Raw genomic sequence first — 54262 nt, forward strand, 5'->3', positions numbered from 1 at the left:
AATTATTTGTCCAACTTTTGGGGGTCAGTACATCTCGTCCTCTCTTTTTGCTAGCAGAATCACCCCCACTACAATGACATTGAACCACTTTTGTTCAATCGCAGCTTTTCGCTATCAAAACCACATTGACGCAATGATTGATTGCTAGTTAGGTGGAAAATAAACTCTTGTGCAATTTACAAGTTCTTCTCATTCCCACTTTCTTCTAACTATTTTCCAGCTAAGCGATAAATCGTTTCAGCATAGATATCCATTGCTTTATACAAATCCTCAATCACAGTTCGTTCATTCGCTTGATGTTCTGTTTGCAAAGCATCAGGGAAAAGTGCGCCAAAGGCCACGCAATTTGGCATGGTGCGAGCAAATGTAGCACCGCCAGAAGACACAGCAGGGCTATCATCATTGGTTTTTTCTTTATAGACAGCCATTAAGGTACTGACCAATTCACTATCAAGTGGCACATATAACGGTGCAAGATAATCAAATTCTTCATAACGTAATTGATATTTTTCAGCAATTTGACTTAGTTCTCGTACTAATTTATCTTTGTCAGCAAGAACTGGAATCCGCAAATCAATCCGAATCTCGGACTCGTCTTGATTTATAGTTAGCCCAGAAACATTGAACGACAAGGTTCCTGAAGGCTCATCTGAAATTTCACCAAACAAGCTGCTGCCTGTAGCATCTTCACCAACTGCTTTTGCCATAAATTGAATAGTAGAGTGTTGAACAAGTGGATTTAGCCCCATTGCCAAACGTACAATAGCATTCACTCCCTCAGCTGCATCTTTTGAATGCTTAGGAACACCAATGACAGTGACTGTATCGCCTACCCGTTCATATCCAAATGCAGCTTTTTTTAACTCTGCTTCTAATGAATCCGCCAAATTTCCCGTATAACCTGCTTTTGCAGGTACAACATTAAAGGCTTCTCCCGCCTCGATAGCAAGCGCTTGTGAACCAGGACCATGCAATTTAATTTGCAACAATCCTTTTTCGGCATAGGTTAATGGAAAAGATGAATCAGGTGCAAAACCAAGTGTTGCTGTTTCTTCTAGCTCATTGTAACGAGCCATACAGCGCCACAGCGTTTCTTCGTCTGTACCATAGATAAAACGAATTCGTTTGTTAAATGTGACACCCGCATCCATCAGTGCTTTAACAGCATAAAGTGCAGCTAGGGACGGACCTTTATCATCTTGCACCCCACGTCCATGTATCCAACCATCTTTTATAGTTGCTTCAAATGGAGGAGTTTCCCAATCGGACAAATCTCCAGCTGGAACAACGTCTAAATGGCAGAGAACGGCCAGGAGTTCTTCTCCCTGACCGATTTCTGCATATCCATAATAGCCTTTAGGATCAATGTAAGTTTTAAAACCTAAACTCCTAGTGATCTCTAGCATTTTTTCTAAGACGTTTTGAATAGATTGTCCGAAAGGTGTTCCATTTTCCCCTTCATTAAGAACTGACGGGTAGGAAACGATCGTTTTCAGCGATTCTAAATAATCAGACTTAATTTTTTCGGTTAAAAATTGTTTCATAGAGAACACCTCATTAATTTCTTATTATAAGAAAGTTCCTAAAATAAGAAGTAGAATACTTACTACAAAGATTCCTGCAACCAATTTTGCAACGAATTTCCACCAAGTACCCAAATCAATACGTCCAAGAGCAAGTGCCCCCATAACGATACCAGATGTTGGAGTAACAAGGTTCAAAAGACCAGAAGCAGATTGGTAAGCAGTGATAATCAAGCTTGCTGGAACGTTGACGAATTTTCCAAGAGGTGCCATGATACCCATTGTTGCACTGGCAAGACCAGAGGTTGATGGGATAAGGAATGACATTGGCAGATAGAAAATGTAAGTCAATACGATAAATACTTGAGATGATAGACCTTTCAGTCCTACTTCACCCCAGTGAAGGATTGTAGCTGTAATCATACCATCGTTCATGATAACTTGAATACCACGCGCAACAGCTACGATAAGCGCAACACTTAGAAGATCAGCCGCACCATTGATAAAGACAGTGATAAAGCGGCTTTCTTTCATGCGGTAAACAAAACCAATGATGATACCCATTACCATAAAGAGCATTGCCCCTTCTGGGAAGTACCAGGTACCCAAAGCAGATGTTGAACTACCAACAATCTTACCAATGAACGGAAGTCCAACCAACCATTTATTGAAACTTTCAAAAATAGTTACCTTCAAGTCTGTCCATGGAATGAAACTCATAATCATGAGAACAAAGGTCAAGACAAAGAGTACCAACACTTGTTTTTGTTTCTTGCTAAGAGTGGATTCTACATTAGCAACTGCATCTACATTAAAGTGCTTCAAATCTTCTTCACGATGACTGTAAACCAAAGATTTTGTAGGATCTTTTTGAATCTTATCTGCATAACGATATACGAAATAAGTACCCAAAGCTGTCATCACAACAAAGAAGATTAACCGAAGAACGATACCGTCACCAGTACCTACACCTGCTGTCGCAGAAGCTATACCTGTAGCAAATGGGTTTAGAGTAGAAGCCAAACATCCAATTTGAGAACCAAGAAGGATAATAGCTACCGCGGTCAAACTATCAAATCCTACTGCCATCATAACTGGCACAAGAAGTGGATAGAAAGCCATCGTTTCTTCACCCATACCATAAGTTGATCCACCAAGGGCAAACAAAGGCATCAAGACTAAAATCAACATCTTTTCACGACCCTTGTACTTCTTGACGATAGAAGCAATCCCTACATCAAGGGCACCTGTTTCATTCACTACTCCAAGGAAACCACCAACCATCAAGATAAAGAAGGCGACATCAATCGCTGCTGAAGTTGGTTCTTTCCCAAGCATAGCACGAATCGGAGCCATTAAGACATCCCAAATCCCTTGCGGATTTTGAGCAACAGTCTTATAGGTTCCTGTAATTAGATTACCAGACTTATCAGCATCATATTGACCAGCTGGAATAATCCAGGTCAATACTGCCATAATGGCAATGATAATCATCAAAACGGTATAAGATGACGGCATCTTAAACCCTTTTTTTGCTTTTTCACTCATTTGTTTTCCTCCTAAATGTAACAAATTGTAAAAATTTAACCGAATCCCATTTTCAGAAAGCGCTTCCTTTTACTATATTTTAACATATTCAAATGAAAAATACTAGTCATTTTCAAAAAAATTATCATTTTACAACAGTAAAATAGACCTAAAGAAAGCAAATCTAAAAATAGGAAACACCGACATTGTTTTAAAAAGTTTTATTACAGTCTTAAACTTATAAATGATAACACTCTGTTATCCTTTTTCAATAATCGTTCCGCTTTCAGACTCAATTAAAGCACCTAAGTTTTCAAGAGAAGTAATGACAGCTTCGCCTTCTGGTCGATCATTTACAAAGGCAATAGCTGCTTGCACTTTAGGTAACATACTTCCTGGTGCAAACTGTTCTTGCTTGATGTATTCTTCAAGCTGAGCTACATTAACACGCTCTAACTTAGCTTGATCTGGTTTATTGTAGTTCACATAAACATAGTCAACACCTGTCAAGACAATGAAAAGATCTGCTTCGACCAATTCAGCCAGACATTGTGAAGCAAAGTCTTTGTCAATTACTGCTTCTACGCCGGCAAGATGACCATTGTCTTCCTTGATAACAGGAATGCCGCCACCACCAGCAGCCACAACGACATGTCCTGCATTGATGAGTGTACGAATAGTTTCAATTTCTTTGATTCCAACTGGTTTTGGTGAAGCAACTACTTTTCTCCAGCCACGTCCAGCATCTTCTTTGAAAGTAGCTCCACTCTTTTCAGCTTCTGCTTTTGCTTCTTCCTCTGTGTAGAATGGTCCGATTGGTTTGCTCAAATTTGTGAAAGCTGGGTCGTTTTTGTCAACCACGACTTGTGTCACAACAGAAGCAACTTCTTTTTCAATCCCTTCTTCACGTAAAGCATTTTGAAGAGCATTTTGCAACCAGTAGCCGATACTTCCTTCTGTCATCGCAACGAGCGAATCAAGCGGGAATGCTGGATTTTTTTCAGAATCTGCTGCTAAATGTTGCAATAAAAGATTTCCAACTTGCGGTCCATTTCCATGAGTGATAATCAAGTCATCACCATTTTTAATCAATTTTACAAGATGACTTGCTGTTTCTGCTAATGCTTCTTGTTGTGCTTTAGCTGATGGATCAGATGAAAGGATGGCATTTCCTCCCAAAGCCACAACGATTTTCCGATTTGCCATAAATAATTAGCCTCCTTAGAGTTTTCTCATTATAGTGTTTCAATTTCATTTTAGTAGTCCAAGATAGAATCCAGCTGCAACAAACGTAGGAATGAGGTTAGAATAGCATTGTCTCAGACTACATTTCTCTGAGAGTGACTGCATCAGTAATTATGGTTGTTTGTTCTATCGCCTTTTTCCTCTATTAACATCATACTAAAATGAACACGAGCACTATCAAAAATGAGGACTGGACTAAAGCTATTAGTCGCAGCCCTCATAGCTGTTGGTAAACGGTTTTGGTTTTAAATTATACTTTTGGAATATAAAGGTTACCAAGAGTTGCTGCCATAACTGCTTTAATAGTATGCATACGGTTTTCAGCTTGGTCAAATTGGCGAGCGTATTTGCTGCGGAATACTTCGTCAGTTACTTCCATTTCTTCAACGCCGAATTTTTCAGCAACGTCTTTACCATAGACAGTATTTGTATCATGGAAAGCTGGTAAGCAGTGTAAGAAAATCAAATCTTCATTGTCAGCTTTCTTAACCAAGTCCATATTTACTTGGTAAGGTTTCAAAAGGGCTACACGTTCTGCAAATTTGTCTTCTTCACCCATAGATACCCAAACGTCTGTGTAAAGGACATCTGCACCTTTAACAGCTTCATCTGCATTGTCAGTGATTAAGACATGTGCGCCACTTTCTTTTGCATATCCTTCTGCCAATTTCACAATCTCTTCAGCAGGGAAGAGTTCTTTTGGAGAGAAGATGTGCACATTCACACCGAGGATAGCACCTGTTACAAGAAGGCTGTTTGCAACGTTGTTACGTCCATCACCACAATAGACAAGAGTCAAGCCTTCCAAACGACCAAAGTTTTCTTGAACTGTCAAATAGTCAGCTAACATTTGAGTTGGATGCCATTCGTCTGTCAAACCATTCCATACAGGAACACCTGAGAATTCTGCTAATTCTTCTACCATGCGTTGGCTGAATCCGCGGAATTCAATCCCGTCAAACATACGTCCCAATACTTTAGCTGTATCTTCAGTAGATTCTTTCTTGCCAAGCTGAATGTCGTTAGCTCCTAGGTATTCTGGATGAGCGCCAAGATCAATCGCTGCTGTTGTGAAAGCTGCACGAGTACGAGTTGAAGTTTTTTCAAACAAGAGAGCAATATTTTTACCTGCTAAGTAGTGATGTTCAATATTGCGTTTCTTCAAATCTTTCAAGTGAGCTGCTAAACCAATAAGGTATTCTAATTCTGCACGTGTAAAATCTTTTTCTGCCAAGAAGCTGCGTCCTTGGAACACTGAGTTTGTCATTCTATTATTTCCTCTTTCTAATCTTAAAGTTCTTCACGTTCAAACGGCATTGACATACAACGAGGTCCACCACGACCGCGAACCAATTCACTTCCGCGAATCTTAATCAAACGAAGTCCATATTCTTCAAGAATCTTATTTGTAACAACGTTACGGTCATATACCACTACCACGCCTGGTGCAATTGTAAGGGTGTTTGAACCGTCGTTCCATTGTTCACGAGCAGCTGCAACAGCATTTCCGCCACCGCAACGAATCAAATGAACTTTGTCAATACCAAGATTCTTAGCTAACAATTCAGCCAAATCGCCTTTTTCTTCTGCAATATGAAGTTTTTCATTTTCATAAGTAACAGAGTAAACGCGAAGGTCGCCTTCAATTTCTGGGTGAATCGTGAATTTGTCATAGTCAACCATTGTGAAGACTGTATCTAAGTGCATGAATTTACGATTATTAGCAAATTCAAATGCAATCACTTTCTTAAAGCCAACATTCTTCTTGAAGATATTAACCAAAAGTTTTTCAATAGATGCTGCGTCTGTACGTTGTGAAATACCTACTGCAAGGACATCTTTAGAAAGAACGAGTTCATCTCCACCTTCAATACGAGTTGTTTCTTCACGGTTATAAACCAAGTCAACATTGCCACCATATACTGGGTGGTATTTGAAAATGTATTTACCATAAAGTGTTTCACGATTACGTGTATCTGAGTACATGTGGTTCAATGACACCGCATTACCAATTGTAGCAAATGGGTCACGTGTGAAATAAAGGTTTGGCATTGGGTCAATGGCAAATGGATAGTCTGATTCTACCAAGTCAGTCAGTCCTTTAGCTTCTTCAGGAATTTCTGGCAATTCTGCTTTTTGGAAGCCTGCCATTGTCTTTTCAACCAACTCAAGGTTGTCTTCTATACCATGAAGAATGTCGCGAATAGCAACTTTTGTTTGTGCTCCGCGGATATTTGCTTCGTCAAGATATTCTTCAATAAATTCGTTACGAATTTCTGGAGAAATCAATGATTCAGCAGTCAATTTTTCGAGGTAAAGAACTTCAATACCTTCTTTACGTAGAGCGTCTGCGAATGCATCGTGTTCTTTTTGAGCATCTTCCAAGAATGGAATATCGTCAAAAAGTAGACGTTCCAAATGGTCTGGCATCAAGTTTTCCAACTCTTTACCAGGACGATGTAGCATAACTTTTTTCAGTTTTCCTATTTCTGAGAAAACATGAATAGGATGTGTAGACATCTTATGTCCTCCTCTTTTTTCTTTGTGACTTAAGTTTCCTTAAGTTCTATTTACATGTTATATTGTAATATCTTTTGTTTGCGCTTTCACAATCAATTATACATTTAAAATGCCAAATCCTTTGCTTTTTTTAAAATAAATTCTAATATTATTTCAAAATAAAACGCTTTCTATAAATATTTTATGCATTTTATTGGTTTTATGAATAATTATTTTTTAGAAACAAATGAAGTTTTTGAGGATATTTTTAAATGTTTAGGTTTCTAAATTAAAAAAGGACCAAAAATTGCTTTTTGGACTGCAATTCTGTCCTTCTTTTCTACATATCTTCAAAATACTTTAAAAAGTATTCTTTATTCAAAAAGACGAGTTTCTTTCGATTATATTGAATAATGTTTTCTTCTGTTAATTTTTTCAACACTTGATTAACTGTTTCACGAGTGGTCGCCCCCAACTTGGCTAACTCTTTCATACTAAGGGCAAAAGGAATATCATCTCTATCTTGACAAAAATCAATACATAAAATTGAAATCGCTTGGATAACTCGCTCTGTCGCACTCGCTAAAACGGAATTTCGCAAGCGTAATTCATGGAAACGCAAAATATTTGATAACTTATGCGTAATGAATAACATTTGCTCTATAATTTGTTTGGAATAGTATTCATACAAGTCAACAGGAATCGAAAAGTATTCTAAATCCGTCACAGAAATCCCAGAATAATGATAATCTTTATCTTCAAACATGCCACCATAAGGAAACATGGTATTTTCTTTCACATAATCAATGTAATTAAACGAATCTGTCTGATCATACTGCTCAATCCGAACATAGCCCTTATAAATCAAAAAAAGTCGCTCTCGCTTATCTCCAGAAAAGAAAATAATTTGCCCTTTTGGCACTTTGCGAAATTGAATCTCAACAGCTATTTTATCAAAATATTCAACTGGCAAATTTTTAAAAGCAGGATGTTCTCTAATGTAACGATAATGCTCTTTGTTAATCATGATATCCTTGTGGTCCTTTTTTTACATTCTGCTCTTATTATAACACAAAAGGGCTTCAATCTTAAAGAGAGCCCTTACATTTTTCTGAAATTTGTTCTTTTTACAACGTGTCCTTCGCCCTATAAATATACGTATCTTAATTCATATTCACTCGATGCCATTCATTGATGACATAGGCCAATTGTCCAACTTGCGTAATACCAACACCACTGATTTCATCACTCTCTGAAGTCGTTCCTCCCAGTCCTGCTGTATAAAGGGCAATCAAATAAGGCTTTTCCTCACACACAACTGCATCTACATTTAATGCCTCTGCAACATAACCTGGCTTTTGGTAGATTGGAATGTCTCTTACATATCGTTTATAGTATTCGTTTGGAAAAGATTCACCGATATAATACAAAAGATCTTTATACTTTTCCTGATGTTTCCAAAGGTAATCCAAAACCTGAATATAATAGTCAGTCGTGGTTTGATTTTGTTGGTTGATCGTCTCAACTTCCCCCTTGCCTTTTCCATAGCGCTGATACATTGTATAGGCTTTATCCAAGCCACCTAAGCGCTCAGCTAAGGCATAAGCTGGCGTATTTTCAGAATAAAGAAGGGAATACTCCTGCATTTCAGGGATGCTCATGGTCCCATTAAATGCTGCTACATAGTTATTATGTTCACCGATATACTCATAGCGAGTATGGGTAATATCAAACCGCTCGGTCATTGATAAATTTCCTTTTTCTACCTCATCAACGACCAACATATTTAATGGCAATTTGTAAGTCGAGCCCGCTGTCATCGGTTGCGTTTCATTCATAGCGTAGATTTGTCCACTCGTTAAGTCCTTATAAGAAAATGCAACCTGCGAATGCTCTATTCCCATCTCATCTAGATAAGCCTTTACAACTTGAACCAAATTTAGATTAGCATAATCATAATACAAACCATAGGCTTCCATTACAGGCAAATCAGATTCCATGACTTTCTGCTTTTCTTCTATACTCTTTGACGAAACACGAGTGACTAATTTAGACTCTTTTGACGAATTTTTTGGCTTTTCTTGACTGGTAGGATAATTTGCAGCTACTTTCGTAGGATGTGCCTTTCTAGCTTGGCCAAAGTATACAGCACTTGATACTAATACACCACACATTATAAAGCAACCAATCAAACAAAGAATCATTGTCTTTCTACTCACGCACTCCTCCTAACTTATATACCTCATTATATAGGAAGAATGAACATTTGACAAGATGGAGTGCACAGAATCATCATCCGTTTTTAATTCTTACTAATGATGATTCAATAGCATTTTCTATCATTCAATCCTTTTCTCATCCCTAGATAAAATGATAATGTAAGAAGAGCCATTGCCAACCCAAATCGGAATAATCCTTTACTCTTTTTGATGCCAGTTTTGGGTAATTGCATGTTATTTTGAGTATATTTAATTTGCCTATTTGTTAATGGCGTTAAATTTTGATTCCTAGCATCTTCTTTATTTGACTCTGAACTGACACTAACGTCTTTTGGTAAGGATTCCTCATTGTTTTTTAAGTCAATAGAAGCTGGTGCTTGGCTTTGTTTAACTTGTTTATCATTTTTATTCTCTTGATGTTGAGGGTTATCTTCTTGCTTTTTGCCTGCCGGTGCTTTATGAAAATACAGATAATCATAGAGTTCTTGAGCAGTGATACCTCCACCGACCCAACCGGAAGTTAATGTACCATTTTTAAGATAGAGTATCGTTGGGGTACCAGGAATACCAACTGTATTAAATAAAAATTCTTTTGCATGTTCATCAAAATCTTCACCATCTGTATTATAGTATTCTAATTTTCCACCTGTTAATTGATTAAACTTTTTTAGTTCAGGAGAAAATTGTCGACAAAAATAACAAGTTTCCCGTCCTACATAAATCGTATGTTCTTTATTATCCGAAGTAAAAGCTGAATAAACATCTTTTATCGTAGCCTTGGGAAGTTCAGCTATATTCTCACGATAAGTAGCAACATCAACCTCTTTTGAGTCTTGAGAATTTGGAATGCCATTTGCTGCAGAAGTTTTGTTTGAAGTAGAAGCAGATTTATTCTTTGTCAAGTTTTTCTTTTCTACAGCTGTATCTTCCTTTGACGCTGGCATCCTTACAGGTTTCGTATCTGTCGCAATTGAGTCTTGATTTGTGTCATTTTTAACAACAGCTCCTGTCGAACCTTCAGACACTATTTCAGTTATAGCTGTGCGTTGATGTTCCTCTTTATGAACCCCATCAGCAAAAACTATGTTATTTCCAAAAGCAAGCAATAACACCGAACTAAATAAAAGTGATTTTAATAATTGTTTTTTCATCATTTTAAACTCCTTTATGTTCTATTTACAGTATAAGGTAACTATTTCAGTTTCATCTTCGAAAATCCTAAAAGGTAGCTCTGATAGCCTGAATGGTAAAAAGTAAGAAACAGGAAATCAAACGAGCTGTCTTCCTGTCGATAATTTTCAATATCAAATGATAAATTTTCTTAAATATTTAAAATATGAACGAAAATATACCACAAATAGGATACTGATAGAAATGAAAGAATGATAATAAATTTCTTATGTGAAGGTACAAAATATATTATCAAGAGAACCAGTAAATATAATAAACTAATTAGTAAAAATTTTATCATCATCTTATTTTTTTGAGATTTTCTTACATTTATCCAGAAAGTAAATAATTGGTTTATCTAACCAAGTTAATATCATCATAGTGATAAAACCTAGTGCGAAACTTTTTATATCAAACATTTATTCCCCCATTTCACTTACCACCAACAAGTAGCTCCATAACCAACTTTACCAATAATAGCTCCCCCAACAGCTCCTGCAACTACTCCTTGCCATGTTATGGTCTTGATTCCTAATCTCAATCCATTACCCGCACCACCAGCAATACCCGATTTTGCAAAATCACCCCAATTACAACCTCCCCCTTCAACACGTGCCAGCATTTCAGAGTTCAGTACTTCAAATTTTTCCAATGTTTTTGTTTTCATGATGAATACCTGTTTTTTATTTTAATAATTTCAACCTGTTGCAACTTAATAAACTTAGTATAGCACACGACATATTTTATAAATCTGCAAATCCTGAATGGTACTTCTGACGTCTTGAATAGTGATTGTTCCAAATTGGTCTGCTAAAAATCAAAGACTCTAAGTGAATTATAACTTAGAGCCTTTTTAGAAATGCTATAAAAGTGGTCAGAAAAATCAATTTATTTATCTACAAACTCTCTAGAATACGGTATTCTTTTTCAAATGTTTTTTGAGAAACTACCCGATGATTGCTTATATCCAAATAATCACCAATATAGCCCAACACATACATACCATAACCTGCAAATCCACCGCCTATTGTTCCAACTGTACCAATTTTTAAATTCTCCACAGTAGAAGGATTCAGACCAGCCATTAAAATCCGAAGATGATCATCCAACCAATACAAGTAATTTTTAGCAAACGCTTCTTTCACCCAATCAGGTTGTTCAGCTTCTCTGCTAATTTTCCAAACATCAGCTATTTTATTTTTATAAATCGCTTTCATTTACACCCTCCCAGATGTTATCGAAAATCTTTCTTGATATGCTACTATCCTATTTTCCACACAATTTTGTGTCCACTTTTATTATACCATGTCCAGTACCAATCTTTTCAGTGGTCTTATATAGAAGCTAATTATCAATCCACACAAATACCTAGATTATTCTAATATGAGACAAAGCCCTCAGCTCCTTTAACTGACTTGATTCAGTACTTGACAGTCGTATATTATTGTTTAAAAGTACTTTAGAAATATCAATATTCATACGAGTCAATATATAAGGTGTAGATGTTCCATCAAACTTCAATTCTGTTCGATAAGAATCCAGCACTTGATATAGTGGATTCGCGTTTTTACTATCAAATTCAGAAAACATTTGGTTGATAAGAAAAATTGCTCGTTCTCTTCTTTCCTGCCCACCAGCAAACCATCTTAAAGTTCCCATAATATTACTCCTAAAACAATCTAATTTTTATATTCGCTTTTAAAAGACTTGTTAATGTCTTGGAATCCACGGACCATATTCTGCCCAGCCTTTAACAATAACATCTGTAGTTGCTTGAAATATTCCTTTAGTAACTTTATAATCCCATCGGCCATTACTATAGCGACATGCATAACCGTTTGCTCCTACCATAACAGGCTTACAATATCCTGAACCTCCACCACTAATTTCAGAAAGCTGAACATCTGATAGCTCATTTACAACTTCACCTTTTAAATTTAACATAAAATTCTCACTCTCTTTCATTTTTTAATATATTATTATTTAAACACAAAATATAACCAACGGTATAAAATACAACAATAATATGACAATAGAAAAAGGACAAAATATTAGGAATATCTGAGAAGAAAATTTTATAACCAACAAATGTAATTATAACAATAGACATCGGTAATGTTTTTTTAACAAACTTTTTGTATAAATCAAAAGTTTTTGATAAAGTAATTTGAGGTCTATTCTGTTTGTATGCAAAATAATGAATTAATATTTCTAATACCAAACTAGAAAGACTAAGCTTTAGTATGTTAATCGCTCTAATCTTAAAATACATTCCTACTATAGTAATTAATATAATAGATATCAGCATTGTTATTATTACTCTCTGTGTATTCTTCATATTTGTTCCTTTTTAACCTCCTTAATGAGCTCGAATAATTGCCCAAGCTCCTGTACAATACTGTGCCCCTAAAATAGCACCTACAGCAGTTCCAACTCCAGGAAAAACACTACCTATCGTTCCACCTGCTACTGTGCAAACAGCCAATGCCTGTGCTGCTTCCCCAGCTCCTATTTTCCCCCCTTCAACACTTGCCAGCATTTCAGAGTTCAGTACTTCAAATTTTTCGAGTGATTTTGTATTCATGATGAATACCTCCTTTTTATTTTCATATTTTTGTCCTGTTGCAACCTGACAAATTTAGTATAGCATATAATATATTTTATAAATTTATAAATCCTGAATGGTACTTCTGACATCCTGAATCGTATTTTTAACCATTTAGGACACCAACGCTATCATTTGGGATTTCAATGAAATCTTTTATAAAAATTTTGTAGAATAAGAATATAAGGTTACTTCAAAATAGGAGATACGATGAAGAAATTAGCATTTTCACTCATTTTTATAATACTTTTTACTATTTTACTGGCAGGTCTTCCAGAAACTTTAGCCCTTCATATTGCTATTTTGTTTCAGTGGAATTTGACAGCAGTTGGTGTTATGATATTAATTCAAGAGATATTGATGCTGTTCTTCATCCTTTATCTCTTGAAACGAGCAGATTTATCCTCTATTTTTAAAAGGAAGAAAATCCATAAACGTGATATCGCAGCTTTTCTTGCTTTACTGTTCATCTTTTTCTTATTGGCAGACATAAGGAAAGACTTGGTGCAATATATGGCGCGAACGACTATGAATACCAAACTTTACAGTAAGGTTGGTATCTGGAGTGGAGGAAAAATTTTTGATATTTGTAGTATTCTCATAACGGTATTGATGAGTCCAATTATAGAAGAACTTTTTTATCAAGGATATGTCATGTCTCGGTTCTTTACCAATTCAAACTATTATTTAGACGTCTTGCTTTCTGCTAGTCTATTTACGTTAGGACACATGATCTTACTTCAGAGAGACTGGGTCAATCTCAGTTTTTACTTTTTAAGTGGATTGGCATTATCTCTATTTTACCGTTATAGTCAAAACATCCGACTTCAGATGCTCTTTCATGTATTGTGGAATTTATATACTTTCATAGCCTCTATCTGGTATATCATTTATAATTGGTTTTATTTTCATTTCTTTTTTTAGTAAGCAAAAACAAGCTGATAGCTATAAAGTGTTATCAGTTTGTTTATTTTTTGAATCTATTGAATATTTTTATATTTTGTTCTTGTGAACTTCCAATCCTTTTTATATAATGAATACTAGAATTACACATAATTCTTACATATTTTATCAATCGGGAACATTATGAAAATGAATATTTTTATTTTAGAAGATGATCTTACTCAACAATATTATATGGAGACTATTGTTGAAAAAATTATCGAAAAACATCGTCTTCAATATCACCATTTTGAAGTTTTTGGAAAACCTAAACAATTACTAGAAGCCATATCTGAGAAAGGAAGCCATCAGGTTTTCTTTTTGGATATTGAAATCAAAACTGAAGAAAAAAAGGGCTTAGACGTCGCCAAAAAGATACGCGAGATAGATCCTTATGCCATTATTGTCTTTGTAACCAGTCACTCTGAATTGATGCCGGCAGCGTTTAAACTGCAAGTCGGCGCCCTTGACTATCTTGACAAATCGTTATCAAAAGAAACTTTTAAAAAACGGATCGAAACTGCGCTGCTACATACTGAAAACCTAACAGGCAAAGGCCTGGCAGACGATTCTCTTCTCTTTGAAACACCTCATACACAAATACAAGTGCCGTTTAAAGATATTCTTTACATCGAAACTTCCTCTCGCCCTCACCGTTTAGTACTTTACACACATAGAGGGCGTACGGAATTTACTGCCAATCTTTCAGATATGTTAAAAAAAGAAAAACGGTTCTACCAATGTCATCGTTCCTTTGTTGTTAACCCAGCTAATGTCCATCAAGTGGATAAAGTAAATCATATCCTTCACTTCCAGAATGGTGCTACTTGTCTTGTTTCTAGATCAAAAATAAAAGGGCTAACAGAAGCTATTGCAGCCCTGCACCGGAGGGAATGATATTATGGTGCAATTATCATTGATTATCGTAGACATGTTTTTATTGTTGTTTCTTTTTTCCTACATTAGTGGACAAAAATTAATAACTAGAACATATCTAATAGCAATTCTAGCTAACTTATTTTATAGTATAATTTTTTCTTTTATTCCAAATAATTTATTTTCTTATCTGATAGGTCCAACTTATTTTTTAATTTTTTCTTGGATTGTTGGAAAATCTTACAACAAAACGTTAAAAATTTTTTACGGACTTTTTCCAATCACACTATGGAATTTAATTCAACGCTTGATTATTTTTTTCATATCTCCTTTATTTAGTTTTAGTGTAGAAAGACTCAATAAAAGTTTTTTTGGTCCGATTGTCACCTCAATTATGGCGACGCTGATAGTATTACTTTTTTTGCGTTTAATTCAATATAATTTTAAGACATTAAAATCTCAAAAAATTAATCACAACGATAAGAAAATTATCATCTTTGTAAATATCAGCATGATTATTTATCATCTTATTGTTCAAGTTCTATCTTATTTAGAAAATGAGAATAACTTACAGACACTAAATTTTAGAGAAAGTTTAGTAGTTCTTTATCTTATCCTTTTTGTGAGTGTTGCCAATTATTTAGACCGTCATTTACGAGAGAGAATCCAAAGTGATTTAATGCTTCAAAAAGATTTACAGTTAAAAAACTTGGAAAACTACAGTCATCACATTGAGGAATTGTACACAGAAGTTCGGAGCTTTCGGCATGATTACGCTAATATTTTAACAACCTTGAAATTAGGAATTGAGCAAAATGATATAGGCATTGTAAAGAATGTCTATCATTCTGTTTTGAAAGATTCCAATAAGCGTTTTCGCAATCCCAAGTATGATATTGGACGGTTAGTCCATATCAAAAACGATGCCTTAAAAAGCCTGCTAGCTGCTAAATTTGCACAAGCTCAAGAGCATAATGTATCCGTTTCATTGGAGGTTCCAGAAGATATTTGTCCACAAGGAATGGAATTAGTTGACTTTATCACCATTGTCTCCATTTTGTGTGATAATGCGATTGAAGCTGCCACTCCAACTATGACGATTGCTTATGTTTTGTCAGAAAACAAGCAGGTATTCTCCATTGAAAATGCTATAAAAGAAGAGCATATAGACATGTCTTATATTTTTGATGCGGGAGTTAGTTCTAAAGGATCTGGGCGAGGAATTGGATTATCAAATGTCTTAGCAATTCTGGATCGATATCCAAATGTTTCTCTTACTAGCGCTAGTCAAAATTATCGTTTCCAGCATGTCCTTGAGATTCATCTGAATTAAAGAAAACCATTGCTGTAATATCAAGTACAGTAATGGTTTTTATGTTATCCTAAATCAGGTTGTCCAAGTTTGCCTAATTTATACTTTTTTAAATAAGGACTAAATAAGTCTTCCAACCAGCCGCCACCGACAACTTGTTCGAGTTCTTGACTTGTAAGTGTATGAAAATGATCCAATGTTTGTTTTTTATCCATAATAGAACCTCCTTTTTGATATATTTATTATAACCCAACTGTTGAATAATGAATCGTTAAATCTTAAACGGTAGTGATTTCGTCCTAAACGGTCATTCGACATTGTTCAACAGTTTGTCTTTGTAGTAATCAAAGAATGATTTTTTCGCAATGACAATAGTTACTCTTCCTTGTAGACCATACTTGATCACTTGTCCATTGGACTTAGAAATTTTAGCCTTGGCAGTTACTTTAAAAAGGTTTCCTTGTTTTGTTTCAGTAGCGGAAGTATCAATTTTATTGATATTTCCGATAATGGTGATGGACTGCTTTCCAATTTTTTCTAAAGTTAGACGAGTGGTTTGTCCTTTTTTTAAATTGGTCATATAGGTCGAAGGCACATAATAAGCGATAAGGACTTCGTTTGTTTTGGTGATATCTGGATAGATTTGGGCAATTTCAGTTCCTTTAGGTAATAAGTTGTTCCCTTTTAACTTTTCACTAATATGCAGAACACCTGTTTCGGGAGCGACTAATCTATTGTTTTGAAGCTGGACATTTGCTTGATTCAATTGATTCTGTAAATCAGTGATTTGGGTCATAAGGGTTGCTAACTGTTGGTCAGCCGTTTGGATAAATTGTGTGCGGAGTACTTCGATTTTCGTAGAAAGACTATTGTCATAAGTCGCCGCAGTTCCAGTACCAGCTTTTTGAATCTTTAGATTCGCAATGGAAGAGTTTAAATTGGATATATTGGTATCAATTTGAGACAAATACTGATTTGTGAGGGAAGTATCTGGATTAGCTTGATACTGTTTCTTATACATGTTGAATGTTGTCTGATGTGGATTACTCTTTGGTAAATGTGAAGCATTCTCCGAGATGACCTGATGCAGTTCACGATAATCATTTATCTGTTTTGTTAAATCATTGATTTGCTGATCAATCGCAGCAATTGTGTTATGAGCCAAAGAAGCTTGTTTACTGACTTCGATATTGCTTTTTGAAATTCCTAATGATAGATCCTGCGATTGCTTGATAAAATTGTTAAAAGTATTAGCATAGCCAAATTCATCTTCACCCGAAAAAAGATTTATCCCTTGATGCAAACTCGATTTGAGTGTTTCTATGCCAACTTTTTGTCGTTGATAAGTTGCAAGTTGAGTTTTAATAGCTGTTTGTTGAGAGACTTCCATATTTTTTGCATATTGAATCAACAACTCTCCTTTTACGACTGCCTTATTTTCGGCTAAATGGTTAATCAAAATCGTATTATTGCTGCTTGATTGGATCATAGCAATGACTTTCGTTGGTGTAATTTCACCGATAGATTTGATAGTCACTTCCTTTTGACCGATAAAAGAAAAAAGAACCAGAAATAGAACGAACAATACCAAAGGAAGAATAAGAACGGTCGCAAAGTTATGGTATCTTCGATGATAAAATTCTGCACTTTTAAACAGATTGGGATTCATAATTCACTCCTTATTTGCTAAATAAATGATGATAAAAACCTTTTCTTTCCATCAATTTAGTGTGGGAACCAGTTTCAATAATCTGTCCTTTATCAAGAACAATCACTTGATTTGTCCGCTTTGAAATGCTGAGACGATGAGCAACAAAAATAATCGTTTTGTCTTTTAAGCCCATCAGATTGTCAATGACCTTTTTCTCAGTTAAAACATCCAATCCGCTCGTTGCCTCATCAAGAATAAGAATTGGTGACTTTGTTAAGAGGGCGCGTGCTAGAGCAATTCTTTGCTTTTGTCCACCTGATAGACCAGCTCCATCGGACAATTCTGTTTGATATCCCATAGGCATTTGTTCAATATCCGAACGAATTTCTGCAATTTCACAAGCGCGAATAATCTCTTCTTGAGAAAATATTTGATTCGTCCCTAATGTAAGATTTGCTAAGATGGAACCACTAAAAATATAGGCTTGTTGTGGTAAATAATTGATATATTGACGAAGCGTCTTCTTATCAATCATTTTAAGATCATTTCCATTAAGACGGATTTGCCCTTTATAAGGCTCATAAAAATGAACCATCATTTTGGCAAGTGTTGTCTTTCCCGAACCACTGATGCCGACTAAGCTCACCTTATCTCCTGTTTTTATTGTTAAGTTAATATCCGATAACGTATCTCGTCCGAAGCCATATTTATAAGAAACATCATGAAAAGTAATGTCACCAGCCAAGAAATTTTTCTCTGTAATGACTTGTTTGGTTTTGAATTCGGATTCTACCAGATAAACTTCATTCAACCGCTTGTTAGCAACCTTAGCCGACTGCAGCTTAGTTTGCAGATTGATGATACTTTCAAGTGGACTTGTAAAATACGAAAGGAGTGCATTAAAAGTAATCAGCTGTCCAATCGAAATTTTTTGAGACATAGCCAGAGATGCTCCAACCCATAGAATAACAACATTCAAAATAAATTGTGCTCCTTGTTTGAGAGATGTCTGCATAATGGAATATTTACTAAGCGTAAAAGATTTATCTAAATAATTTACAAATTCGCTGTCTATCTTTTGGTAACGAGTTTCTTCGCTGGTTAAAGATTTAATCGTTTCAATGCCATTAATATCTTCGATAATAGCAGAATTTACCATGGAATTACTTTGCATAACGTCATGATTCATTTTTTCAAAAGGCTTTATAAAAGCAAAAATAATCACTGTATAGATAGGAATAGCAAGCAGAGTGAGGAAGAAAAGGTTGGTATTCTGTAATAATAGTACCCCTCCTACCATTATCAAAATAAAAAGGTCAAGAAAGAGTGAAAGTATTGTAGAAGCGAGAGCATCAATAATGGAATTAGCATCTGTAAAACGAGAAATAATTTCTCCAGTGCGTCTCGTAGCAAAAAAAGACATCGGTAATTCAAAAATGTGTCGAATATATGATAAAATTACATCGATGGTTAATCGCTGACTAAGTATAATCAATAAGTAATCTCTGGAAAAACTCATCATTTGCTGCAAGATGTAAGTAATGATAAGCCCAATTGAAACGATTCCAAGAGTTGATTTCATCTGATTTGGAATGTATTCATCCAAAATCCCTTGCAGATAATAAGAACTAACAATGTTAATGAGGGTCACAAGCAAACTAGCTAAGACAATATAAAAAATCAAAGAACGCTGTTTAAAGATGAGTGGTAAAAAGCTAGTAAGCCCATTCTTCTTATCCTTATGTGGTTTATAGCTAGGTTCTGGTGCTAAAAAAATAGCAACACCAGTCCATTCTGTTGCAAATGTCTCTTTTGATATCTTAGTTATTTTTACACTTGGGTCAGGATCTCCAACTAGCAGACCTTTTTTCGTATTTTTATAGATAACATAATAATGTGGGAGTTTAGCTTTTTTCTGAACATGAACGATAAAAGGATAGGGAATAGCTTCCATATCAAACAAAGACATATCCCCTTGAATCGGTCGTGTCTCAAAACCTATTTCTTGCGCTGCTTGAACAATTCCAAGAGCCGTTGTCCCTTCTTTACTTGTCTTAGCAAGTTCTCTCAGATGTGCAAGAGAGTAGTCTGAACCATAGTATTTTGCAATGGAAGCAAGCGCAGCGACACCGCAATCTCTTGCATCTATTTGAGGAACAAATGTTTTCTTAACATTCACAACAATGATTTCCTTTCTAAAATAAACTCGGATTATTTGTTACGTAGGTAATAGTAGACACGTAATTTGAGATAAACATCTATTAAAACATAACTTATCATCATACTAAAAGCAAAGCCGGTTAGTAGAATACTTAATATGGGAATAGAATGGATAAATAAATAGCTGAGTGATAAAAAAAGAATAAACAGTGCTGTGGCATTGCTATCTCCCCAATTTTGAATTTTTTCTAGTCTTAATAGCACTGTGGCTGATGGACTGAAAAATTTATCTAAAATAATCATCTGATAGAATAAGCCCTTTCATCGTTATAATATGATTATCCCAAAATATTTTTAAATAAATTACAAAAATCTTAAACGGTATGTATAATGGCCTGAATGGTTCAAAAATGCTGTTCAGGACATTATACATACCGTTCAGGATTTGCTCAGTTATCTTTCATTTGATATGGTAGGATATAAGCTAGGAGGAAACATAATGATTCAAATTCAACCTTATTCTTTTATTAGCTCTATTTCTCTCTATTTTACGGCTCTCTATCTTCGAACAATCCATCAATTCTTTAAAATAAAGCTGCGATTGACGCATCCTGCGCAGCGAACTTTTCGCCCGACTACTTATTTTGTGGTACAATCCAAATTTTTCTCATTTAAAGATGCCACCAAAAGAATTGAAACAATCCGAAAATATGATAAAAGAGGGAAAATTGTCCTTATTGGAGAACATATTGATTATGAACTGCTGTTTAGAAATCACTATCTTGTTTTCGGTGTCATTGATCGAACCAATGATCATTCTCTGAAATTCCTCAAACAACAAATCTGGTTTTATTTGGAAGGAATTTATAGGTAATTTTACTATAACAGAAAAAAACGAACCTAATCAGATTCGTTTTTTCTATCTCATTGCACACCTTATTTTGCTGCTGCGTACAATTCATTAACCTTATTCCAGTTGATGACTGAGAAGAATGCTTTGATGTAATCTGGACGAACATTGCGGTACTTCACATAATAAGCATGTTCCCAAACATCAATTCCTAAAATTGGTGTTTTCCCTTCAGAGATTGGTGTGTCTTGATTAGCAGTTGAAGTCACTTCTAATTTACCATCATTATTGACCACCAGCCAAGCCCAACCTGAACCGAAGCGACTTGTCGCAGCTGTTGTAAATGCTGCTTTGAAATCCTCAAATGAACCAAATATTGCTTCAAGGTCTGCTGCTAATGCTGCTGACGGCTCTGTCTTTTCTGGCGTCATCAATTCCCAGAAAAGCGCGTGGTTGAGATGACCACCACCGTTATTGATAACAGCTTGACGAATATCCGCTGGAATGGTTTCTACATCTGACAAAAGTTGCTCCAAATCCTCACCGATTTCAGGGTGTTTTGCCAGAGCCGCATTTACATTATTGACATAAGTATTGTGGTGTTTGTCATGATGCAAGTGCATCGTTTCTTCATCAATATACGGTTCCAAAGCATCGTAAGAATAAGGTAAATCAGGTAAAATAATTGCCATTGGTTTGTTCCCCTTTTTCATTTTATATGAAAATGATAACGTAGACCTACAAAATTTTCAACTTATTTGCTTATAAGTTGTGGGTAGCAATCTTTAACAAAGCCAAGTCAAATAAATAACTTTTCTCATAAACTCCAGACTTGATTTGGTAATCTGTTTCAATCAAGCAAGCAAGTACTTTTTTTAGAAAATCAAGCTGTAAAGATCGCACATCACGCAAAGCATATTTGATTTGAAAAGGATTCACCTTTCGTCCTAAATAACTGGACAAGTCTGCTACAATCTGACTTTCATTACGTCCATTTTCAAAGAGGATTTTCACTTGTGCAAATATACGAAACTGGCCCAACATAATCGCAATCAGCTTGATTTCATCTTCACCTTGCAATGTCAAGTCTCGCACCAGGCTTCTTGCCGCATCTACCTTTTGATGCAAAATCATCTGGGTAAGATCAAAAATATTATCCTGTAAAGTTTTTGGAATTGCTTCAGCAATGTCATCGCTTGTAATGATGCCATCTTTTTTATAATCCTTTAAAAAAGCTAAGTTTTTACTAATTTCACTAAAATCAAAGCCGGATTTGACAAACAATTCCTCGAAAACTGGTGAACTAAATTCTAATCCTTGTTCCTGAGCCAACTTACTAAAGTATGCCCGCAGCTCCTGCTCTTTTGGCTCACTTGCTTCAAAAATTTTACCATCTCGCTTGAGCAATTTTACAATTCGCCGTTTACTGTCTAACTTCCCTTCTGCAAAAATGACTAATTTTGTCGTATCTGCAGGATTTTCCAAATATTGCTCAAAAGATTTTAGCTCATCATCCGTCAAATAGCATTTTTTAGCTGTTGTCACATCCAAAAAATGATCCAAAATGACGATCTTCTCTTCAGAAAAGAAGGGCAAACTCACTAGATCAATCTCCACATCTGGATAAACGGCTTCTTTCATATCAAAGTAAGTCATATTTAAATCTGCAGCATCGTATTGAATTTGACGTAAAAATTGTGATTTCATCAATTCAAATTGCCCTGTATCATCACCAGTCAAAATTGTCAGATTAGGTAAATTTGTCAGATTTACTGTTTTAATCTCTTCAATTGCTAACACAACGGCCTCCTTTTATGAGGTTTATTTGATTCATATTTTTTATTTTACCAAAAATCTCGAAAGCAAAGCAAATTGGTATCTCAAATCAACTCCGTCCCAGTCGCGTTCTGTTTAATCTTACCAGCTTTCATGAGGCCACCCAGGGCTTTTTTAAACTGTCCCTTGGAAATGCCGAAAGTCGCCTTAATATCCTCTGGAGCTGACTTATCATTCAAGGTCATGAAGCCACCGTTAGTCTCCAGATAAGTCAGGATCATCTGAGCATCATTTTCCAGCATTTCAAAAGAGCGTGGTTTGAGCGAAAGGTTCAAAGTCCTATCCACCTCACGAAAACCAATGACACGCACATCCAATACCTGGCCCAGACGCGGCTCAGCATAGCGCTCGCTGGGATGGATAAAGCCCAGCATGTTATTTTCAGGCAGATAGACAAAGGTTCCAGATAACTTCAAACGATAAACAATAGCCGGCCAATTTTGATTTTGCATGTTATTATAGGCTGGACGAGCTAATTCCTGGAAATCTTCTTGGTAGGCCAAAAGCCCCCAAATGCGGTCTTTTTTGTCTACATCCAAACGAATATAGAGGCGGTCGCCTTTTTTAGGCCAAAGTTCTTTTATTTCTGGCAAAATGTCGAGAGACACTACAATTTGCTTATCTGGAAGTCCTGTATCAACAAAAACACCTAAGTCCTTACGAACATCCGTCACTGCTCCCCAGCCAAAAGTCGTCTGAGTTGCTGTGACTTCGAGAGTCGTCAGGCGAAGTCTCTGTTTCATATCACTATAAGCAAAACCTTTGACCGTTTCTCCTAGCTGATACTTACCTTCTTCTTTAGCTAAAGCATAAGTCTGACCATCCTTTTGAACAAAGTAAAAGCGATCGTTTTCATCGGTTACAAGACCTGTTATAAATGTTGCAAGATTTGTATTCATTTTTTATCTTTCTATCGTTCGAAGCGGATATGAAACTTTCTTCCTACTTCAAAAGAAGAAGCTGGAACAAAAGTGTTCAGCTTCCTTTGTTTATATAGTTATCATTCTAAGACGCAGTGATTTGGAGAAACTATGTTGACTTTAGTCAATTAGAGTTTCCCATGCACAATTATTTGGCACTTTAGTGCCTAATCAATCACTGCTGAGTGGGCTCTAACTCGTTAATCAATCAACTTTTACAGCCCTACTCAACTTTGCGGAAGTGGGACGAAATCAAGTTTCTAGGAAACGACTGATTTCGTCCCCCCTCCTTGCTTTCTATTTTTTACTACATACAGAGAAAAGCTTACACTTCAATCAATTCTTTTTCCTTGCTGGCAGTCATATCATCAATATGCTTAACAGCCTCATCTGTAACTTTTTGAATATCTTTTTCAAGTGTTTTCAATTCATCTTCAGTAATTTCTTTTGCTTTTTCTTGCTTTTTAGCTTCATCCATAGCGTCACGGCGGATATTACGAATAGCAATTTTAGCATTTTCGCCGACCTTCTTCACTTCCTTAGCAAGGTCACGGCGAGTTTCTTCTGTCAAAGCAGGAATGACCAAACGAATAACCGTACCATCGCTTGCAGGGGTGATGCCAAGATCAGAAGCGTTGAGTGCGCGCTCAATATCTTTGATAGAAGATTTGTCAAATGGCGTCACCAAAAGAACACGCGCTTCAGGAATCGTGATAGACGCGATTTGATTGAGCGGAGTTTCCACTCCGTAGTACTCAACTGAAATCCTATCCAAAAGGCTGGCGTTCGCACGACCAGCACGAATGCTGCCAAATTCACGCGCCAAACTTTGGTGTGACTGTGTCATTCTTTCTTTCGCTTTTTCTACAATTGCATTTGCCATAAATCATTCCTCTTCTTTTTCTACATTATTTGAAACGGTTGTTCCGATTTGCTCACCAAAGACAACGCGTTTGATATTACCAGGTTCGTTCATATTAAAGACAACAAGGTCAATGTCATTATCCATTGAAAGAGTTGAAGCCGTTGAATCCATGATACGAAGACCTTTGTTAATCACGTCACGGTGGGTTAATTCATCAAATTTCACCGCAGTCTTATCTTTCTTCGGATCAGCGTTATAAACGCCGTCTACACCATTTTTTGCCATCAGAATCGCATCAGCTTCAATCTCAGCCGCACGAAGAGCAGCTGTTGTATCTGTTGAGAAGTAGGGAGAACCAACTCCAGCACCGAAAATAACGATACGTCCTTTTTCCAAGTGTCGCAGAGCGCGTCCGCGAATATAAGGTTCTGCTACTTGCTGCATCGCAATCGCTGTTTGTACTCGCGTATCCACACCCACTTGTTGAAGTGAATCCGCCATGACCAAGGCATTCATGACTGTTCCTAACATTCCTGTGTAATCAGCCTGCACACGATCCATTCCTGCTTCTGCCGCAGGCTCTCCACGCCAGAGATTCCCACCGCCGATAACAAGGGCAATTTCAATACCCAAATCATGTACTTCCTTGATTTCCTCTGCCATTTTTTGAACGGTTGAAATGTTAATTCCAATCCCTTTCTCACCAGCAAGAGCTTCACCTGATAATTTGATTAAAATACGTTTATATTTCGGGGCTACCATTTTTATTCTCCTTATTTTATCTGTACTATTTTACCATATTTTGAGATTTTTATATAGTCAAATTCTTTAAAAAATAAAAATTTCGATAAAAGGGAGAAGATAGTTTGCTATGCTATTTGAGCAACCAGCTATGGTGTCGTTCATTCATTATGCAACGAATATTGAAATCAGAAACTTTTGTCTCAGCTTCTTTGCCGTTTGTTTCATGTGTGAAAATCAGAACCTAAGCTAAAAAATCTAATAAAACCTGAGTGAAATCACTCGTTGAAAGCGCAGGAACACCTTCTATCTGACTAGCAAAATCATCTGTCATCTTTTGAAGTGCTAACGCTTTTTCAATCGCTTTTATAATAACTTGCGCAGCTTCGGACCATCCAATGTAATCAAACATCATGCAGGCAGACAATAAAAGTGAACAAGGATTTGCTTTATTTTGATCTGCGATATCAGGAGCCGTTCCATGCGTTGCTTCAAAAATAGCATGACCTGTTTCATAATTGATATTAGCTCCAGGAGCAATACCAATGCCGCCGACTTGAGCAGCCAGCGCATCACTAACATAATCTCCATTCAAATTTGTCAAAGCTACTACTTGAAATTTTTCAGGATTTAACAGAATTTGTTGTAAAAAATTATCTGCAATCACATCTGTCACAATCAATTGCCCAGCTGCTAATTCCTTTGCAAACTCCTTCTCGGTAAGCTCATAGCCCCATTTTCTGAAACCACCTTCTGTAAATTTTTGGATATTCCCTTTATGAACCAGAGTTACGTTTTTTACATTGGCAGATAGAGCATAATGAATCGCTGCACGAATCAACCGTTCACTTCCTTGGCGTGAAATTGGTTTAATGCCAATAGCACTCGTCTTCGGAAAACGAATTTTATCAATTCCCATTTCCTTTTGTAAAAATTGTATCACTTTTTGAGCCTCATCAGACTCACCTTCCCATTCAATTCCTGCATAAATATCTTCGGTATTTTCACGGAAAATGGTCATATCCGTCTTTTCAGGATGTCGTAGTGGGCTAGGAACGCCCGCAAAATACCGTACGGGACGTACACAAGCGTAGAGATCTAGTTCTTGACGCAAGGCAACATTTAAAGAACGAATGCCACCACCAACAGGAGTTGTAAGAGGACCTTTAATCGCAACTAAATGATGCTGAATTGTCGTTAAAGTCTCTTCTGGAAACCATTCTCCTGTCAAACGAAAGGCTTTTTCTCCCGCCAATATCTCTTTCCAAAAAATCTTTCTACTGCTTCCATAAGCTATCTCCACCGCTTTATCCAAGACAAGCTGTGCATTTTTCCAAATGTCATGCCCAATTCCATCACCTTCGATATAAGGGATAATGGGATTATTAGGAACGAGCAACTTTTTATTCACAAGACGGATTCTTTCTGCCATTTCATCTCCTCCCAATAGGAATATAATGTAAATTTTGAGCGCCAACATAATGAGAGCGAGGTCTAATCAACTTATTATTTTTGCGTTGCTCTTGAATGTGAGCAATCCAGCCAGACACCCGACTCATTGCAAAAATCAATGTATAGATACTACTGTCAATACCTAAAACATGGTAAACCGTTGCTGAGTAAAAATCTACATTCGGTATCAAATGCTTGGTGTGCTTCATATAACGTTCGATGTCTTCTGAAATCTGGTACCAAATTTCTTTTTCTGTTCCTTTTGTCAATTCCTCTGCCATTTCTCGCAAATATTTTTCACGAGGATCCTGTGTTTTATAAACACGATGACCAAAGCCCATGATTTTTTCATGTGAAGCTAATTTTCGATCCAAATATGCATTCGTATCACCCTCTGCTTTAATTTCCTTTAACATGTCAAAGACGCATTCATTGGCTCCTCCATGAAGTGACCCTTTTAAAGCGCCGATTGCCGCCGTCACACAAGAATAAATATCGGTTAAAGTGGAAGCACAGACCCGCGCTGCAAAAGTGGAAGCATTTAGCTCGTGATCTGCATGAAGAACCAAAGCACGATTGAAAGCTCGAATTTCTAATTCTGATGGTTCCTGCCCATTTAACATATATAAAAAGTTCGCTGCAAATCCTAAATCTTTTCTCGGTTCAATCGGAGTTTGCCCCGATCTCAACCTTGTAAATGTTGCAATAATCGTTGGAATCTTAGCCATCAATTGAATACTTTGTTCATAAGTTGCTTCTAGAGACGTCTCTTCAGCATGGATATTATAGACTCCTAAAAGACTAACTGTAGAACGTAATACACTCATTGGATGCAGATGCTTGCGCGACTGGATGAGAATACATTGTTCCACCGCATCACTAATGACATAGTTGGCACGCAAATCGTTCACAAAATGTTTCAATTCAATCTGAGTTGGCAAATGCAAATTCCAAAGTAGGTAAATAACTTCTTCAAAACTTGCATTATTCTCCATCAATTCGGAAATATTATAGCCTGCATAAGAAAGAGTATCATCTATAATCTGACTGATACGAGTCTCACAGGCAATCGTATCTTTTAAACCATTGCTTTGTGTCATTGTTTTACCTCTTGCAATTTCTTTCTAACCACCATTGGTAAAATTCCCCCATTTTCATAATAACGAATATCCGCGTCTGCATCAAAACGAAGACGTGCTTTAAATCGTGCAATTCGATCGCCTTCTTTTGCAATAACCGTTATGACTTGTCCTACCTGTGGCTCTTTCGGCAATTGAATATCAAACGTTTCTTTTCCAGTTAATCCAAGATTTTGAGCATTTTCGCCGTCCAAATATTGAAGAGGCAGAATGCCCATCATGACTAAATTGGAGCGGTGAATTCTTTCAAAACTTTCAGCTAAAACCACTTTAACACCCAAAAGATTTGCTCCTTTAGCTGCCCAATCACGACTAGAACCCATACCATAATCTCGACCTGCCAAAATAATCGTATCCACTTTTTCTTTCTTATAACACATAGCAGCTTCATAAATCGGCATCAGTTCACCCTTATACTTTGTATAACCACCAAGTTTTCCAGCTGCTAGTTCATTTTTTATCCGAATATTGGCAAAGGTGCCTCTCATCATCACTTCATGATTCCCGCGACGACTACCATAAGAATTAAAGTCTTGATAGCTTACACCATGTTCCTCTAGATATGATGCTGCTGGACTATTTCTAGCAATATTTCCTGCTGGAGAAATATGGTCTGTCGTAATTGTATCTCCAAACTTTGCTAAAACAGCTAGATTTTTCAATGGTTGAATGCTTGTATCATCTTCCAAGCCATCAAAGTAAGGAGGATTTTGTATATAAGTAGAGGCTTGATTCCAGTGATAGATTTTCGACTTTGTTGTTGAAATTTGATTCCATTTTTCACTATCAGTAAAAACATGCTCATACTCTTTTTTAAACAAACTACTGGTAACGTATTTTTGTACATAGTCTGCTACCAAATCATGATTTGGCATAAGATCCATGAAGTAAACAGGTAGCCCATTCCTATCATATCCAAGCGGTTCACTTGTTAAATCAATATTTGTATTCCCAGCTAAAGCATAAGCGACCACCAGTGGCGGACTAGCTAAAAAATTTGCTTTAACCAAAGGATTGATTCGTCCTTCAAAATTCCGATTACCTGATAGGACAGCGCTAGCAAGTAAATCTGTATCCGTAATTGCTTTTGCCACTTCTGGTAACAAATTTCCAGAATTGCCAATGCAAGTGGTGCAGCCATATCCAACAACATTAAAACCTAATTTGTCCAGATAGACTTGGAGACCACTCTCCTTCAAATAGGCCGTAACAACCTTACTGCCTGGTGCAAGTGACGTTTTGACTGTTTTTGAAACACGCAATCCTTTTTCCACAGCACGTTTAGCTACTAAGCCTGCCGCCATTAAGACATATGGGTTGGAGGTATTAGTACAACTAGTAATTGCTGCAATAGCGACATGACCCGTTTTAATCTCTTCTTCATAATCATCAAACAATACCGTCGCTGTCTTCCTCAATTCCTCTCTTGGCAAACCAAAACCTCGAACACCAGCTTCTCGGATAAGACTCGCTTGAAATTCTTGCTTAGCATTTGTCAATTCAATTAAATCCTGTGGCCGTTTGGGACCAGAAATACTTGGAACAATGGTGGACAAATCAATCTCAACAATTTTTGAATAAATTGGATCCACTTTTTCATCATAAAATAAATGATTCTTTTGAGCATAGAGCTTCGTTAACGCAATATGTTCTTCTTTCCGATTTGTTAATCGCATATAACGAAGTGTCTCTTCATCAATAGGAAAGTAACCACAGGTTGCTCCATATTCTGGCGCCATATTTGCAACTGTTGCGCGGTCTGCCAAACTAAGTGTTGCTAGTCCTTCCCCAAAGTATTCTACAAATTTTCCAACTACATTTTCTTGTCGTAATCGTTGCGTTACTTTTAAAGCTAAGTCTGTTGCCGTTGCAATCTTAGGCAATTTCCCAACTAAGCGTACACCAATCACTTCTGGAACTGGAAAATAAGAAGCTTCTCCCAACATAGCAGCTTCTGCTTCAATTCCTCCAACTCCCCAGCCAAGAACCCCTATTCCATTGATCATTGTTGTATGACTGTCTGTTCCAAACATTGAATCTGGATAAAGCATGCCGTCTTTTTCAATAACAACATCACTAAGGAATTCAATATTAACTTGGTGAATAATCCCAGTTGCAGGTGGAACTGCACGATAATTATCAAAAGATTGCTCAGCCCATTTCAAAAATTCATACCGCTCATTATTACGTGAAAATTCTTTTGTTATATTTTCTTCCAAAGCAGTCTCACAGCCATAACAATCAACTTGCACACTATGGTCAATGACTAAATCCACAGGAATTTCAGGATTGATAAGTTCTGGATCTCCCCCATTTGTTACAACTGCATCGCGCATACTTGCCAAGTCAACAACAACTGGTACTCCCGTAAAATCCTGTAAAATAACACGACTTGGTTTAAAGGGCACTTCACCTCTCGGTTTAACAGCTTGATAGTGTATTAGATTCTCTATGTGATGTTTTCTTACAACATCGCCATCTTCTTTTCGCAAAAGACTTTCTAATAATATGCGAATAGAATAAGGAAGATTGTCTAAGTCTCCACCCATATCTAATGCAGCTTTTTCGAGATCAATATAGCTATATTCTCGCTTATCTTGATATAATATAGATTTATATGTTAGCATGAGAAACCTCCCACTAGGAATAATTATTTTATATTATACAATTTTACAAAAATTCATGCAATAGTTTTTATAAAAATATGTAAGAAAATATAACATTACCGGTTTTTGTTTACTATTTCACATATGTATTCGCCAAAAAATCCAAAGCATAAAAAAGCGATGAATTCATCAATCCAACGCTTTTGATTTTAGCAAAAGAAAAACTCCATCCGAAGATAGAGTTTTAGATTCTAAATTAAAGTGAGTTGACATCAACCTTAATACCTACACCTTGAGTAGTGGTGATAGTAAGATTTGTTATGTAAGTTCCTTTTACTGTAGCTGGTTTAGCTTTTGCAATCACATCGTGGAATGCTTTGAAGTTTTCAACCAACTTATCAGCGTCAAATGAAACTTTACCAATGATAGCTTGTACGTTACCTGCACGGTCTGCACGGTAAGTAATTTTACCACCTTTAGACTCTTCAACTGCTTTTGCAACATCCATTGTTACAGTACCAGTTTTAGGGTTTGGCATCAAGTTACGTGGTCCAAGGATACGTCCAAGACGTCCGACAAGTGCCATCATATCAGGTGTAGCAATTACGACATCAAAGTCAAGCCAGCCACCGTTGATTTTTGCAACGAGGTCATCTTCACCAACGAAGTCTGCACCAGCAGCTTTTGCTTCTTCTGCTTTTGCACCACGTGCAAAAACAAGCACACGTTGAGTTTTACCAGTTCCGTTTGGAAGAACCATTGCACCACGGATTTGTTGATCCGCTTTTTTCACATCAATGTTCAAGTTATAAGCAACTTCTACAGTTGCGTCAAATTTTGCAAAGTTTGTTTCTTTTGCAAGTGCTACAGCTTCTTCTACACTGTATGCTTTTGTGCTGTCGATTTTTTCAAGAGCAGCACGAAGTTGTTTGCTTTTTTTAGCCATTTTCTATTCTCCTTGTAAGTGGTTCAATCGATTTTCATCTCCCACGTCCTTCTCGAAATGATGAAGTCTTGCGGGTTTGGGTGTTATTGATTAGTCAACAACAGTGAATCCCATAGAACGAGCAGTACCTTCGATCATACGCATTGCAGACTCAAGGTTTGCAGCGTTCAAATCTGGCATCTTAGTTTCAGCAATTTCTTGTACTTGTGCACGAGTAACTGTTGCAACTTTTGTTTTGTTTGGTGTACCTGATCCTTTTTCAACACCTGCAGCTTTTTTCAAAAGAACAGCAGCTGGTGGTGTCTTTGTTACGAAAGTAAATGATTTGTCTTCATATACTGAGATAACAACTGGGATAATCATACCAGCTTGATCAGCTGTACGAGCGTTGAACTCTTTCGTGAATCCCATGATGTTGATACCGGCTTGACCAAGCGCAGGACCAACTGGTGGAGCTGGAGTAGCTTTACCAGCAGGGATTTGCAATTTTACAAGTTTTTCGACTTTTTTAGCCATTTTTAAATCCTCCTTTGTGGTTTTGGCGGTAATGTAAGATTTTTACCTCCCACAAGTATGCTTCTTGCATACCTTTCTATTATACACTAAAACGACTAAATTGCAAGAAAAAATACTAAAAAAATTCTCTATCTTTCTCGATTTTTGTGGTAAAATATGTGTATGACATTATTAAAAATCGCATCTATTTTATTTATCTTTTTAACTATTATTTTGACCATTATTATTACTAAATTATTTCGCTTGAAACGATTTGGCTTGAATTTTGCAGATTTGGCTTTTCCACTTTTTGTGTTGGAATTCTATGTCATCTCTGATAGAGCTTTCTACCACAGTCTCTTACCAGAATTAGCATTAGCCCTTTCTGCCTTAGCAATTGCCATTACTATCTACTTTCTTCGAGTTAAACGCAGTTTTTACTATCCTAAGTTCTTTAAATTTTTCTGGCGAGCTGGTTTTATTTTGACCTTCTTTCTCTACCTCGCCATGGTGATTGGCTTATTTTTAACAAAATAATAAAAAATATCGGACAGACTCATCTGCTTCCGATATTTTTATATTTAATATTTTGTTGAGAACTTATCAAATAGAGCAAATAACTTATTTGTTATGAATTGAAACAGTCTCATGAGTGATTCTAACATTAAGGAGAGAATGACTGTGAGGATAATGGTAATCGGTGAGATTTTGGATAACAAAAAGATAGAGTAAAATAACAAGCCCGAAATCACCAAGCCGATGATGTTAAAGAGTACGACAATGGTTTTCATTCGATTGAGCGGCTGAATAAGCTTGATGATGATAATGAAACCAACCACTGCTAATAAGATAACAGATGATGTCGCAACTTCTTGCGTGGATAATCGAAAAATCCGACCACAAGCCATGACAATCAAAACGGCCAATAAATCAACAAAAGCTGCTGGTATCGCATTCTGTAAAACCGTTCTGATGAAACGCCCTCGAATGCGCTGCTTGTTGGGCTCCAAAGCTAACATAAATCCGGGTATACCAATAGTGAATGCACTAATCAAGGAAACTTGTGATGCTTGCAAAGGATAGGTAAAAGCAAACAAACTGGACAAAATAGCTAGTGAAATGGAAAAGATATTTTTTACAAGAAATAAACTAGCGGAACGCTGAATGTTATTGACAACCCTACGTCCTTCTGTCACAATATGCGGCATATGCGAAAAGTCAGAATCCAGCAAAACAACTTGTGCAATCTGCTTGGTAGCATCGTTGCCTGACTCCATAGCAATGCTGCAATCTGCAGTCTTCATTGCTAAAATATCATTTACACCGTCACCTGTCATTGCAACTTTATGTTGATTAGCTTGAAGTGCTTGAACTAATTTTTGTTTCTGTTGAGGGGTCACTCGACCAAAGACCGTATATTTTTCAACTGCTTGAGTGATTTTTTCATCAGTATCCAAGTTTTGCGTGTCTACATAATTTTCAGCATGAGGAATCTCTGCTTTGGTAGCCACTGCAGCAACTGTGACAGGATTATCTCCTGAAATAACTTTGACTTCCACACCTTGAACATCAAAATATGAAAAGGTCTCGGCTGCATTTTCTCGAATTGGATTTTCTAATAAGATGAAGAGTAGGGGTTCTACTGTTTGAGTCAAATCACCTGTAAATGGCTGATCTTTTGATTCAGCAAAAACAAGAACCCGTGAGCCACTTTCTGCATATTGTTGAAAATAGCTGCGATATTCTTCCAGCTTTTCTTTTAATACAAACTCCGGAGCACCTAAAATAAAATTGCTTTTTTTGAAAGAAATAGCACCAAACTTGGACTTTGAACTAAACGGAAAGGTTTTCACCACGGTCCAATCCTTTTCTACTACTTCTGAAGCAAAAAAGTCTCGAATCGCTGCAATCGTTTCATTTTCATCTGGACTTGCTGCCAGATATTGTTTAAGAGCTTCCTGCGAGGCATTCTTGTCTTGCTGAACAGAGAGTACTTGTACAACTTTCATCGTATTTTCCGTAATGGTTCCTGTCTTATCTACACACAAAACATCTACACGAGAAAGAGACTCAATCCCCTTCATGCTATTTAACAAAACTTTCTGCCTTGCTAGACTAGCTGCTCCCAAAGCCAGCGCTAGAGTCATCAAAAGATAAAGCCCTTCTGGAATCATCCCAATAATAGCTCCTACCGTAGAGACAATACTAACTTGAAAACTTTCGTGATTGGTCACATAACTTTGGAAAAATAGAAGAAGCCCTAAAGGAATAATCAAAAATCCAATCACTTTAACCAGATTATTGACCGAACGTACCATTTCAGATTCTTCTTTTCCAGAGACTTCTTTTGCTTTCAACGTCAGTTGATTGATATAGGATTCATCACCTACTTTTTCCAAGCGAGCATAGGCTTTACCAGATACGACAAAACTGCCTGACATAACTGTATCACTTATTTGCTTTGCTATTTCATCCGCTTCTCCTGTCAACTGTGATTCATTGACTTTCAATTCACCTGATACAATCTTAGCATCTGCATAGATTTGGTCCCCTGCCGAGAAAAGAACGATATCATCTTGTACTAAATCTTTTGTCTCTAGTTGGATTTCTTTACCGTCTCGCACTGCAATCGCTGTATAGTGATGAAGTAACTGCATGTTGCTCAATATTTTGCGCGCTCTAAGCTCTTGAACAATTCCAATCAAAGAATTGATAATAACAATAGGTAAAAAAAGTAAATTATTCCATGATTGTACAATAACTAGCAACATAGCAAGGACAAAAAATATAAAATTAAAATAAGTAAACACATTCGACTGAATGATTTGCCAAGTTGTTTTTTCCGTGCTAACTGTTACTTTATTGACTAAGCCTTTTTGAATTCGTTCTTCAACCTCTTGTTGGCTAAGCCCTGTGTATATCTGTTCTGACATATAGCCTCCATTCACAAATCATATTAGTATTCTATCAAAAAAGTTATCCTTAGGTCATAGAAAAGTCATAAAACTGGAAAACATGAGATTTTTCATACCTTTTCTACAAAACTTTAAAATAGAACAGCTACAAAAAAATCCCAACAGAAATTTGTTGGGAAAGGATGTTACATTTTTTAAACCACACCTATTTAGTTTTAGTTATTCAATAAAACTTTTCTTGGCTTGGTGCCTTCTGCTGGACCGATGACACCCGCAGCTTCTAGCTCTTCCATGAGCCGAGTTGCACGATTAAACCCGACAGACAATCGACGTTGGAGCATTGAAGCACTCGCTTTTTGCGTCTCGATGACTAAAGCCTTGGCTTCCTCAAAGAGTGGATCTCCTTGTTCACTCTCACTACCTGAATCCATGTCATTCTCAGATACTTCGCCTGGGTCAAAATTATCATCATAATCTGCTTCGGCTTGATTCTTAACAAAAGTGACAATGCGCTCTACATCTTCATCGGAAATAAATGATCCTTGCAGACGGACAGGATGATTTTCATCAATCGGCTTAAAGAGCATATCCCCACGTCCCAAGAGTTTCTCGGCACCATTTTCATCTAGAATCGTTCGGCTATCAGTTCCGCTAGAGACAGCAAAAGCAATCCGCGAAGGAACATTGGCCTTGATGAGCCCAGAGATAACATCAACAGACGGTCGCTGAGTGGCCAAAATCATATGAATACCAGCTGCTCGAGCTTTTTGTCCCAAGCGAATAATGGCATCTTCCACTTCTTTGCTGGCTACCATCATAAGGTCTGCCAACTCATCCACAATGACCACAATCAAGGGAAGAGGAATTTGTTTATATTCTGGTTGACTGGCATTGTACTCGGCTACTTTGGCATTGTAACCTGCAATATTGCGAGCACCGACCTTAGAAAATAGCTCATAGCGATTTTCCATTTCATCTACCACTTTTTGCAAAGCTCGGCTCGCCTTGCGCGGATTAGTCACAACAGGGATCAGCAAGTGAGGAATATCATTATAGACAGACAATTCAACCATTTTTGGATCAACCATCATGAACTTGACTTCATCTGGTCGTGCTTTCATGAGAATACTAGCAATAATGCCGTTGACTGCAACGGATTTTCCAGAACCAGTCGAGCCTGCCACCAGCAAATGAGGCATCTTTGCCAAATCAAATGTCCGAACAGAGCCATTGACAGCTTTTCCTAAAGGAATTTCAAGTAATTTCTTGTCGTCTGTCTTAGACTGCTCCCAAAGCTCACGGAAAGTAACCGTCGCAATCTCGGAATTCGGAACTTCAATTCCGACTAAAGATTTGCCCGGAATAGGTGCCTCAATTCGCACATCTTTGGCAGCCAAAGCCAGAGCTAAATCGTCAGCCAGATTGGAAATGCGATTGACCCGCACTCCGACAGCTGGCTTGACCTCGTACTTAGTCACAGACGGTCCGATTTCAGCACGTTCAACGCTAGCACGAATGCCAAAACTAGCAAATGTTTCTTCCAAAATCTTGATATTTTCGCGGACAATTTTCTTTTCTTTGGATTGATTTTTAGGCTTGTCTGGCGCAAACAAATTGATTGTTGGAAGTTTGTAATCTAAACTTTCTTTGGGGGTGAAATTAACCTCAACATCTTCATCTGTATTATCTTGCTGCTCTTCTTTGTGTTGTTTCTCAGACAAACTCTCATCATAATCATAAATTTCTGGCTCTGCTTCTTCAAACTGAATCGGCGTATGAGCTAAGACCTCATCATCTAAAATTTCTCCCGTTTCAGAATCAATTTGTGGCTCGTCTTGCTCTACCTGAATAGCATTCATCGCTGCTTGCGCAGCTTTTTCTTCTTTTTCGATAAAACGTTGCTGACGCTTTGCTTCTCGCTTCTCACTCCAAGCATGATAGGTTTCACTTAATTTTTCAAAAATATCATAAATCGAATATGGACTGATGAGTAGCGCCCCTAGCAATATTAAAAGAAGCCCGATAAAGTAGGTGCCAATATTTGAAAATAAAAAGGCTATAGGAGTATAGAGTGTCCCTCCTAATAAACCGCCACCAGCAAAAGCACTGACTTTAACAGCTGTCAAATCCGTTAAAATCCGTGACAAGGTTGTACTTAGAACCTGTCCTTTTAAATTTAAAACATTTACAAAATAAGCTTGAAATATGAGTAGCAAGCCAATAAAAATACTGAAAAAGCCTGATTTATAGCCTTCATGCTTATTGACCCACTTAAAAAAGAAAAGATAAATGAGACTGGCTATAATAGCCATATAGGCTAAACTTCCTACTAACAATCGAATAAGGTTATATAGAGTGATTCCAACGGCACCCCATTTTAATGCTGCAAAAAGAAGCAAAAAAGCGATACCGAAAGTTGCGAGCATCCTCCGAATGGCTTTTTGCCGTTCCATTTCTGCTTTTGTAGGTCGTCTCGTTGTCCGACCTTTTTTACTATTTTTCTTACTTGCCATAAATTTTATTATACCACAAATTGAACACTAATCCAATGCAAGAAAAAAGCAGAAGCTCCATGCTTCCACTTTTGAAACAACATTGCTTACTTCCATATCACATCATCATTCCCATCATCTTCTGGCAAGACAAACCACAAAATCAAATAAGGGATTAGACCGATTCCATATACAAAAAATGCTACTCCCCAGATCAGTCGTACAATGGTAGGATCAATGTCAAAATAATTTGCTATACCTGCACAGACACCCGCAATTTTCTTATTTCGCACATCTCTTGTCAATCGTTTAGCCATTCTCTGTCCCTCCTTTATAAATCTATTATAACATAAATTTTTTACCATTAAATAAATATCATAAAGAATTTCCATGAACCAATTGTCAAACGTTCATCGTCAGCAAGATTAAAAAAGTTGCTGTTGCAGTTGACCCAAAATAAAGCGAGAAATTGGTCCAACAATCAGAAAATTCAAGGGAAAAGCTACAATAAAATTGGTCAACCAAGCTCCAAGGTAATTGGTTACTGAAAGCGGCACGCCGTTAAAAAGCATACCATAAAGAGACATCAGTGAAACCATAATCAGAACCATAACGCCTGAAACAACGAGGATCTTCTGCCAAGGTTTATGGCGTTCTGTTAAAAATTTAAAAGCAACTCCCTTCACAACTGGTCCTGCCACAAGAAGGTCTAAGAGAAAAGCGGTAATCAATCCAGGAACATATCCCATTGCTAGATGAGCCCATGAAAAATATCCTACAACGGACAGGTTCCAAATGCTCATTCCAAATACCATCATGCTACACATAAGGGCTGTAAAAAATAATAATTCCTTAAAATTCTTCGGCATAAAAACTCCATTTCTTTGTTGATAAACGCTATTTTAGCACAAAAAATTTTTTCTCGTAAGTGAATTTACAAAACTTTTCATAAGAAAATGTTTTCATACTCAAAACGATTGAGCTATCTTTACATCAAAAAGATAGCCCGATAGTGCCTTTCAGTTAGCAGAGACAACCTCTCAAAAGATTTGAAAAAGGCTTTTACTTATAGTAAAATGTGAATAGTTCAACATTCAGAAAGGAAATCTATGAAAAAATTACTTATTTTAGGACTGGCTGCTGGTTTATTTTTGACAGGTTGTACCAATTTACAAAGAGCTATCAGAGGAAATGACTATGTAGACTCAAGTCTTGCTTCCGAATCCAGCTCAAAAGCAGCTGAAAAACAAAAAGAAGAGCAAAAAGCTGCTTTGACCGATAAAAATGCTCATTTCCCACAGTTGTCTGACAAGGTCGCTGACGATGAAGCGGAAGTGAAAATAACCACAACTGAAGGTATTATCTCCTTGAAGCTCTTTCCAAAATATGCTCCACTTGCAGTTGAAAATTTCTTAACGCACGCTAAAGAAGGTTATTATAACGGCGTAACTTTCCACCGTGTCATTAAGGATTTCATGATTCAAACAGGAGATCCTAAAGGAGACGGAACTGGTGGTGAGTCCATTTGGAAAGGCAAAAACTCTAAGATCGACTCTGGAAGTGGCTTTAAAACAGAGATTTCGTCTTATCTCTACAATATCCGTGGTGCATTAGCCATGGCTCGTTCTTCCAATCCAAATTCCAACGGTAGTCAATTTTTCATCAACCAAAACACCAAGGACAGTTCTAATCAACTCTCTAACACAACTTATCCTGAAAAAATTATTGAAGCCTATAAAAAAGGCGGAAATCCAAGTTTAGACGGGAATTATACTGTCTTTGGGCAAGTCGTTTCTGGCATGGATGTCGTGGATAAAATCGCTACGATTGAGACAGGCGAAAACGACAAACCCAAAAAAGAAATCAAAATCGAGAAAATTGAAGTCATTAAGGACTATACATTTAAGAAATAATCACAAAACGGAGTCTGGAACAAAATATCCCAGACTCGTTTACTTTCTAGAATAAAACTCAATACGTAGTAGTTGAGAGGTCTCCTATGCGCTGATACTATCAGCTTTTGCAGCCCTACTCAACCTTGCGGGGGTGGGACGACAAAATCGATTTCTTACGAAATCCTGATTTTTTGTCCTACACCTCGTTTTCTTTATTCTTACGTTAATTGATTAAAATCCCAAATATGATCTACCCATCCTTCGTAGAAGTCGGGCTCATGGCAGACCATGAGAATACTGCCTTTGTACGCTTGGAGAGCGCGTTTGAGTTCATCTTTTGCATCCACATCAAGGTGATTCGTGGGCTCATCCAGCACTAAGACATTATTTCCTCGGTTCATAAGGAGACAGAGGCGGACCTTAGCCTGCTCCCCACCTGAAAGAACCTGGATCTGGCTTTCAATATGCTTTGAGGTCAGACCGCAGCGAGCCAGAGCAGCACGAACTTCCGCTTGATTGAGTGACGGGAAAGCATCCCAAACAGCTTCCAGAGGAGTCTGACGATTACCACCAGCTGTCTCTTGCTCGAAATAACCCAATTCCAGATAGTCTCCACGCTCAACTTCCCCAGCGATTGGTGGTATAATCCCCAAGAGACTCTTCAAAAGAGTTGTTTTCCCAATCCCATTTGCCCCGATGATGGCCACTTTCTGATTGCGCTCAAAGGTCAGATTAAGAGGCTGGGTCAGTGGACAGTCATACCCAATCTGCAAGTCCTTGGCTTGGAAAATAAAGCGCCCTGGTGTACGAGCCATTTTGAAGTCAAAGGAGGGCTTAGGCTTCTCGCCTTGCAGTTCAATCAGTTCCATTTTGTCTAATTTTTTCTGGCGGGACATGGCCATATTACGGGTCGCCACACGGGCTTTATTGCGAGCTACAAAGTCCTTGAGGTCTGCAATTTCCTTCTGCTGACGCTCATAAGCTGCTTCCAACTGAGATTTTTTCATCTCGTAGACTTCTAAGAATTGATAATAATCACCAGAATAGCGGGTCAAGTTTTGATTTTCTACATGGTAGACGATATTGATTACATCGTTTAAGAAAGGAATATCATGGGAAATGAGCACGAAAGCATTTTCATAATTTTGCAGATAGCGCTTGAGCCAATCAATATGCTCTGCGTCCAAATAGTTGGTAGGCTCATCTAAGAGCAAGATGTCTGGTTTTTGAAGGAGAAGTTTTGCTAAGAGCACCTTGGTTCGTTGACCTCCAGAAAGAGCGGTGACATCCGTTTCCATACCGTAATCCATAACCCCTAAAGCACGAGCTACCTCATCAATCTTAGCATCTAAAGTATAAAAGTCTCGACTTTCCAATCGCTCCTGCAATTCACCCACTTCTTCCATAAGGACATCAACATCCGCTCCATCTTCTGCCATAGCCAGATATATCTCATTGATCCGAGCTTCAGTCTTGAAAAGTTCATCAAAAGCAGTCCGCAACACATCACGTACAGATTGACCTTCTTTCAACACAGCATGCTGATCTAAATAGCCAGCTGTCACATACTTAGACCACTCAACCTTGCCTTCATCTGGCAACAATTGACCAGTTACAATGCTCATAAAGGTGGACTTCCCTTCACCGTTGGCTCCAACTAAGCCGATATGCTCGCCCTTCAGCAGACGAAAGGATACATCCTCAAAAATAGCCCGGTCTCCAAAACCGTGGCTGAGATTTTTTACTTCTAAGATACTCATCTTTTCTCCTCTATCATTGATTGCAGTTTCTTGATTATACCATCAAAAGGGATTTTTTGGCAAGGTAGAACAAATGAAAAGCGAGACTGCTTCATTCTCGCTTGCTTTCATCTAATTCAAATGATGGGTGTGTTTGGTAATCCACTGGGTTAGCTTGATATTAAGCCAAAAACCATAAATGCCAAAAGTAATGATTGTCAAGAGCCACCACTTCACCCAATTTCCAAAAAGCTGCATCGCAGTACCATCAAAATAGAGACGGTGTCCGTCAATGACTGTGTGCTTAATCTTCCAATTATACAGGATACACATGCCCCAAGGAGCACAGATACCCAACGTCAAGACAGTAATCAAAATGGCTAAGATGACATGACCAATGTAAGAAAAGAGGCCGCCGTCGAAATAAGATTCTTTATACACTATATTCTCCTTGTCTAAACTAATTCTTTCAGAAATTGAATCAGAGTGTCTGCTGAGCGCTTGCCAGCTTCATGAATAAATTCGTCAAAGCTGATATTGGCGTCATAAGAAGCTGTATCACTCATGGCCCGAATAACCATAAAAGGCAGACCGATAGAATGGGTCGCTTGAGCAATGGCGGCTCCTTCCATTTCTACCGCTAAAACATCTGGAAAATGCTGCTTAATGGCATGAATCTTATCCTGCCCCGCAATAAAACTGTCTCCTGTTGCAATCAAGCCAACGCGACTTGTCTGATGTGTCTTTTCTAAAATCTTTTTCATCTCAGAAACCAAATAACGGCTCGCTTCAAAATAAAGTGGCTGGCGTGCCATTTGTCCGTATTCATAGCCAAAAGCTGTTACATCTACATCATGGTATACTAGCCGATTAGCAACCACAACATCACCGATTTGCAAGCCTTCAGCTACCGCACCAGCAGAACCTGTATTGATGACAGCCGTCACTTTAAACTCATTGACCAAAACAGCCACGCTCATAGCAGACATGACCTTTCCAATCCCGCTTTCCACCAGCACAACTTCATGACGACCGATACTTCCCGTATGATAAACATGCCCCAAACGTAAGTGCTTTTCGGCATTTTCCAAGTTTTCCACTAAGATTTTTAGTTCCTCAGGCATGGCCGCAATAATTCCGATTTTCATTATTTCCTCTCATTCTATCACAAAAAAAGCGAAAGTCGAGCTTATCGCTTTTTATAGCCAAATAATAGCAGCAATCAAAGCAATCAAAAGCAGGACAATCCAAAATAGAATTTTGTTTAATTTTGCTTGGAATACTCCGCGTTTTGCATTTTCAATGCGTCGGCTTTTGGTTACTGTTGGTTCTACATCAATTTGTAGCGTATCTTGATTGAAGCCACTAGTTGGAGAAGAATAACCAAACTGACTTCTGGTTGTTTTTAAAATTTTGGTTTCTTCCTCATCATGCAAAGGTGGACCTGAAATATCTTCACCACGATTTGCCCGTTCAATCATTTCATCTGTTAATAAAGGTCTTCCCATGAGCGTTCCCCTATCTTCGATTCATTTTCATTTCCCAATATTGGAGTGCAATAATGGTTTTTGCATCACAAATATCACCACTAGCAAGGAAAGCTTTCGCTTCTTCCAAGGTCACTTCATAGAGTTCTAAGGTCTCGTCTTCATCTTGTGGACGAGGATTTTCAACTTTTGTCAAATGGCTAGCGCTATAAAGTTTGATTCGCTCATTGCAAAAGCCAATCGTCGAATAGAAATCATAAAGCAGTTCTAACTCACCTGTATAACCCGTTTCTTCTTCTAATTCGCGCAAAGCTGCGGCCTCAGGATCCGCATTTTCACCAACTTCTAACTTGCCAGCTGGAATTTCATAAGAGGTTGCTTCAATAGCTTTGCGGTACTGCTTAACCAAAATCATTTTGTCTTCTGGCGTTAGCGCAATAACTGCTACAGCACCATTATGGAAAATCAAATCACGATAAGCTGTACCTTTCCCAGCCGGTAGCTGAACTTTATCCTTGACAAGGTTAAAAATAGGACCTTGATAAATTTCTGTTCGTTTTAGCGTTTTTTCTTCAAAATCCATAGCCGTTCCTACTTATTATCTGGATGATGTGGCAAGCGTTTTGCGTATTCATCTTTGTTAATCTGACGTCCACGTCCGATGGCAATAGCGTCTGCTGGTACATCCTTAGTAATGGTTGAGCCTGCACCTACAAGAGAATTGTCCCCAAGTTCTACCGGCGCAATAATGGTCGAATTAGAACCTACAAAGACATTGTTCCCAATGACAGTCTTAAACTTGTGCTGTCCATCATAATTAACTGTAATTGTTCCAGCACCAAAATTGACATTCGCACCCACTTCAGAATTACCAATGTAAGTCAGATGCCCAGCTTTGGTATTTTCACCGATAGAAGAACCTTTCACTTCAACGAAATTACCAACATGTACATTTTTAGCAAGGCTTGAATCTGGGCGAACATGAGCGTAAGGTCCCACCGTTACACCGTCTGCAACTGTAGACTCTTCAATCATAGAATTGGTAATAACCGTTTGTTCACCGATAGCAGAGTCAACAATATACGTACCGTTTGTCAGAATGCTGCCTGCGCCAATTTTCGTTTGCCCTTTCAAGCTAACATTAGCTTCAATTTGTACTTCTGGTTCAATCTGTACATCTACATCGATATAAGTCGCTTCTGGATTTACAAAGCTAACCCCATTCACCATATGAGCTTGATTGATTCGGCGACGCATAATACTTTCTGCCGTTGCCAATGCCACGCGGTCATTGACACCAAGACTTTCATCAAAATCTTTCAAAGTATAAGCGCCGACTTTTTCGCCATTCTCACGGAAAATGCCGATTACATCTGTGATGTAGTATTCTCCTTGCGCATTGTTGGTATTGATATTTTTCAGGGCTTCAAAAAGACGGGCGTTATCAAAAACATACGTTCCTGTATTGATTTCTTTGATTTGCTTTTCAAAATCCGAAGCATCCTTTTGCTCCACAATTTTGATCACTTCTTCATGCTGATTACGGACAATCCGCCCATAACCAAATGGATTTTCCGCTTCTGCCGTCAAAATCGTTGCAACATTTTTGTGGTTGACATGAAAGTTAATCAAATTTTTCAGGCTTTCTCCTGTGATTAAAGGAGTGTCTCCTGCAATGACTAATGTTTGCCCTGCCAAACCTTCCAGCACAGGCTCTGCCATCATCACAGCATGACCAGTTCCTAATTGCTCCGTTTGACGAACAAACTCTGTCTGCCCCGCCAATACTTGCTCCACCAGCTCTGCCTTGTGTCCGACCACTGTCACAGTCTTTTCTGGTGCAATGGCAGCAACACTTCTAAATACGTGTTCTAACATCGAAATTCCAGCAACTTTGTGAAGCACTTTTGGTAAATCTGATTTCATGCGAGTGCCTTTTCCAGCTGCTAAAATAATTGCATAGTTTGTCATAAATCGTCTCTTTTCTCTAAGATGTCACTACTATTATATCATTAAACCAAAATTTTTTAAATGAGGAATTAAAAAAGAAATAGAGCGTTCGGCTGTCTATTCCGAATAAATCTGTCTGAAAGTTCCCCAAACCTTTCTAGAGAAGACCCTTTTCATGGAAAAATAACGTTTTTCTTCTCAAAAACATCATTTCCTGCAGAGAATTTGATTTTTTGCTCATAAAAAGTCCATACCACATAAAAAGGTTCGTGACTTATTAAAAAAACATAAATACTACATGTTAAAATTCGGATTTCACTACAAACGAGTGCTTCCTCCATGAGAAATTTGTCCCCTTTTATCTGGGAGAAGTCAGAATCCATGGTTATTATTGCCAGCTGTCATAGGAGGCTGGGAAAAATTCCTTGTTCGTGTCGGATTTTTTCTAAGTGAATATAAGGCACAGTCTTCTAATCTATCGGATAAACCTTGCAAAACTCCTCCAAGACCACGCCCGTCTCCTCTGAGAAAGCTAAGCCGGCTTCAGCCATCCATTCCGTGAAGAGTTCCTCATGCACCTGCCGCCAGTAAGCCAAAGATTTATCTCCCTCTCCTTCTTTAAAAGCATGCTCTGCAGACACTTGATTGAAAGGGACAACCGTTACCTTGGTCACTTTAATGATACAGACAGCTTGACCCTGACCGTCTAAAATCACATCAAAGGTTCCTGCTTGAGGAATCGGCTCACCATCTATCTGATACAAATCGTAGGCAGAAGCCGTCGCAGTCTTCTCTCCTTTCAAAACTAAATCCGCCAGCTGGTCTGGCTCTACACCAAATGCCCACGCATCAATGTCATCACCGATTGTGGGATTGATTGTTTTGTATTCATTCCATAATTGTTCTGGTGTCATGGTTTCTCCTATCTGTAATTTTAACTCATAAGCTGGGTAAGCTCCTAAGCATTGATAACCTAGCTTTTCAGCTATTTTCTTTGAGGCTTCATTGTGGGCATCCCAGAGCGGAAAAACGCCGCATTGCAGGGATGCCAAAATCATCTTCGCCCCAAGAACAGTAGCTAAACCTTGCTGTTGATAAGTCGGTTTTGTTGCAATCTCAATTTCAATGGCTTTTTGGTAGACAAGTGCTGTCGAGACCCCAGCGACGATTTCCTGACCCTTCCGGATCACAAAGCCAAAAGCTCCGCCTTCTTGAAAGTCTTTAAAAGTTGCAAAATTCCCCTGCAAATCCTGAGACCATTCTTCCTGAGCTAGTTCTTGATAGGTTTTTGAATTGATTGCCTCAATAACGAACTGCTCCGATAACTGCTCCACGATGTTTTTCAAAACCTTGTCATCAAAATCTGCCTCATCTTTAAAAGCATAACGGGTAAAAGGAGATAAGGCTGGGCAAGAGGATAAGCAGCCTTGCCAAGAAGCCTCTTCAGATATGAGAATGCGGTAGTCTGGCTTACAAAAATCCCTATAATCCGCCAGTAATGCCATATCTGCCTGCCCAGCCAAAAAGAGAAAATCTCCTTGTTCATACAAAACGGCAGTCTCGTCTTCATTTGTATAAAACTGCCCCAGCCCAGCTTTCAAACCATATCTCACCATGTTCTTTTGCCAATGTTGGAAAGATTTTTGCAGTCTTGGCTCAATGCTCACTGCTTTCATTCTGCTTGCTTCCTCACTTCAAACTCCAGCCACCGTCAATCTTGACAATCTCGCCCTGCATGGGTTGGGCTTTTCCTGAGGCGAGAAAGAGGGTTAGCTCGGCAACTTCTTCTGGTTCTATCCAACGCTTGATGGGAGTTTCGTCTACTACCCATTGGGCTAAGCCTCCCGGCTCAAAGTCTGCTGCTGTCATACTTGTTTTAACTGCACCCGGTGCAATCCCAAAAACCTGCACTCCCTGCTCCGCATAGTCTAGTGCCAACTGCTTGGTAAATCCTGCTAGAGCATGCTTGGAAGAAGTGTAAGCATGACCGCCACCGCCAGCTAAGCTAGATGCAATTGAGCACATATTGATGATGATGCCTGATTGTTTCTTCAGCATCTGCGTCAAATAATAACGAGTTAGCTCTACTGGTGTTACATAGTTAATCTCGAAAATTTCTTGGATCTCCTGAGCGGATTGCTCAAGAAGTGGCTTGTAATCATCCAGCACTCCAGCTGTATTGCAGAGGACATCTACCTGAGGACACCAGTCAAAAATGGGCTGAAACCCCAGTATCAAGTCTTGTTGAAAAAAATGAAAATCCCCTGTCAAACTTGGTTTTTCAGAGCGGTCTACACCATATACGCGCCAGCCATTTTCCAAAAAAAGCTGCGCCTGAGCCAAACCAATCCCTGAGCTAACACCTGTCACCAAAACCGTCCTAGTCATGGACTTCCACCCAGTCATCTGCTAATATGTCACAAGGCGTCGGACTCCACATGGAAAAGCCTTCTCCCTCGCCTGATACATTAATGAGAAAATAAGGCGTCACTTCAAGCGCCACTCCGTTCTGCTCAATGCTGTCAAAAAGCTGGACATAATTCTCAGCACCGCCCCAGCCTATGCGGACATATTTCTTTTTGGCTTTCAAACCCGGTAAAATTTCTTCGAATGTCATTTTCGTTTTCTCCTTTTAGCTATAAATATCGTGATTCGTTTTTTAGTTAGATTTTAAGTTGATGTTTATTTCAGCTCAATCAGTTTTTGATAGATTTTTTCAGTGAGTTCTTTCTGTTGAGTCCCAGTTAAATGGCGAGAAGTTCGAATTACAAGTGTACCGTATACATAGTGAGAACCAGGATTTAAAAATCCATTCCCATCAAAAGCCGATAGGTAGATATTTCTCTTTTCCGCATCCTCTTTCGTAGGATAAACTTCGATATCGCCACCTGCATCTGTCCCTTTTTCTGCAATATCTGTACCATCAACAGCTTCGGTGACTTGGCTATCGCTAAAATAAATCGAAGCAGTATAGCCACCCTGTTTATTCAATTGTCCATTAGGGTCGTGAGTTTCTGTTACCGATTGCACTCCAGTGATTGTCTCAATCTCTCTCAATCGCTCCTCAACAAAAGCATTGGTCGGATTTGTAATTTGTTTCAGCTGTGTGACACTCTGTTGATACTGATTCATTTTTTCAGAGAGATTTTTCTGACTGGCTGCATAATCTACTGGCTCAGTAAGTTCTTTAACTTGCTTTTCAATATCTTCTGTCTTACTTTCCATTTTAGAAGCTTTCCGAATCTCCTTATCAGTGTCAGATATGGCTGTTTTTAAATCCTCTAATGTAGCTGGTTCTAGTGGTTCAGCATTTGTTTTAACAAGTTTTTCAGCATCTGAGACTAGACTCTCAATGTCTTTATTACTATCTTTCAAGGCTGTGACAGCTTTTTCATAACTAGCTACCGCCCTTTGATGAGGGGCGTAAATGAAGAAATAATACCCTGTCACAAGTAATAGCAAAACTACTACAACACTCATAATCCCTACATTTTTCTTTTTCATATCTCTTTACCCTTTTTCTATCATCAAGTAATCCTAGTTGAACATATACAACTAGAGTTTCTGAACTTGCTTTTGAAAGATGATTTTACGCCTTTCTTCATTTTATACTAGTATAGCATAAAATGAAGTGGCAATCGCTGTTTTTTCTTGCTTTTTACTGCTACTTCTGTTAGACTAGCAAGAGTAAATGAATTTTGAGTGAGTATTTTTGTTTTTCATCTTTACTTTTTCTATTTTTTACGCAACATTTTAGAGAAAGGAAGTAAGATGTATGGCACAAGGTACAGTAAAATGGTTCAATGCTGAAAAAGGCTTCGGCTTTATTTCACAAGAAAACGGACCAGACGTATTTGCTCACTTTTCAGCGATTCAATCCGACGGATTCAAATCACTGAATGAAGGCGAAAAAGTAACTTTTGACATTGAAGAAGGTCAACGTGGTCTTCAAGCAGTCAATATTACAAAATTAGCATAAGACAAGAAAAGGCTGGGCAAAAAGTGTCCCAGCTTCTATCATATTTATTAATAAACGAATAACGTAGCTTCAACATTCAGTGAATTGTTGAAGGCGGGAAATCAGCCTGCACAGCAAGCCATCGTGATTGAACTCTTCATTCGCTTTTCAAGCTCGGAAGAGCACCTTTGACGAAAACTTCGTTTTCTTCATCTGCAACCTTAAACAGCTTGATAACTGTTTAAGCACCCTTGCGGGGGTGGGACTACGAACTAAAAATTTTCTATTTTTAGTTCTGTCCCACTCCCTTTTTTTCTCAAATAACGATAACTGCAACAGAAGTCAATCTCATACTTTCCCTATTTGATTGTCAAACTTTATTCCACTTTCTATCTGCGTCCATTTTATCTACTTTCGCTTTCAGCAAACGGATGAACTCTTTATTACTTCCCTTATTTATAATGGCATTCATCACTATCTTTCTTTGCAACAATTTAGTGAAAGTATCAGTTGGAAGTTGTTCTACTAATTCTTCCCAACTTCGTTTCGTTAAACGGTTCAAATTCTTTAAGGCACTTGCTTCCACTCTTTTTCTTTCTGCTTCATGTTCAGGATAGCCAATGCCAAACTCACCATCAAATAATTTATCCAATGTATATTGCAGGTTCAATTCTCCTTGCCACCCAAAATTCAACCCTAATGGCAGGGAAGCAACATTTCCTCCATTGATTCGTCCAAAGAGGAAAGCATCTTGTGGGGTCTCTATATAGCCACACAAAAGACCTGGTAAACTATTACAGGCAAGCGTCATCCCTTGACCTGAAGAACAACCTGTTACAACAAAATCTACTGCTCCACTTTCTATTAAGAAACTGATCAAGATCGCTATCTCAACATAAGAATACTGCTCGTTCTCCTCCTCAAAAATACCAAAATTCAGCACTTCGTCAGACGATTGGACTGCTTTTTTTACAGATTCAAATAGCAGCAAATTCATATTTCTTCGAGTGGTTCCTTGGATAACCGCAACTCTCATTTCAACTCCTTTTCCATTTTGACAAAAAGGTAACTATCGCCATTGCTTTCCTGAGGCTGCCGTCCAATCACGTTGAAACCACAATTGAGATAGAGCCTTTGAGCTCTTTGATTAAAATCTGCAACTGAGAGAGTCAGGATTTTTGCTGAAAGATTTTCCTCGATAAACCGTAAAATCGTTTGTAAAAAATCTTTGCCTTGACCTTTGCCACAATACTCTGGCTTCATACCTAAACCCAGTTCCTGCTTGTCTTTGTCAATTGGAAAAAGGCAAAAAAAGCCATATAATTCATCATTTTTGAGAACCTGATAATAGTGATCACCACGCGCTTCAGGAGATAAAATTTCTTCATAATCCTCAGAATCTGCTTGCATATCATAAAAAGCATAGATTCCTTCGTAATGCCAATGATTCGCAATTTCTTCTGCATTGCTTTGACTTAATGGTTCAATCTTCATAGATATCATTTCTCAAAATTCCCAATAAAAACGTTTCTGATCAGCTTTTTCCTCACAGCCCAGTTTTCGATAAAATTCATGGGCTGCAGTTCGAGAAATGCCAGAGTTTATGCGAATACCTGCATAGCCTGTAGCTGACCCCTCTTCACGCACGGCCTGCATCAGCGCTTTGCCATATCCCTGACCTTGAAAATCTGGAGCAACAGCCAAAGCCAACAGATTGAGCAAAGATGAAAAGTAAAGGCAGTCATAACGACAAGCGTGGGCATAACCGACAAGTTGACCTGCTGCATTTTCTGCCACCAAGATAAAATGATCTGACCTATCCAACAGCTCTGATAGTTTCTGACGAGTTTCTATCAAGCCAAAATCATAGCCGAGAGCAGTTGCATTGATTTCCTGAATAGCTGCTGCATCTGAAAGTTCTGCTGGTCGTATCATATTCGCACCTCTTTTTCTTTCTATTATAGCAAAAAACAGCCTAAGTGGCTGTCTGGATTAAAACTCATCAATTGATTTCCGAATGTTGGTAGCCATAGATAAAATAAATAATTGTTCCGACTAGTAAGGCAAGCCCGAATGCTAGCCAAGTATCAGAGCCATATTGGGTCATGAAAGACAGGCAAATAATAATGGATAAGATTGGCGTCAGAGGTACCAGAGGAGTTTTAAACTCCCCTGCTTGAGGAAATCCTTTATCCTTGCGCAACTTCAAAATAGCCACTGCTAACAAAATCAGATAAGCCAAGGTGCAGATATTTAGAAAGGATGCGATACTGGCTAACGGGAAAATACCAGCACATACTGCCGCAGCTATCCCTACCAAAATCGTAGCATTTTTCGGTACCCGACTAGTGGCAGTTAATTTTCTGAAAGACTTTGGCAACAAACCGTCACGCGCAATGCTGTAAATCATACGCGACAGAGCATAAGTCATGGAAATGCAAACGGTAATCAAAGTTAAAATCGCTACCACTGACACATAATTAGCCGCCCAGCCAAGCCCAGCACTGCGAAGCGCAAAAGCGACAGCATCTGCTACATCTAGCTTGCTATAGTGAACAATCCCTGTCAAAACTAGTGTCACCAATATATAAAGCACCGTTACAATAGACAAAGACAGCACAATCCCTCGTGGAACATTCTTTTGTGGCTCCTTAATCTCGTCCACTGCCATAGAAATAGACTCGAAACCTAGAAAAGCAAAGAACATCAGAGAAGCACCAGCCATAATTCCAACATTACCACCATATAATTTTCCAAAGCCAAATGGGGTAAAATGAGACCAATTTTCAGGTTTAATAAAGAAAATCCCTACAAAGATAAAAAGGGCAAGCGCCGAAAACTTCAAGACAACCAAAGCAGAATTAAATCGCAGAGCTGCTTTAGAATTTAATAAAACCACACCTGTTACAAATACCAAAACAAGAATCGGCAGTAAGTCTACATAGGTTCCCACTTGCGGATTAAAGGTTCCATTGAGCGCTCTTGGCATACTCAAACCAAATCCATTCAGCAGGCCTTTCAAATAGGAAGCCCAACCAGAGGCAACACTAGATACAGCCGTCATAAATTCCATAATGGTCAGCCAACCTGCTATCCAAGCTGGAAATTCTCCAAAAACAGCATAGAGATAGCTATAAGCACCTCCATTTGCAGGAATTCTTGACGCAAATTCTGCATAAAAGAAAGCAGAAATACTCACGCAAAGAGCAGAAATAATAATCGAAATCACCAAAGCTGGACCAGCTAGAGTTGCAGCCGCCGTTCCGGTAATCGTGAAAATACCCGTTCCCACCATAGCGCCAATTCCTAACAAAATCAAATCAAGCAATCGTAAATGACGACGCATGCCAGTCCGATCTCGACTGACATCTTTTTTACGAAAAATATTCATCCTAAACTCCAATTTATTAGATTGAATTATTCTACCATAAAAGCAATCAAAAAGGAATCAAACGTCCCTCTTTTTTGTTAAATAAATTGAAAAAGGAGCAAGAATAGCCCTACTCCTTTTCACTATTATCCGTACCTATCGCTAACTCACATCGACACAATTCTACGATAACTGCGTGATGTGATGAGAAAGACAAGTACATAGACGATAAAGAAAACAGCACAAACGCCAAGCGTAACTTCCAACATCAATGTAGCATTTAAGACACCCAGCACTTTCAACATAAGGCTCAGCATATGATAAGCAAATGCCAGATGCACAAAAGCGAAAGCAAGCGGTAAGAAGAACACAGTCAAAATTTGTTTGCGAATGGTGCGCTTGGTTTGCTTTTCATCTAATCCTACCTTTTGTAAAATTACAAAGCGGTCTCGGTCTTCATACCCTTCTGAAATCTGTTTGTAGTAGATTACCAAAACCGTTCCCAGCATAAAGACAATTGAAAGGAAAATACCAATAAAGAAAACTCCGCCGAGCATGCTCATGATTTCCTGCACACCTTGGATTCTTGTATAACCATACACACCGGCATTATCGGGGAGCGTTGTATTGAACTGTTTCAGCTTCCTCTGGTAAGCTGTATCCAAATCGCCCTTTTTCTTATTAGAAGCCCTGATATTCAAGCCGCCATATAACTCTGTATTAATTGTGTAGTGCTCCTTTTGTGCATCTACTATCTTTTGTGGATCATTGACAACCATAAAAAGTGACTGCGGCACAATGATATTATTCTGATCTACGACATTTCCAAGAACAAAGTCCTCTGTTAAAAGTTCTTTCACTGTCAATTCTTGCCCAATCAGTTTAAGAGGTCGATCTTGTTTAATAGACATTCCTTTTGCAAAGATTGCTGTCTCATTATCTTTTAAATTCAATGTTTTGCCCGTCATTTTCCGATAATCATCAGCTGAAAACAGCAGGATATAGGCTTGTGGAGAAACTTGTGTTTCTCTTTTTGGATAAATATCAAGCTGATTACCGTCTTGTTTTTTAATTCCCATCGAATAATATTGATAGGCGCTTTTCTTAGTAACTTTTAGATGATTTTCATTTGCAAACTCTGTCAGTGCTTGTTCCAATTGGGCAGCTGATACTTCACTTCCCTTTATAGTATAGTCTTGAGGGTACATCACTGTTTTCAGATAATCAGCACCTGCGTAGATGTTAATACCACCAGCTAAGGTGACTAAGACCATGGTTGACAAAATCGAAATCGTTGCTAAGCCAACCGCATTTTTCTTCATCCGAAAAATCAAATTGGACACAGAAATCATATTGTTTGGTTGATAGTAATATCGTTTATTTTTCTGGAGCAACTGCAAAAATACCGTAACTCCTGCATTGAACAGCAGATAAGTCCCTAAAATAACAAAGAGAACAGCTATAAAAAATATACCAATTGCTATCAATGGATTTTTGACACTCAGAGCTAGGTAATAAGCATAGCCTAAAGAAATCGATCCAATAATCGTTTGAATCAGAAGAAATCGTCCTTTTCTTTCACCGCTATTCTTTTCCTTGGCCAATTGCAAAGCATTAAAACGTAGAATCCTCAAACCGTTGACAAGCACCAAGCCCGCAAAAATAACGCCATAGATGACAACAACTGAAATAAGAACTAACCATTGAAACGTGGATACTAGAACCACTTTTAACCCCATCAATTTCAGTAAAAAGGCATAAATCAGTTTATCAAATACAATACCAAATCCAAGACCAATCGTGACAGTCGTCGCTCCTAAAATCAATAACTCAATGAACACCATGGTAAAGAGATGACGTTTATTAAGTCCTAGCATTCCATACAGCCCCAGTTCTTTCGAGCGATTTTTCATGACGAAGCTATTAGCATAAAAAACGATAATCGCTGCAGCAATCGTCACAATAATCACTCCAAGAGCCAAGACAAATGAAATAGAACTTGCCCCCTGCATTTTTTGTAAATGGGGATTAAACGTTAAAGAATTAAAAATATATGAAATAGCGACGACTAAACAAGTTGCCAACGCAAATGGATAGTATAATCTACGATTTTTCACTAGGTTAGAAACCGCTAATTTTCCCGCTAATCTAAACACCTTGACTCACCTCGCTTGCCATGACCGTTAAGGTATCTGAAATTTCTTGGAACATCTGGCGCTCGGTCTTATCTCCTCGGAAGATTTGATTGTACAAAATTCCGTCCTTGATGAACAGTACTCGCTTAGCTCGGCTTGCCGCCGAAGTCGAGTGCGTTACCATAAGAATCGTCTGTCCGCGGTCATTGATGTCATCAAATACATCTAAAAGCGCCGCAGAAGACTTAGAATCGAGCGCCCCTGTTGGCTCGTCTGCCAGCAGAATTTCTGGATTGGTGATAATAGCACGCGCCACCGCCACCCGTTGTTTTTGACCACCGGAAATTTCATAGGGGAATTTTTCCTGCAATTGGTTAATCCCCAGTTCATTACAAGTAGTAACCAACTTTTGCATCATTTCTGTAATCGAACGGCGTGATAAAACGAGCGGCAAGAGAATATTGTCCTTGACCGAAAGCGTGTCTAACAGGTTGAAATCTTGAAAAACGAAACCTAATTTTTCCCGACGGAAGCTCGAAGCTTGACTGTTTTTAATCGTCGCTGTATCCGTGCCATTGAGAAAGACGCGTCCTTCGGTTGGCTTGTCTAGCATGGCAAGAATGTTGAGCAGAGTGGACTTCCCAGAGCCAGATTCCCCCATAATAGCGACATAATCGCCCTCATCTACTGTAAAATGGATATCTTTCAGCGCTTCTACTTGGTTGCCTTGAAAGCGGGTTTT

Annotated in this window: 54 protein-coding genes and 1 pseudogene; 7 read left to right on the forward strand and 48 right to left on the reverse strand. The window is 38.0% G+C overall.

Annotation, left to right across the window (positions count from 1 at the left end; translation table 11 throughout):
• Window positions 1-209: 209 nt before the first annotated feature.
• The 14 genes from HMPREF2634_RS07845 to HMPREF2634_RS07910 form a co-directional block, all read right to left on the reverse strand.
• On the reverse strand, window positions 210-1544 hold the full coding sequence (locus HMPREF2634_RS07845) for a dipeptidase (protein ID WP_070836446.1): 1335 nt from the start codon (window positions 1542-1544) through the stop codon (window positions 210-212).
• 24 nt (window positions 1545-1568) lie between these two features.
• Window positions 1569-3071 (reverse strand): YfcC family protein, encoded by a 1503-nt coding sequence (locus HMPREF2634_RS07850; protein WP_021001459.1) that lies wholly within the window; start codon window positions 3069-3071, stop codon window positions 1569-1571.
• Between the two features lie 237 nt (window positions 3072-3308).
• Complete coding sequence (gene arcC, locus HMPREF2634_RS07855; RefSeq protein ID WP_003025409.1) at window positions 3309-4256, reverse strand: carbamate kinase; 948 nt, start codon at window positions 4254-4256, stop codon at window positions 3309-3311.
• A 289-nt stretch (window positions 4257-4545) separates the two neighbouring features.
• Window positions 4546-5562, reverse strand: coding sequence for an ornithine carbamoyltransferase (argF, locus tag HMPREF2634_RS07860; protein WP_021001458.1), 1017 nt, complete (start codon window positions 5560-5562; stop codon window positions 4546-4548).
• Window positions 5563-5585: 23 nt separating this feature from the next.
• Window positions 5586-6815 (reverse strand): arginine deiminase, encoded by a 1230-nt coding sequence (gene arcA, locus HMPREF2634_RS07865; protein WP_021001457.1) that lies wholly within the window; start codon window positions 6813-6815, stop codon window positions 5586-5588.
• A 319-nt stretch (window positions 6816-7134) separates the two neighbouring features.
• The gene (locus HMPREF2634_RS07870; RefSeq protein ID WP_003025412.1) at window positions 7135-7821 is read right to left on the reverse strand and encodes a Crp/Fnr family transcriptional regulator; all 687 of its coding nucleotides are present in this window, start codon (window positions 7819-7821) and stop codon (window positions 7135-7137) included.
• 136 nt (window positions 7822-7957) lie between these two features.
• Window positions 7958-9013, reverse strand: coding sequence for a serine hydrolase (locus tag HMPREF2634_RS07875; RefSeq protein WP_080655058.1), 1056 nt, complete (start codon window positions 9011-9013; stop codon window positions 7958-7960).
• Between the two features lie 104 nt (window positions 9014-9117).
• A complete protein-coding gene (locus HMPREF2634_RS07880; protein WP_021001455.1) occupies window positions 9118-10167 on the reverse strand; it encodes a DUF6568 family protein in 1050 nt (349 codons plus the stop codon).
• 452 nt (window positions 10168-10619) lie between these two features.
• Window positions 10620-10850, reverse strand: a complete 231-nt coding sequence (locus HMPREF2634_RS07885) for a Blp family class II bacteriocin (protein ID WP_021001454.1) — start codon at window positions 10848-10850, stop codon at window positions 10620-10622.
• A 229-nt stretch (window positions 10851-11079) separates the two neighbouring features.
• A complete protein-coding gene (locus HMPREF2634_RS07890; protein WP_003025418.1) occupies window positions 11080-11400 on the reverse strand; it encodes a hypothetical protein in 321 nt (106 codons plus the stop codon).
• 151 nt (window positions 11401-11551) lie between these two features.
• On the reverse strand, window positions 11552-11842 hold the full coding sequence (locus HMPREF2634_RS07895; RefSeq protein ID WP_021001453.1) for a bacteriocin immunity family protein: 291 nt from the start codon (window positions 11840-11842) through the stop codon (window positions 11552-11554).
• 51 nt (window positions 11843-11893) lie between these two features.
• Window positions 11894-12127, reverse strand: coding sequence for a garvicin Q family class II bacteriocin (locus HMPREF2634_RS07900; RefSeq protein ID WP_003025420.1), 234 nt, complete (start codon window positions 12125-12127; stop codon window positions 11894-11896).
• A gap of 7 nt (window positions 12128-12134) precedes the next feature.
• Window positions 12135-12455: a hypothetical protein gene (locus HMPREF2634_RS07905; RefSeq protein WP_003037422.1), complete on the reverse strand. Its 321-nt coding sequence runs from the start codon at window positions 12453-12455 to the stop codon at window positions 12135-12137.
• Window positions 12456-12542: 87 nt separating this feature from the next.
• Window positions 12543-12767 (reverse strand): Blp family class II bacteriocin, encoded by a 225-nt coding sequence (locus tag HMPREF2634_RS07910; RefSeq protein WP_003025424.1) that lies wholly within the window; start codon window positions 12765-12767, stop codon window positions 12543-12545.
• 231 nt (window positions 12768-12998) lie between these two features.
• On the opposite strand from HMPREF2634_RS07910, the gene HMPREF2634_RS07915 reads away from it, so the two are divergent.
• From HMPREF2634_RS07915 to HMPREF2634_RS07925, 3 genes are all read left to right on the forward strand, one after another.
• Complete coding sequence (locus HMPREF2634_RS07915; protein ID WP_021001450.1) at window positions 12999-13712, forward strand: CPBP family intramembrane glutamic endopeptidase; 714 nt, start codon at window positions 12999-13001, stop codon at window positions 13710-13712.
• A gap of 168 nt (window positions 13713-13880) precedes the next feature.
• A complete protein-coding gene (locus HMPREF2634_RS07920; protein ID WP_037590320.1) occupies window positions 13881-14627 on the forward strand; it encodes a response regulator transcription factor in 747 nt (248 codons plus the stop codon).
• 4 nt (window positions 14628-14631) lie between these two features.
• Window positions 14632-15939, forward strand: coding sequence for a sensor histidine kinase (locus HMPREF2634_RS07925; protein WP_021001449.1), 1308 nt, complete (start codon window positions 14632-14634; stop codon window positions 15937-15939).
• Between the two features lie 44 nt (window positions 15940-15983).
• Here the strand turns inward: HMPREF2634_RS07925 and HMPREF2634_RS07930 are convergent, their stop codons facing one another.
• The 3 genes from HMPREF2634_RS07930 to HMPREF2634_RS07940 form a co-directional block, all read right to left on the reverse strand.
• The gene (locus HMPREF2634_RS07930) at window positions 15984-16133 is read right to left on the reverse strand and encodes a ComC/BlpC family leader-containing pheromone/bacteriocin (RefSeq protein ID WP_003025431.1); all 150 of its coding nucleotides are present in this window, start codon (window positions 16131-16133) and stop codon (window positions 15984-15986) included.
• Between the two features lie 92 nt (window positions 16134-16225).
• Window positions 16226-17587, reverse strand: coding sequence for a bacteriocin secretion accessory protein (locus HMPREF2634_RS07935; protein WP_021001448.1), 1362 nt, complete (start codon window positions 17585-17587; stop codon window positions 16226-16228).
• A gap of 10 nt (window positions 17588-17597) precedes the next feature.
• A complete protein-coding gene (locus tag HMPREF2634_RS07940) occupies window positions 17598-19748 on the reverse strand; it encodes a peptide cleavage/export ABC transporter (protein ID WP_003025436.1) in 2151 nt (716 codons plus the stop codon).
• 480 nt (window positions 19749-20228) lie between these two features.
• Between HMPREF2634_RS07940 and HMPREF2634_RS07945 the strand changes: the two genes are divergently transcribed.
• Window positions 20229-20603, forward strand: a complete 375-nt coding sequence (locus HMPREF2634_RS07945) for a hypothetical protein (protein ID WP_037590248.1) — start codon at window positions 20229-20231, stop codon at window positions 20601-20603.
• Window positions 20604-20665: 62 nt separating this feature from the next.
• On the opposite strand, the gene HMPREF2634_RS07950 is transcribed toward HMPREF2634_RS07945, so the two are convergent.
• From HMPREF2634_RS07950 to rplK, 10 genes are all read right to left on the reverse strand, one after another.
• Complete coding sequence (locus HMPREF2634_RS07950) at window positions 20666-21271, reverse strand: superoxide dismutase (protein ID WP_021001446.1); 606 nt, start codon at window positions 21269-21271, stop codon at window positions 20666-20668.
• Between the two features lie 70 nt (window positions 21272-21341).
• Entirely contained in the window at window positions 21342-22379 is a 1038-nt protein-coding gene (holA, locus tag HMPREF2634_RS07955) for a DNA polymerase III subunit delta (RefSeq protein WP_021001445.1), read from the reverse strand.
• An 80-nt stretch (window positions 22380-22459) separates the two neighbouring features.
• Window positions 22460-23314, reverse strand: a complete 855-nt coding sequence (gene cvfB, locus HMPREF2634_RS07960) for an RNA-binding virulence regulatory protein CvfB (RefSeq protein WP_003025448.1) — start codon at window positions 23312-23314, stop codon at window positions 22460-22462.
• Between the two features lie 346 nt (window positions 23315-23660).
• Window positions 23661-24218 (reverse strand): ribosome recycling factor, encoded by a 558-nt coding sequence (gene frr, locus HMPREF2634_RS07965; RefSeq protein ID WP_003034284.1) that lies wholly within the window; start codon window positions 24216-24218, stop codon window positions 23661-23663.
• Between the two features lie 3 nt (window positions 24219-24221).
• Complete coding sequence (gene pyrH / locus HMPREF2634_RS07970) at window positions 24222-24962, reverse strand: UMP kinase (RefSeq protein ID WP_003025453.1); 741 nt, start codon at window positions 24960-24962, stop codon at window positions 24222-24224.
• A gap of 223 nt (window positions 24963-25185) precedes the next feature.
• Window positions 25186-26388, reverse strand: a complete 1203-nt coding sequence (gene icd / locus HMPREF2634_RS07975; protein WP_171004456.1) for an NADP-dependent isocitrate dehydrogenase — start codon at window positions 26386-26388, stop codon at window positions 25186-25188.
• Window positions 26375-27493 (reverse strand): citrate synthase, encoded by a 1119-nt coding sequence (locus HMPREF2634_RS07980; protein WP_021001443.1) that lies wholly within the window; start codon window positions 27491-27493, stop codon window positions 26375-26377. The genes icd and HMPREF2634_RS07980 overlap by 14 nt, the downstream gene beginning before the upstream one ends.
• Window positions 27490-30159 (reverse strand): aconitate hydratase AcnA, encoded by a 2670-nt coding sequence (gene acnA, locus HMPREF2634_RS07985; protein WP_021001442.1) that lies wholly within the window; start codon window positions 30157-30159, stop codon window positions 27490-27492. Before acnA ends, HMPREF2634_RS07980 begins: the two co-directional genes overlap by 4 nt.
• Before the next feature lie 235 nt (window positions 30160-30394).
• Window positions 30395-31084, reverse strand: coding sequence for a 50S ribosomal protein L1 (gene rplA, locus HMPREF2634_RS07990; protein ID WP_003025463.1), 690 nt, complete (start codon window positions 31082-31084; stop codon window positions 30395-30397).
• A gap of 90 nt (window positions 31085-31174) precedes the next feature.
• Complete coding sequence (gene rplK, locus HMPREF2634_RS07995; protein ID WP_003025466.1) at window positions 31175-31600, reverse strand: 50S ribosomal protein L11; 426 nt, start codon at window positions 31598-31600, stop codon at window positions 31175-31177.
• Window positions 31601-31762: 162 nt separating this feature from the next.
• Here rplK and HMPREF2634_RS08000 point away from each other — a divergent pair, with 162 nt between their 5' ends.
• Entirely contained in the window at window positions 31763-32116 is a 354-nt protein-coding gene (locus HMPREF2634_RS08000) for a DUF3397 family protein (RefSeq protein WP_003025469.1), read from the forward strand.
• Window positions 32117-32160: 44 nt separating this feature from the next.
• On the opposite strand, the gene HMPREF2634_RS08005 is transcribed toward HMPREF2634_RS08000, so the two are convergent.
• From HMPREF2634_RS08005 to HMPREF2634_RS08020, 4 genes are all read right to left on the reverse strand, one after another.
• Complete coding sequence (locus HMPREF2634_RS08005) at window positions 32161-34512, reverse strand: HAD-IC family P-type ATPase (protein WP_021001440.1); 2352 nt, start codon at window positions 34510-34512, stop codon at window positions 32161-32163.
• Window positions 34513-34709: 197 nt separating this feature from the next.
• The gene (locus tag HMPREF2634_RS08010) at window positions 34710-37007 is read right to left on the reverse strand and encodes a DNA translocase FtsK (protein ID WP_021001439.1); all 2298 of its coding nucleotides are present in this window, start codon (window positions 37005-37007) and stop codon (window positions 34710-34712) included.
• Between the two features lie 86 nt (window positions 37008-37093).
• Window positions 37094-37303, reverse strand: coding sequence for a PspC domain-containing protein (locus HMPREF2634_RS08015; RefSeq protein ID WP_022525195.1), 210 nt, complete (start codon window positions 37301-37303; stop codon window positions 37094-37096).
• Window positions 37304-37411: 108 nt separating this feature from the next.
• A complete protein-coding gene (locus tag HMPREF2634_RS08020) occupies window positions 37412-37855 on the reverse strand; it encodes a DUF2798 domain-containing protein (protein ID WP_021001437.1) in 444 nt (147 codons plus the stop codon).
• Between the two features lie 240 nt (window positions 37856-38095).
• Between HMPREF2634_RS08020 and HMPREF2634_RS08025 the strand changes: the two genes are divergently transcribed.
• Window positions 38096-38899 carry a peptidylprolyl isomerase gene (locus tag HMPREF2634_RS08025; RefSeq protein WP_021001436.1) on the forward strand — a complete coding sequence of 268 codons (804 nt, stop codon included), beginning with the start codon at window positions 38096-38098 and terminating at the stop codon, window positions 38897-38899.
• Between the two features lie 200 nt (window positions 38900-39099).
• Here the strand turns inward: HMPREF2634_RS08025 and HMPREF2634_RS08030 are convergent, their stop codons facing one another.
• The 11 genes and pseudogenes from HMPREF2634_RS08030 to HMPREF2634_RS08075 all read right to left on the reverse strand — a co-directional run bounded on the left by HMPREF2634_RS08030 (window position 39100) and on the right by HMPREF2634_RS08075 (window position 47561).
• Window positions 39100-40641: an ABC-F family ATP-binding cassette domain-containing protein gene (locus tag HMPREF2634_RS08030; RefSeq protein ID WP_021001435.1), complete on the reverse strand. Its 1542-nt coding sequence runs from the start codon at window positions 40639-40641 to the stop codon at window positions 39100-39102.
• 111 nt (window positions 40642-40752) lie between these two features.
• Complete coding sequence (locus HMPREF2634_RS08035; RefSeq protein ID WP_021001434.1) at window positions 40753-41061, reverse strand: DUF898 family protein; 309 nt, start codon at window positions 41059-41061, stop codon at window positions 40753-40755.
• A 14-nt stretch (window positions 41062-41075) separates the two neighbouring features.
• Window positions 41076-41768, reverse strand: coding sequence for a 5'-methylthioadenosine/adenosylhomocysteine nucleosidase (locus HMPREF2634_RS08040; RefSeq protein WP_021001433.1), 693 nt, complete (start codon window positions 41766-41768; stop codon window positions 41076-41078).
• 51 nt (window positions 41769-41819) lie between these two features.
• The gene (macP, locus tag HMPREF2634_RS08045) at window positions 41820-42128 is read right to left on the reverse strand and encodes a cell wall synthase accessory phosphoprotein MacP (RefSeq protein WP_003025491.1); all 309 of its coding nucleotides are present in this window, start codon (window positions 42126-42128) and stop codon (window positions 41820-41822) included.
• A 10-nt stretch (window positions 42129-42138) separates the two neighbouring features.
• Entirely contained in the window at window positions 42139-42690 is a 552-nt protein-coding gene (locus tag HMPREF2634_RS08050) for an NUDIX hydrolase (protein WP_021001432.1), read from the reverse strand.
• A gap of 8 nt (window positions 42691-42698) precedes the next feature.
• Complete coding sequence (gene glmU, locus HMPREF2634_RS08055; protein ID WP_021001431.1) at window positions 42699-44078, reverse strand: bifunctional UDP-N-acetylglucosamine diphosphorylase/glucosamine-1-phosphate N-acetyltransferase GlmU; 1380 nt, start codon at window positions 44076-44078, stop codon at window positions 42699-42701.
• A gap of 449 nt (window positions 44079-44527) precedes the next feature.
• Window positions 44528-44971 carry an ASCH domain-containing protein gene (locus tag HMPREF2634_RS10270; RefSeq protein ID WP_041784099.1) on the reverse strand — a complete coding sequence of 148 codons (444 nt, stop codon included), beginning with the start codon at window positions 44969-44971 and terminating at the stop codon, window positions 44528-44530.
• A gap of 87 nt (window positions 44972-45058) precedes the next feature.
• Window positions 45059-45733 (reverse strand): annotated as a pseudogene (locus tag HMPREF2634_RS10275) (GNAT family N-acetyltransferase); the annotation flags it as partial.
• 13 nt (window positions 45734-45746) lie between these two features.
• Entirely contained in the window at window positions 45747-46445 is a 699-nt protein-coding gene (locus tag HMPREF2634_RS08065; RefSeq protein ID WP_021001429.1) for a 3-oxoacyl-ACP reductase, read from the reverse strand.
• A complete protein-coding gene (locus HMPREF2634_RS08070; RefSeq protein WP_003025500.1) occupies window positions 46438-46674 on the reverse strand; it encodes a DUF2829 domain-containing protein in 237 nt (78 codons plus the stop codon). The genes HMPREF2634_RS08065 and HMPREF2634_RS08070 overlap by 8 nt, the downstream gene beginning before the upstream one ends.
• Window positions 46675-46739: 65 nt before the next feature.
• Window positions 46740-47561 carry a hypothetical protein gene (locus HMPREF2634_RS08075; RefSeq protein WP_021001428.1) on the reverse strand — a complete coding sequence of 274 codons (822 nt, stop codon included), beginning with the start codon at window positions 47559-47561 and terminating at the stop codon, window positions 46740-46742.
• A 271-nt stretch (window positions 47562-47832) separates the two neighbouring features.
• Here HMPREF2634_RS08075 and HMPREF2634_RS08080 point away from each other — a divergent pair, with 271 nt between their 5' ends.
• Window positions 47833-48036: a cold-shock protein gene (locus HMPREF2634_RS08080; RefSeq protein ID WP_003032129.1), complete on the forward strand. Its 204-nt coding sequence runs from the start codon at window positions 47833-47835 to the stop codon at window positions 48034-48036.
• Between the two features lie 349 nt (window positions 48037-48385).
• Here HMPREF2634_RS08080 and HMPREF2634_RS08085 read toward each other — a convergent pair whose 3' ends face one another.
• The 6 genes from HMPREF2634_RS08085 to HMPREF2634_RS08110 form a co-directional block, all read right to left on the reverse strand.
• The gene (locus HMPREF2634_RS08085; protein WP_021001427.1) at window positions 48386-49051 is read right to left on the reverse strand and encodes an RpiB/LacA/LacB family sugar-phosphate isomerase; all 666 of its coding nucleotides are present in this window, start codon (window positions 49049-49051) and stop codon (window positions 48386-48388) included.
• A complete protein-coding gene (locus HMPREF2634_RS08090) occupies window positions 49048-49509 on the reverse strand; it encodes a GNAT family N-acetyltransferase (protein WP_037613154.1) in 462 nt (153 codons plus the stop codon). The genes HMPREF2634_RS08085 and HMPREF2634_RS08090 overlap by 4 nt, the downstream gene beginning before the upstream one ends.
• A gap of 12 nt (window positions 49510-49521) precedes the next feature.
• Entirely contained in the window at window positions 49522-49950 is a 429-nt protein-coding gene (locus HMPREF2634_RS08095) for a GNAT family N-acetyltransferase (RefSeq protein ID WP_037613156.1), read from the reverse strand.
• 67 nt (window positions 49951-50017) lie between these two features.
• Window positions 50018-51406 (reverse strand): APC family permease, encoded by a 1389-nt coding sequence (locus HMPREF2634_RS08100; protein WP_021001424.1) that lies wholly within the window; start codon window positions 51404-51406, stop codon window positions 50018-50020.
• A gap of 146 nt (window positions 51407-51552) precedes the next feature.
• Window positions 51553-53541, reverse strand: a complete 1989-nt coding sequence (locus tag HMPREF2634_RS08105) for an ABC transporter permease (RefSeq protein ID WP_021001423.1) — start codon at window positions 53539-53541, stop codon at window positions 51553-51555.
• Window positions 53534-54262, reverse strand: a 729-nt coding sequence (locus HMPREF2634_RS08110) for an ABC transporter ATP-binding protein (protein WP_070836447.1), incomplete at its 5' end; no start/stop codon positions are given. The genes HMPREF2634_RS08105 and HMPREF2634_RS08110, both read right to left, overlap by 8 nt.

This window comes from Streptococcus sp. HMSC034B03, from assembly GCF_001838575.1.
Lineage (GTDB): Bacteria > Bacillota > Bacilli > Lactobacillales > Streptococcaceae > Streptococcus > Streptococcus anginosus.

Bases quoted from the DNA above. Each gene is read 5' to 3' on its own strand.
- HMPREF2634_RS08030 (WP_021001435.1), bottom strand. From the start codon at position 40,641: ATGAGTATCTTAGAAGTAAAAAATCTCAGCCACGGTTTTGGAGACCGG.
- HMPREF2634_RS08050 (WP_021001432.1), bottom strand. From the start codon at position 42,690: ATGGATTTTGAAGAAAAAACGCTAAAACGAACAGAAATTTATCAAGGT.
- HMPREF2634_RS07930 (WP_003025431.1), bottom strand. From the start codon at position 16,133: ATGGATAAAAAACAAACATTGGATCATTTTCATACACTTACAAGTCAA.
- HMPREF2634_RS10270 (WP_041784099.1), bottom strand. From the start codon at position 44,971: ATGACACCAGAACAATTATGGAATGAATACAAAACAATCAATCCCACA.
- HMPREF2634_RS07900 (WP_003025420.1), bottom strand. From the start codon at position 12,127: ATGTTAAATTTAAAAGGTGAAGTTGTAAATGAGCTATCAGATGTTCAG.
- HMPREF2634_RS07945 (WP_037590248.1), top strand. From the start codon at position 20,229: ATGATTCAAATTCAACCTTATTCTTTTATTAGCTCTATTTCTCTCTAT.
- HMPREF2634_RS07870 (WP_003025412.1), bottom strand. From the start codon at position 7,821: ATGATTAACAAAGAGCATTATCGTTACATTAGAGAACATCCTGCTTTT.
- HMPREF2634_RS07950 (WP_021001446.1), bottom strand. From the start codon at position 21,271: ATGGCAATTATTTTACCTGATTTACCTTATTCTTACGATGCTTTGGAA.
- acnA (WP_021001442.1), bottom strand. From the start codon at position 30,159: ATGCTAACATATAAATCTATATTATATCAAGATAAGCGAGAATATAGC.
- HMPREF2634_RS08025 (WP_021001436.1), top strand. From the start codon at position 38,096: ATGAAAAAATTACTTATTTTAGGACTGGCTGCTGGTTTATTTTTGACA.
- cvfB (WP_003025448.1), bottom strand. From the start codon at position 23,314: ATGAATACAAATCTTGCAACATTTATAACAGGTCTTGTAACCGATGAA.
- HMPREF2634_RS07895 (WP_021001453.1), bottom strand. From the start codon at position 11,842: ATGGGAACTTTAAGATGGTTTGCTGGTGGGCAGGAAAGAAGAGAACGA.
- HMPREF2634_RS07920 (WP_037590320.1), top strand. From the start codon at position 13,881: ATGAATATTTTTATTTTAGAAGATGATCTTACTCAACAATATTATATG.
- HMPREF2634_RS07885 (WP_021001454.1), bottom strand. From the start codon at position 10,850: ATGAAAACAAAAACATTGGAAAAATTTGAAGTACTGAACTCTGAAATG.
- HMPREF2634_RS07880 (WP_021001455.1), bottom strand. From the start codon at position 10,167: ATGATGAAAAAACAATTATTAAAATCACTTTTATTTAGTTCGGTGTTA.
- HMPREF2634_RS08010 (WP_021001439.1), bottom strand. From the start codon at position 37,007: ATGGCAAGTAAGAAAAATAGTAAAAAAGGTCGGACAACGAGACGACCT.
- glmU (WP_021001431.1), bottom strand. From the start codon at position 44,078: ATGACAAACTATGCAATTATTTTAGCAGCTGGAAAAGGCACTCGCATG.
- HMPREF2634_RS07905 (WP_003037422.1), bottom strand. From the start codon at position 12,455: ATGTATTTTAAGATTAGAGCGATTAACATACTAAAGCTTAGTCTTTCT.
- HMPREF2634_RS08000 (WP_003025469.1), top strand. From the start codon at position 31,763: ATGACATTATTAAAAATCGCATCTATTTTATTTATCTTTTTAACTATT.
- HMPREF2634_RS08090 (WP_037613154.1), bottom strand. From the start codon at position 49,509: ATGAAGATTGAACCATTAAGTCAAAGCAATGCAGAAGAAATTGCGAAT.
- arcA (WP_021001457.1), bottom strand. From the start codon at position 6,815: ATGTCTACACATCCTATTCATGTTTTCTCAGAAATAGGAAAACTGAAA.
- rplA (WP_003025463.1), bottom strand. From the start codon at position 31,084: ATGGCTAAAAAAAGCAAACAACTTCGTGCTGCTCTTGAAAAAATCGAC.
- HMPREF2634_RS07925 (WP_021001449.1), top strand. From the start codon at position 14,632: ATGGTGCAATTATCATTGATTATCGTAGACATGTTTTTATTGTTGTTT.
- HMPREF2634_RS07910 (WP_003025424.1), bottom strand. From the start codon at position 12,767: ATGAATACAAAATCACTCGAAAAATTTGAAGTACTGAACTCTGAAATG.
- HMPREF2634_RS08070 (WP_003025500.1), bottom strand. From the start codon at position 46,674: ATGACATTCGAAGAAATTTTACCGGGTTTGAAAGCCAAAAAGAAATAT.
- HMPREF2634_RS08095 (WP_037613156.1), bottom strand. From the start codon at position 49,950: ATGATACGACCAGCAGAACTTTCAGATGCAGCAGCTATTCAGGAAATC.
- HMPREF2634_RS07915 (WP_021001450.1), top strand. From the start codon at position 12,999: ATGAAGAAATTAGCATTTTCACTCATTTTTATAATACTTTTTACTATT.
- pyrH (WP_003025453.1), bottom strand. From the start codon at position 24,962: ATGGTAGCCCCGAAATATAAACGTATTTTAATCAAATTATCAGGTGAA.
- HMPREF2634_RS08005 (WP_021001440.1), bottom strand. From the start codon at position 34,512: ATGTCAGAACAGATATACACAGGGCTTAGCCAACAAGAGGTTGAAGAA.
- HMPREF2634_RS08080 (WP_003032129.1), top strand. From the start codon at position 47,833: ATGGCACAAGGTACAGTAAAATGGTTCAATGCTGAAAAAGGCTTCGGC.
- HMPREF2634_RS08065 (WP_021001429.1), bottom strand. From the start codon at position 46,445: ATGACTAGGACGGTTTTGGTGACAGGTGTTAGCTCAGGGATTGGTTTG.
- HMPREF2634_RS08020 (WP_021001437.1), bottom strand. From the start codon at position 37,855: ATGCCGAAGAATTTTAAGGAATTATTATTTTTTACAGCCCTTATGTGT.
- HMPREF2634_RS07980 (WP_021001443.1), bottom strand. From the start codon at position 27,493: ATGACACAAAGCAATGGTTTAAAAGATACGATTGCCTGTGAGACTCGT.
- HMPREF2634_RS08075 (WP_021001428.1), bottom strand. From the start codon at position 47,561: ATGAAAAAGAAAAATGTAGGGATTATGAGTGTTGTAGTAGTTTTGCTA.
- HMPREF2634_RS08100 (WP_021001424.1), bottom strand. From the start codon at position 51,406: ATGAATATTTTTCGTAAAAAAGATGTCAGTCGAGATCGGACTGGCATG.
- HMPREF2634_RS08085 (WP_021001427.1), bottom strand. From the start codon at position 49,051: ATGAGAGTTGCGGTTATCCAAGGAACCACTCGAAGAAATATGAATTTG.
- argF (WP_021001458.1), bottom strand. From the start codon at position 5,562: ATGACAAACTCAGTGTTCCAAGGACGCAGCTTCTTGGCAGAAAAAGAT.
- frr (WP_003034284.1), bottom strand. From the start codon at position 24,218: ATGGCAAATGCAATTGTAGAAAAAGCGAAAGAAAGAATGACACAGTCA.
- HMPREF2634_RS07935 (WP_021001448.1), bottom strand. From the start codon at position 17,587: ATGAATCCCAATCTGTTTAAAAGTGCAGAATTTTATCATCGAAGATAC.
- HMPREF2634_RS07850 (WP_021001459.1), bottom strand. From the start codon at position 3,071: ATGAGTGAAAAAGCAAAAAAAGGGTTTAAGATGCCGTCATCTTATACC.
- rplK (WP_003025466.1), bottom strand. From the start codon at position 31,600: ATGGCTAAAAAAGTCGAAAAACTTGTAAAATTGCAAATCCCTGCTGGT.
- HMPREF2634_RS07890 (WP_003025418.1), bottom strand. From the start codon at position 11,400: ATGAAAGCGATTTATAAAAATAAAATAGCTGATGTTTGGAAAATTAGC.
- HMPREF2634_RS07845 (WP_070836446.1), bottom strand. From the start codon at position 1,544: ATGAAACAATTTTTAACCGAAAAAATTAAGTCTGATTATTTAGAATCG.
- arcC (WP_003025409.1), bottom strand. From the start codon at position 4,256: ATGGCAAATCGGAAAATCGTTGTGGCTTTGGGAGGAAATGCCATCCTT.
- HMPREF2634_RS08040 (WP_021001433.1), bottom strand. From the start codon at position 41,768: ATGAAAATCGGAATTATTGCGGCCATGCCTGAGGAACTAAAAATCTTA.
- HMPREF2634_RS08015 (WP_022525195.1), bottom strand. From the start codon at position 37,303: ATGGCTAAACGATTGACAAGAGATGTGCGAAATAAGAAAATTGCGGGT.
- macP (WP_003025491.1), bottom strand. From the start codon at position 42,128: ATGGGAAGACCTTTATTAACAGATGAAATGATTGAACGGGCAAATCGT.